A 56,478-nucleotide genomic window follows, 5' to 3' on the forward strand; every position below is an offset into this window, starting at 1 on the left:
GGTCGAGGCGAACAGCGGCTTCCAGCTGTCCGGCGCCATGAACATGTCGATGCCGGCGTTGAAGGCCAGGGCGCAGCTTTCGTTCGAACAGCCCGGCAGCTGGCCCTGAGCGTTCCAGTCCGACACCACGAAGCCGTCGAAGCCCAGCGGGCCGCGCAGCACGTCGGTCAGAATGGTCTCGTTGCCCGAGTGTTTGACGCCGTTCCAGCTGGAGAAGCTGGCCATGATCGACAGCACCCCGGCGTCGATGGCCTGGGGATAGCCGGACAGATGGGTGCGGATCATCTCCTGTTCGGACCCGGCGAAGTCGCCCTGGTCTTTGCCGCCCGTGGTGCCGCCGTCGGCCAGGAAGTGTTTGGCCGAGCCGGCGATGTGGCCGGCCGCCAGCGGATGATCCGCAGACAGCGCGCCTTGCAGGCCAAGCGTCATGGGACCGGCGTAGCTCTGGGCCACCTCGGGGTTCTCGGCATAGCCTTCATACGTCCGGCCCCAACGGTCGTCCTGCGGTACGGCCAGGGTCGGGCCAAAGGTCCAGTCGGCGCCGGTCACAGCGACTTCCAGCGCGGTCGCCTCGCCGATGCGGCGGATCAGATCGGGATCGCGCGCGGCGCCCAGGCCGATGTTGTGCGGAAAGATGGTGGCGCCGACGATATTGTTGTGACCGTGCACCGCGTCGATGCCGTAGATCAGCGGCACCTTGGCGCCCGGACGCTGGGCCGCCGCCGCACGGAAGGCCTGAGCCAGTTCGACCCATTTCTGGGCCGAGGCGCGCTCGTCCCCGCCCGGCGAAGAGTTGCCGCCCGCCAGGATCGAGCCGAGCGGATAGGTCAGCAGGTCTTCAGGCTTGATCGAGCCGATATCGGCCTGGATTGTCTGCCCGACCTTCTCCTCCAGCGTCATCCGGCTCATCAGCTCGGTGACGAAGGCTTCCGTCGCCGCATCCGTCATCGCCGCCGGCGAGGCCGCGCGGGGCCAAAGCGCCGGATGGGCGCGCGTCGCGTCGGTCACGATGGAGGCTTGGGGGGTCACGGCCTGAACGGGACCTGCCCGAGCCATGCCGGGGTCGATCGCGCAGGCGCTCGACATGAGGGTGATCACCAGGGCGGTGGCGGCCTTGCGCATGGAAAGAGACCTGATCGCTGGGCCCATCGCGCCGCCCAAGCCAACCCCGGAGACGCGCCTTCAGGCCGATATGGACGTCCGAAGCACCTTTGGACGACGGCCACTGTGCCAAAGGCCTGACAGCGCTGTCAACATCTGTCAGATCGCTGACTTCAAAGCGCGATGCGAGCCGTGGACTGACGCGCAATCAGATCGTGCGGAACGATGACGCGTGCATGGGCGTCGCCGGTCAAAAGGCGGCGTAGCGGCGGGATCAGCCGCTGGGCTGCTGCGGCCGCCATTTCCGCCACCGGCTGACGAATGGTGCTCAAATCCGGCGTACTGAAACCCGCGCCAGGCGAATCGTCGAAACCGGCCACCGACAGGTCGCCGGGCACCGACAGCCCCAGCCGCGCCGCACATTGTAGGACGCCTAGGGCCGTATCGTCGTTACTGGCGAAGATGGCCGTGATGTCGGGCGCGGTCTGGTGCAGTTTCTCCATCGCCAGCGCGCCGGAGTTGAAGGTGAAGTCGCCCTCCATCACCCAGGCCGGCGCCACGTCCAGGCCCGCTTCGGCCATGGCGTCCCTGTAACCGGCCAGACGACGCCGGCTGGCGCCATAGGCGACCGGTCCGGTGACAAAGGCGATCCGCGTGTGCCCGAGGTCGATGAGATGGCGGGTCATCTCCAACGCGGCGCGCCGTTCGTCCATCTCGATGCAGAAACCCCGATCGAACGCCGCTTCCGCACCGATGCGGGCATAGGGCGTACCGGCCGCGTCGAGGGCGTCCATCACCACCGTATTGTCCGAGTTCGGCGGGGTCAGAATGACGCCCTCGGGCCGGATGGAGTTCAACAGCGCCATCAGATCGCGTTCGAGATTAGGCGAGTTATGATCCACCAACTCGATCATCAGATGATAATCGACCTGGCGCGCCTCCATCAGGGCGCCGAACTCCAGACGCCCCAGATAGTCGCTGCCGCGCCCGCTCTTCCAGTGTTCGATGGTCAGATCCGCGTCCACCAGGACCGCGATCAACGACGACGACGCCCCCGCCAGACTGCGCGCCGACAGACTGCGCCGATAGCCCAGAGACGCAGCCGCCTCCTCCACCTTGGTTCTCAGCGTGGGGCTGACGTTCGGCTCGTTGTTGAGCACACGCGACACAGACTTGATAGACACGCCCGCCTTCGCGGCCACGTCATAGATCGTCACCGTCGCCAAATTCCGTCCCCCTGAACGTCGCTCTGACCGCTTCTAACATCCCCGTTCGAAAAGGCGATGCCGACACAGCTTATGGTCAGGCTTGTCCATCGCTGTCATGCCAAAAAATGGTCTGCTAGACAGTCGGCATGATGACCCAAAACGATGCCGGTCCCATCCGAAAAATCGTCATACTGGGCGGCGGGACGGCCGGCTGGATGACGGCCGCCGCCCTGTCTCATCGTCTGGCGGGCAGCCCCGTGTCGATCGAACTGGTCGAGTCCGCCGAGATCGGCATCGTCGGCGTAGGCGAGGCCACCCTGCCCCACATCCGCGCCTTCAACACGGCCATGGGCATCGACGAGCAGACGTTGATCGACCAGACGCAGGCGACCTTCAAACTGGGCATCCAGTTCGTGGATTGGGGACGGCCCGGCGACAGCTATATTCATCCCTTCGGCGCCTATGGCGAGCCAATCGAGGGGATCGATTTCCACCATGTCTGGGCCGCGCGCCGCGCCATGGGCGACGCCGCCGACATCAGCGACTACAGCTATCCGGTCAGGGCGGCCGAGGCGAACCGCTTCCAGCGGCCGGTTTCCGACCCCGGCTCGATGCTATCCACGTTCAGCTACGCCTTTCAGTTCGACGCCAGCCTCTATGCCGCCTTCCTGCGCCAGGTGTCGTGCGGGCGCGGCGTGGTCCGCACCGAAGGGAAGGTCGTCGATCATGTCCTGAATGGCGCGACGGGCGATGTCGACGCTATCGTCCTGTCGGACGGGCGCCGCATCGCGGGCGACCTCTTCATCGACTGTTCGGGCTTTCGCGGTCGGCTGATCAATCAGGCGCTGGAGACGACGTTCGAGGACTGGAGCCACTGGCTCCCCTGCGACAGCGCCTTCGCCGTGCCATGCCAGACGGCGGCGCCGGTCGGCCCCTATACCCGCGCGACGGCCCGGGCGGCAGGCTGGCAATGGCGCATTCCGCTGCAACATCGCACCGGAAACGGCCACGTCTTTTCATCGGCCCATATCTCGGACGAGGACGCCGTGGCGACCCTGATGTCCAATCTGGAAGGTCCGGCGCTGGCCGAGCCGCGTCGGCTGAGCTTCAGGACCGGGCGACGACACAAGCTGTGGAACCGAAATGTCGTCGCCATCGGCCTGTCCGGCGGCTTTTTGGAGCCGCTGGAATCCACCAGCATCTATCTGATCCAGCTGGGGATCACGACCTTGCTGGACCTGTTCCCCGACAGGGTCGGGATGGAGGCGGACGCCGAGGAATACAATCGAATCATGGCGCTGGAGTTCGACCGGATTCGTGACTTCCTCGTCCTGCACTATGTCGCCAACCAACGTGACGAGCCGTTCTGGCGAGAGATGCGGACCATGGCTTGGCCCGACAGCCTTTCGGCCAAGGTCGAGGCCTTCAAGTCGCGCGGCCTGCTGCCCGACTACGACATCGGCGTCTTCCTGCCACCCAGCTGGCTCGCCGTACTGGTGGGGCAGAACATCGTCCCGAACGGCTGGGATCCGCGCGTCGATCGGCTGGAACCACACGTCCTGTCCGACAAGCTGGCAGCCCTGCGCGACGACGTCCGATCAACCGTCGATCGAACGCCCGATCACATGACCTTCATCAGCGATGCGGCTGCGCGCGCAGGTAGCCTCCGATGAGCGGAACCGAAAAAATTTGGGTCATTCAGGGCGCCGGCTTAGCGGCTTGGGCGGCGGCCGCGCTGCTGGCCCGCCACCTGCCGTCTGGTAATTCGGTCCTGATCGAAGACGCTGTTTCCCCCGCACTCGGCGAAGAGTCTGAGGTCGTGGTCGCCGAACCCGACGGCGTGCTCGTGCAGTTGTCGGACGGCGCGGACCTGTTGGCGCACGGCCACGGCGGCTTCTTCCTGGGCTCGCTGCTGCGAAACTGGTGCGACGGGCGAGACATCGCCGTCGTCGAGCAGGAGCCGCTGCCTGGGATCGATGGGGTCGCGCTGACGGACGTGGTGTTGCGCGCCGCCCGTCAGTCGCCCGCCGCCCCCGACTACGCCGCGCTTATGGCGCCGTTGCAGTTCCAGGCGCGCGTGATGGCGGCCGGTCGTTACGCCCATCCCAGCCCAGATCGGCAGTCGCCGCGCTCCCTTCTTCGTCCCAGACTGATGCTGGACGCGCGCGTTCTGACGGCGCGACTGCGGGACATCGCCCTGCGCGCTGGCGTGCGGGAGACGCCTGATGATGTCCGTGAAGTCGAGGCCTTCATGACCCTGGAAACGCGAGCGAACGGAGTTTTCAGCGGCGACGGCGACTGGACCGGGCGGCTGGGCTACGACCGCTGTCTGACCATGCGCTACGTGGGCGGCGATCACCCGCCGCGTCTGGATATGGCCAATCTGGTCGAAGGGCTGGTCAGTAGCAGCCCCCTGCCCGGAGGCGGTTTCGCCAGCTTGGCCTACGCCGCAGATCGCACCACCGTTGACGTTGCGAAGGCGGCGCTGGCGGCCTGGCTGGGCGACGTTGATGTCGCCACCCAGTCCGACGTCGTCCTCGCTCCCGGCCTGAACACGCATCCCTGGAGCGGCCGTCGTCTTGCTCTTGGTCCGGCGGCGGCGCGCTTTGGCGACGCTTTGAGCCTGGATAGCGCCGCGCTGGAGCGACAGCTGACACAACTGGTCGCATCGCTGCCGGGCACGTCCGAGCAGATTTCAGCCTGCGCCGAGGCCTACAATGAGGCGGTGGTTCGCGACATCGCGCACCGCGCGGACCAACTCCATCTTATCCTTCTGAACGGATCGCAAGGCGAGAGACTGGCCCCGGCTGGCGATGACCTGGCGCGTCGCATCGCTCAGTTCACGTCTCGCAACGCCGGCGTCGGCCTGGATGGCGATCCTTATGATGCTCAACACTGGATAATGCTGATGGCCAGTCTGGGCCTGATGCCGCGCCGTTACGACATCCAGGCCGACCGTCTGGACATCAAGGCCGCCATGGCGTCGCTGGGTCGAATGGTCATCGCTTTCGACCAGACTTTGGCCGCCCTGCCCGCTCATTCTCAGTTCATCGACCGGCTGCGCGAAGGCGGCTGATCCAGAACGAAAAAAAGGGGCGTCGATCAAATCGACGCCCCAAGTCTTCGCTCAGAGAAGAAGTCTTAGAAGGTGTAGCGCAGGCTGAACGTCACGCGGCGGTCGCTGCGGAAGTAGGATCGCGGCGCCAGCGGACCGGCCTGGTTTGCGCCGTTCAGGTTGTAGGACGTCTGCTGCTGCGTGACGGTGACCTCGTCCAGCAGGTTCGCGCCATACAGGCCGATCTTCCAGTTGTCGTTCAGCGTGTAGAAGATCGAACCGTCAAGCTGCCCCGTCGAGTCGTTAAAGATCGGCGAGAACGGGTTCACATCGTCGCGCGGCGTCAGCAGGAAGCCATTGCGCCAGTTGTAGGCCAGACGCGCCGACAGACGATCCTTCTCGTAGAAGACCGAGAAGTTGTAGGTGTGCTTCGACAGCTGCTGCAGCGGCAGTTCCAGACCCACATAGCGCGGCTCGGTCACGGCGTTGGGGAAGGTCGAAGGCTCGACGTAGGTGTAATTCGCCTCGATCCCCAGCCCGCTCCACAGACCTGGCAGGAAGCTGTAGGTCTGCTGATAACCGACTTCGAAGCCCTTGATCCAGCCTGAGCCGATATTGACCTGCTGGTTGACCTGGACGTCGGTGGAGACGCCCTGCGCGTTGCTGAACTGCTGGACGGTCGAGCCGCTGGCCAGGATGTCCGACAGGTCCTTGTAGAAGGCGTTGAAGGTCAGCGAGCTGCCCGGCTTGAAATACCATTCCACGCCAAGGTCATAGTTCCACGAGCGCACGCCCGTCAGCTGCGATCCGCCGGTGAAGGTGGTCAGCAGCGGGGCGGTGTTGACGTCGCCGCCGTTGTTCCGGACCTGGTTCATGTCGGTGTAGAACAGGGTGGCGGCGAAGGCCGTCACGCCGAAGTCCGGGCGCGTCATGGCGCGCGACACCGCGCCGCGGAACACCCACTCCTTGTACTTCAGGTTGACGTTCAAGCTGGGCAGCCAGTCGTCATAGCTGTTGCCGCGCTCGATCTCTTGGAAGCTGCCGTCGCTGAATGCGACCAGCTGGTTCAGACGGTCGTTCGACAGCAGGCAATAGCCTGGCGCCGACTGACCCGGTTGAACCGTCGAACAGCGGAAGCGGGCGATGGCCGCCGCGTTGGCCTGGGTGACCGGAATGTTCTGACCCGGGAAGCGCGGATCGTTGCCGTTCGCATCACCGAAGTTCTGCGCGATGTTGGGGCTGGAGATGAAGCCGCGTGTCTGGAAGTCGGTCTTGGCGTAGCGAACACCCAGGTTGCCGGTGATGGCGGTGTCCGCGCCGAAGATGTCATCCCAACCGAAGTCGAACCGGACATAGGCCGAGGTGGTCTGTTCCGCCGAGTTGTTGATGTCACCAGGCAGGAAGGGCGTGCCGGCGATGGCGCCCGGACGCTGATCCAGCGGACGCCAGGTCGAGCCCGAGCTGCTGGCTGCAGCCAGGGCCGCTTGCAGCGTGCCGTCCCGATAGGCCGCGATCAGATCGGCCGTCGGATAGAAGCCGTTCATCGGCGTCGGATTATGGCCGCGCTGGAAGTTGGGGAAGTCATAAGCTTCGACGGCCAGCGGACCTGTGGTCTGGAACGGCGTGACGCCGCCGGCCCAGCTTTCGGAAATGGCACCCCAGTTATAGGCGGTGTAGCGACGCGTCTGCTCGCGGTCCGAATAGCGCGCACCCATGCGAATGGCGCGCAGTGGCGAGTTGTCGAAGTCGTATTTGACGTCCGCCTTGAACGCGGTCTGATCACCGTCCGACTGCTCGATGTGATCCATCGCCGAACGATAGTAGAAGTTCGACGGATCGTTTGTGCTGGCCGACGGCTGGCCCGAGGCGTCCACAAACTGAATGTCCGGCACGCCGTGACGCCCTTCGCCGATCAGGGTGTAGAGCGGCGTGATGGCGCCATAGACGCTCATGTCCAGATCGTCGGCGCTGGCCTTGCTGTACTGCGCATCCAACCAGATCGACAGGCGATCGGTCGGATGGAATTCGGCGGCCAGAGAGAAATCTTCGGTCAGGGTTTGCAGATCGCGCTGGCGCTTGGGCAGAACCTGCAGGTTCGGCGCATTGCTGACCAGCAGACCGCTCGTGAAGACGCCGTTGGAATCATAGGTGAACGACTGGCCCGGCAAGGGGGTCGGGTTGCCGCCGCTGCCCAGATCCACTTCGACCACGCGCTCGCCCCAGGCCGAGGTCGAGTCGGCGCGAATGTATTCGCCGGTCAGCTTGGCGCGGCCGTCAGTCGATTCCCATTGCAGCGAGCCATCCAAGGTCGAACGCGAACGGTCGAACTGCTGGGTCCGCACCGCGCCGCCGCGCGGGACGTATCGGCGATCCTCGCCGTTCGACAGATCGGACCGATAGGTGAAATCTGTCAGGTGGCTGCCGTAAGCTTCGGAATACAGGTCGGATTCGCCATAGCTCAGCAGGGCGCCGAACGAGCCGTACTGGGTGTCCCAGACGTTGCTGATCAGGGACGAGAAGCCCAGGCCCGGCTTTTCACGCAAATCGCCATAAGAGCCTTCCGCCGTCGCGCCGAAGACGAACTTGCGGCTGTCGAACGGCTTGCGGGTGCGCAGATCCACCACGCCGGCAATGCCGCCTTCGATCCGGTCGGCCGTGGCGTTCTTGAACACCTGAACACTGGACAGCAGTTCCGGCGACACGTCGTTGAAGCCCAGGGCGCGACCCGTGTTCACGCTGAAGGCGTCGCGGCCGTTGAACTCCGAGCGGACGTAAGAAAGGCCGCGAATGATGACGTTGGAGCCTTCGACCGAGAAGTGGTCGGGGTCGGTCGGGCCCTGGAAGCGGTTGATATTCACGCCGGGGATGCGCTGCAGCACCTCGTTGACCGACTTGTCCGGCAGGGCGCCGATGTCGTCGGCGGTCACGGCATCGACGAAGGTGTCGGAGTCGCGCTTGATCGCCTGCGATGAGGCGATCCGCGCGCGGATGCCGGTGACGACGACGTCGTCGACCTGCGCCGCATCGTCCGTGGCCGGGGCAGTCGTCTGCGGCGCCGGCGTCGATTGGGCGTGGGCGGCGCTCGCGCCAACGACGGCGACGGTCAACGCCAGGGCGGACACGGAACGGCGCAACCCGCGAGCGGCGGGCGCATAGCCGGCTTGGAACATTTCTGACTTCACTTCTGATCCCCCCGAGGACGGTTCAGCCCGTCGCAATCGTTTCGGCAGCCTTGATCGACCGTCCGCGAGCGTGTTGGACTACCGATTGACAGCGATGTCAACTTCTCGCGACAAACTTGTCGCCTTTTCGATCGGCGACTTCAGAAGCGGTGCGCCCGCATCAATGCAACGGACGCCAGTCTGCTGACACGGCTTTCAGGCGGCAGCCGCAGCCTCAAAACGCCTTGCGATTCATCGTCGTCGCCAGAACATCTTCGTGCGTCGGCAGGGCGTCGGCCGTGCGCCAGATGCTATCTCGGATCGCCGACAGCCGGCCCAGATTGGCGTCATGACTGATCACGTCGGAAATCGGGTGACGCCCGTGCGGCGTCAGTCCCTGCCCCGCCGCGACCGCCAGCCAGCTCGATTCGGAAAAGATGTCATGGTCGCGCCTGACGATCCGACCCGTCTCCTCGAACAGGGCGATCTTGGCCGCCAGCCGGTCCGGGATCGGCATGTCGCGCACCTGCTGCCAGAAGGCCCCTTCCCGCTGCGTGACCTTATAGTGCAGGATCAGGAAGTCGCGGACGGTGACGAATTCCTCCTCCATCAGCGCGTTGAACTCGCGGCGAAGGCCCTCGCTGTCTTTGTGCGACGGAAACAGGGTGATCAGCTTGGTGATGGCGCTCTGGATCAGGTGAATGCTGGTCGATTCAAGCGGCTCGAGAAATCCGCTCGACAATCCGACCGCCACGCAATTGCGCTTCCAACAGTCCTTGCGCCTGCCCGTGGCGAACCGCAGGCGACGCGGCTCGGCCAGAGCCGTGCCCTCGAGCCGCGACATCAGCGCGTCCTCGGCGGCCTGATGCGAGAGATGCGCCGAGGAATAGACGTAGCCATTGCCCACCCGGTGTTGCAGCGGGATGCGCCATTGCCATCCGGCCTCGCGCGCCGTCGACCGCGTGTAGGGCGATAAGGACTCTTTGCGCTCGCACGGTACCGCGACAGCGCTGTCACACGGGAGCCAGGAACTCCAGTCCTCATAGCCTGACTTCAATGCCTGCTCGATCAGAAGTCCGACGAAACCGGTGCAATCGATGAAGAAGTCGCCTTCGACGATCCGCCCGTCGTCCAGCCTGACGCCTGCGATATCGCCATCCGCCGCCTGCTGGACCTCGACCACCCGCCCCTCATGGCGAACGACACCCAGCCCTTCCGCAAGCCGGCGCAGGAAGCCCGCATAGAGCGCCGCATCGAAATGGTAGGCGTAGCCCAGGCTGGACAACGGCGACTGCGGCCCGCCCTGCGGATGGACGAAACGGCCACGGCGCGCAGCCTGCCAGGCCATGGAATAGGTTTCCAGCGGCTCCGACTCGCCTTCGGCGGAGGCTTTCAGCCAGAAATGATGAAAGGCGATGCCTTCCATATCCAGCCCGAAGGCGCCGAACGGATGGAAATAACGCTCACCCTCGCGTCGCCAGCCGTCGAACTCGATCCCCAGCTTGAACGTGGCCTTGGTCTCGCGCAGGAAGTCGGCCTCGTCGATCCCCAGGCGCGCATTGAACTTCAGGATTTCCGGGATCGTCGCCTCGCCCACCCCGATGACGCCGATGGCCTCAGATTCGACCAGGGTCACGGTCTTGCCCGCGCCCTCGAACGCCTGCGCCAGCGCCGCCGCCGCCATCCACCCCGCCGTCCCGCCCCCGACGATGACGATGCGATCTATGATCAAGGATGAGTCAGCCAAGTTGCACCTCAGTCACGATTATCGGACTCGATTGCGGATTCACCAATGGTATTAGCTTGTTCCGTGGCCGTGGTGGCGCGGAATCGATCATCATGCTCGTTAGGTTTACGTGTTCAGCTTTTTTCTAGAACGGCGCTAGGCGCAACGCCCTACCCTTCATCACTCACCGAGGTCGGCAATGCGCCATAAGCGGGCATTGGCCTCGCGGCCAGAATAAGACCTTCGGCTAGTCCAGTGTTTTGAGTGGGGCGCCGTGATCTGCAAAGCGCGTGTAGGCGATTGTCGCACCGTCGCTGTCAGTATCCTCAACCAGTATTCCGGAGAAAAGGTGCGGAAGCGAGAACGGCCTGGCTCCGATTGTTGACCTCAAGCTTTTTGAAAATGGCGGAGACATGCTGCTTCACAGTGCCTTCAGTCAGATTCATGTCCCCTGCGATTTCCTTGTTGAGCTTGCCCTCGGCGAGGGCGCGAAGCACGCGTAACTGAGCTGCCGAGAGACGCGCGACGCGGCGATGGAAATCAACGGCGACTGGATCGGGCGGCGTTGCGTGGGGAAATCGTTCCTCGCCGCGCATGATGTCGCCAACGGCATTGACCAGGGTCTCGACTGGGGCGGCCTTGGACAAATAGGCCTTGACGCCGAAAGCGCGAGCCATGGCGACCGAGTGGGCGTCGATGCGCGCCGACACCATAGCGAAATCGGCGTCCGGCAGGAGCTGTTGTAGCCGAAGCAAGGCGTCAAACCCGGTCGCGTCGGGCAGGATCAGATCCAGCATTACCAGTTTGATCCGGCTGCCCAACTGTCTGGCGCAGGCCTCGGCCTCCGCAGCGGACAAGACGCGGGCGACATCCAGGTGCGCATAGGCCGATCGGATGGACAGCTCCAACGCTTGGCCCACCAGGGGGTGATCATCGACGATAAGAACAGTCCAGCGCATCGCTCCAGCGCCTCCAAAGCTAAGCCTTAAGTTGTCTCGCCTCATGTAAGGATTGCCTAGGACACCTTAATGAGGCGTTTCCCATACAACTCAGGCCAGTATGCAAAGCTTGCTAAGGAAAATAGCATCAGCGCTATAACTTTGGTTATGTTTGAGCCGTTTTGCACGTCCGGCTTGTGGACTCCGCTGCAGATCGGGCTGATTTGGCGCTCCAACAACGACGCCTGTCCGGCGCCGCCTCGCAGTTGGAGCTGATGATGAACAAGTCGCTGATCGCCGCCGCCGCCCTCGTCCTGACCGCCATCGCCTCGCCCGCGCTGGCCCAATCCGCATCGACCACAGGGTCGGGATCGATCACCGTGATCCGCCCCCTGACCATCACTAAGACCGCCGACCTGAAGTTCGGCACTGTCGTTCGTCCCGGCACGGGTTCGGGCACGGTCGTGGTCAGCTCCGCCGGCGCCCGGTCGGTCACGGGCGGCGTTGTCGGCCTGAACTCGGGCGATACGCCCGCCGCCGCGGCCTTCTCGGTCGCCGGTGAAGGCGGACAGTCGGTGTCGGTAACCATCCCCGCGACCTTCTCGATGGCCAATGGCACGGACACCCTGACGGTGACGACCTCGAACAGCCTGACGGGTTCGGCCGCCAGCCAGACCCTGTCCAATGCTCTGGGATCGGCCGGTTCGCTCGCCTTCAGCGTCGGCGGCTCTGTCCCCGTCGCCTCCACCACGGCAACGGGCGCCTACACCGGCACCTTCACCGTCTCGGCGGCGTACAACTAGGGCCATGTATCCGCTCCAGGTCGACCACGAAACGCCGTCGACGCTTAACGAAGCGGAAGGCTTGAAGGACCATGGTCCTTTCGTGCCGCAGTTGCGCGGGATCGGAGTGAAGATGGTTCGATACCTTTTGCCGGTCATCGCCTTCCTGGCCATCGCCGATCCGGTCATCGCCCAGGTTGGGGCCGACCTGAACATCTCGCCCAAGCGCGTGGTGTTCGGGCCCGGCGAGCGCAGCGCCACAGTCTATGTGTTCAATCAGGGCGACCAACCTGCGACCTATTCCGTCGAAATGGTCGACCGGGTGATGACGGCGGACGGCCAGATCGTCGCCGCCGCAGATCGGCCCGATGCGACGGTCGATTCCGCGCTTGATCTCGTCCAGTACACGCCCCGCCGCATCACGCTTCAACCGCGTGAAAGCCAGGCCATCCGGGTACGCGCCCGTCCCGGTGCCGAAGGCGAACACCGCAGCCATCTGACCGTCACCGCCCTGCCGCCCGAGAACGCCGGCTTCACCGTCGATCAGGCGGCGGCCGGCGGCGGCGACGTGACCCTGCAGGTCGTGGCTTTGTTCAGCGTCAGCATACCGGTCATCGTCCGCGACGGCCCGGTCGATGCGCGCGCGGCTATCGATCGCGTGGCGGTCAAGAAGGACGGCGATCAGACCCTGCTCTCGCTCGATCTGGTCCGTAACGGCGCTAGTTCCGTCTATGGCGACGTGGAGGTCTTCGTGGAGGACGCCGCGGGCCGCCGTCCTCTGACCGCCGTTCGCGGCGTGGCCGTCTATCCCGAGGTCGCGCGTCGCACTGTCGTCGTCGCCCTGCCCGATGGCATCACGGCCGGCCAGAGCCTGGCCATTGTCTATCGCGACGACGATGCGGCAAAGGGCGAGGTGCTGGCGACGACGACGCTGATCGCCCCGTGATGGCGGCGCGCTCCACAGGCGCGGCTCTGATGGCCCTGGCCACCTCGGGCATCGCCTGGAGCGCCGCGGCGCAGGACAATCTGGTCCGCAATCTGGTCATTGCGGCCGATCCTCAGCCGTTCAGCGCCGACGATCTGCTGTGGATGCAGGTGGACGCCGGCGGCGTGGCCCTGACCGACTCCATGAACGTCTATGCGTCCCGTTCCGGCGTGTTCTTGCCGTTGGGCGAGTTCGCGCGCGTACTCGATCTCGCCGTCGGCGTCTTTCCGGCGCAGCGCCGGGCCGAAGGCTGGGTGCTGGACCCTACAAATCGCATCACGGTCGATTTGACGACGCGCGAGGCGGTCGTCGCCGGGCGCACGATCCGGTTCGCCGTCGATCAGGCGGCGATCTACGACGACGATCTCTATGTGCGCGTCGATCTGATCGAACAGCTGTTGCCTGTGAAACTGAAGGCCGACCCCAGCGCCCAGAAACTGACGGTCACCACGACGCGCGCCCTGCCGTTCGAGCAGCGCGCCGAACGCGCCCGGCGTCAAGCCGCCTCCGGCGCTATGGACACTGACGACGGCGTCGTGCGCCAGCCGACCCCCTATCGGATCGCGAGCCCTCCGGCCTTCGATGTCAACATCGGCGGTCAGATCACGCGCGACGGTCAGGACAACGCCGGACGCTACGACGTGCGGGTGGCCGGGGACCTCCTCTACGCCGGGTTCGAGGGCTATGTCGGCTCCGACGACGACGGCGCGATCAGCAATATTCGCGTTGCCCTGACCCGCAAGGATCCGTATGGCCGCGCCCTCGGACCATTGGGCGGCACTCGCGCCAGCCTGGGGGATGTGTTCTCGCCTTCCATGCCCATCGGCGCATCGGGCGTCGCTGGACGCGGCGTCTATTATTCGTCGGCGCCGTTGGAAAATCTCGACCTCGCCACCCCTTTGAACCTTCGAGGCGAACTGGCCTTGGGCGAAGAGGTCGAACTGTACGTCAACGAGGTGCTGCAGCGCTCGCAGACCTCGGCGGTTCAGGGACGCTACGAGTTTCTGGACGTGCCGCTGGCCTTTGGCCTCAACACCATTCGCCTGGTCTTCTATGGATCCCAGGGTCAGATTCGCGAGGTCGTGCGCCGCATCAACTTCGGCTCGGGCCAGATCGAGCCGGGTCGATTCGTCATGCGCTTCAGCGCCATCGAACAAGGGATGACCGTCTTTGACGTCGGCGAGCGCTTGGGCGGGCCCGAGGTCGGATCGCTGCGTCTGGTCGCCACGCTCGACTACGGTTTGACGTCCGGTCTCACGCTCAGCGCCGGCGCCGGTCGCTACGATCCGACCGGCCGCGACAGCCGCACCCTGACGACCGCCGGCGTTCGCAGCTCGCTCGGCCCCATCGCCGCCCAGATCGACGCCGCCCTGGACGACCAAGGCGGCCGGGGCGTTTCCGTCGGCATGGCGACCCGCGCCCATGGCGTGTCCTTGTTAGGTCGGCATTCCGAGTACGGCGCCGGCTTCATCGACGAGACGCGCCAGCTCGGCGTGCTGGACCAGGCGCCCCTCTCGCGCGCCACCGACTTTCGCGCCGATGGACAGTGGACGGCGCCCGGCGGCCTGATCGTGCCGATCTCGTTGAATGCGCGCCGTCTCAGCCGCGTCGACGGTGTCAACCTGACCACCGCCGAACTGCGCGCCTCCGCCCCCTTCGGTCGCTACTACGCCTCGGCCAACGTCGCCTACGAAGCCGAAAATGTCAGCGTGCTCGAGCGGCGCCGCTGGCTGGGCGGATTCGATGTGAACACCCTGATCTCGGCGCGGCTGCAAACGCGCGCGGGCCTGACCTATGAGGTATCGCCGAACCCCAGCCTCGAGACCGCCTACGTCACCGCCGATTGGCAGTTGAGCCCGACCGCCGCCTTGCGTTTTGGCGCCATTCGCGCCCTCGGGCCCCAGGCCTCGACCGCCGTCCAGGCCTCTCACCTGTGGCGGGCGCCCAGGTTCGATCTGGCCCTGAACGTCGCCTATGAGACGCGGCATCAGGACTGGCGCATCGGTCTGCAGCTAGGCTTCGGCTTCGGCTACGACCCCGGCCGCGAACGCTACCGGATCACCCGACCGGGCGTGGCAGGCGGCGGGTCGGTCGTCATCAACGCCTGGGTGGACGAGAACGGCGACGGCAGGCGTCAGATCGACGAAGCCGGCGTGCCCGGCGTGGTCGCCGATACGAATGCTGGGGGCGTGACGACCGACGCCGATGGGCGTGTCTACGCCACCGGCCTGGGCGACGTGCCGACGGCGCGTGTGCGGCTGACGACCGAGGGCGTCGACGATCCGTTCCTGTTGGGCGGCCCGACCGACATCCAGATCGTTCCGCGCCCCGGCCAGACGGCGCAGATCGACTATCCGATGCAGCGCAGCGCCGAGGTGCAGTTGCTTGCCCTGCTGGCGCGCGGGTCCGCCGCACCCCGCCCTCTTGCCGCCTTGGCCATCGAGCTCGTTCCGCAGGCCGGCGGCGCCCCCGTTCCAGGCCGCAGCGATCATGCCGGAGTATTGTTCGTCGAAAGCCTGCGTCCCGGCGCCTACGATCTTCGTCTCGACGCCGCCCAGGCGCAGGCCTTAGGCGTGTCGCTGATCGAGGGTGTTCGGGTGATCGTTCCGCCGCACGGCGGTTTCGTTGACGCCGGACGCGTGGTGGTCCGCATCACTGGCGAGGCGCAGCAATGAACCGGTTCGCTCTTTCTATCTTGATCGCGACCAGTCTGGTGTTCGCCGCGCCTCGGCAAGCCATCGCCGACGCTTCGGTGACGCGCTCTCCCGCGACCGCGCCGACCTTGGGCACCACTATTCGCGGCACGTCGGCGACCACCTTCAGCATTTCCACAGCCGGCGTCGTGACCCGGACCAGCGGAAACGCCATTCGACTGTCGTCCAGCTCGGTGACGACGCCAACCCTGTCGATCAATTGCGGCCTGCTGAACCTGTCAGGCCTGTGCGCCGTTCGCTACATTCGCGTCACCATCACGCCCGTGACGGGCAGCGGCCCTGCCTCCATTTCTCGTCTGCGCGTCGGCTCGCTGAGCGGAGCGACCTACAGAACCGGATCGCCGCCAGCGGACGCAGCCAGCCTGACGTTCGACCTGAATCCGATCGGGCTGCTGAGCACGGCGACCCTGCGTCTCGGCATGGACGTGGTGCTGGCCGCCAACCCTGCAAGCGGATCGTACGCCTTCGATTACATCGTCACGGTTCAACTGGTGACATGATGATCCCGCGCGCGCTGTCGCTCACCGCCCTGCTTCTTGCCTGCGCTTTTCCAGTCCTCGCCCAGGAGCCGGCCCGCGCGACGCTCAGCGTCGAGCGAAGCCTCAGCATCGCCTCCGTTCGACCGATCCAGCTGTCGCCGGACGATCCTGTCGCCACCTTGTCCATGCGCGCCGACATCCAGCCCAACGCCCCCGCCGTGATCAGCGTGACGGGCGATCCGGGGCGGGTCTATCGCATCCGCGTGCCCGACACTCTGACGTCCGTCGAAGGCGTCGCCTTGGTCGAAGGCCTGCGGATCTGGAGCGAAAATACGGGCGACATCTCTTCCAGCCGCACTTCTCGCATGGATTTCGAGGGTCGCGACCTGCTGCGCGTCTCGGGCCGTCTGCGTCCCGCAGCGGGCGCAACAGAGCCGATCGCCGCCCTGCCGCTCAGCGTTGATTACGAATAGATCAGTCCAAGGCCTCAAGCCTCGCGACCAACCGATCCGCCTCTTCAGCGTCCAGTCCCCGCCCTGCGGCAAAGGCCTCATCGATCGCTAGCGCCGCCTCGGCCAAATCAGAGAAGCCGAACATTCCGGCCGATCCTGCCAGACCATGCGCGATCCACTCGACCTGGCCGATGTCGCCCGCTGCAAGGCTTTGAATCAAGGCTGCCCGATCCCGCGCCGCCCTCTGCCGAAACTCGATACGCAAGTTGGCAAGGGGATCGCTCGTCATGCCGCATCAGCCGAAAGGATGTCGCGCAACTGACGGGCCAGCGTCATGGGATCGAACGGCTTGACTAGCACTCCGATGGCACCCAGTGCCTTGAGACGCTCGACTTCATCACTTTGCGCCCTCGCGGTCATGAAGATGACGGGCGTCGTCGCCAGGCCCTCCATCTCACGAAGTCGTGCAAGAACACGAGGGCCATCCATGCCCGGCATCATCACGTCCAGCAGGATCAAGTCCGGGCGTGCGCCCTCCGAGAGCCGTGTCAGCGCCTCGGCCCCCGACGCCACGCTCGTAAGGGTCAGATCGGCATCGAGCTCCAAGGCGATTGCCGCCACCTCGCGGATGTCCGGCTCGTCGTCCACGTGCATCACGGTCAGGGTCATGGGCTCTCCTCTCAGTGATCTTGCGGCGTAAACGTCAGCCGCCGGACCGTGTGCGCCAGATCGGCCAGCGACGCTGATGACTTGACCAGAACGGCCTCGACCCGTTCGCTCAACGCGCCATCCATGTCCTGAGCGGAATAGACAACGACCGGGACGCCCGACCTCCCTGACCCGAGTTCGGGCAACAACTCCAGCCCGGACCCATCCGGCAAACCGAGGTCGAGGATTACCAAATCTGGCTTCATCTGCGTCAGAACTTGCCGCGCCTGCGACAGGCTGACAGCGCTGGTGATCGCAGCGATGCCGCTCAAGGTCTCGGCGGTGACCTGCAGAATGTCGGGGTCGTCGTCGACGTGCAGGATGATCGGCGCCCGGCGACCCAATCGTTCGAGCACCGCCGAGATAGCGGCGCGCAGTCGACCTTGATCGAAAGGTTTCTCCAGCCAGTCGATGACCTCAAGCGATCTTCCCCGGGCCCGTCCTCGCGCCACATCGGCCGAGACGACGACCACGGGAGTTTCCAGAGTCTCGGGCCGTTCCCGCAACGCTCGGATAAGGCCGATGCCGTCCGTGTCCGGAAGCTGAAGATCCACCAGGATGGCGGCGAAGGTTTCGCTTTCAACGGCTTCCAATGCTGCTGTCGCGCTGGTTGCGATCACCGCATCGAATCCATCCTGCGCCAACATGATGCGCAACACCTCCGCCGCGTCGGGATCGTCCTCCACGATAAGGAGGCGAGGTCCGTCGCTCGTCTGCGCCATGCTGTTATCGAGCGTCATCGGCAGGTCGAGATGGAAGGTAGCTCCGTCCCCAGGCGCCGACTCGAACCACAACCGCCCACCATGCCGTTCGGCAATTTCCTTGGCGATCGCCAGGCCAAGGCCTGTTCCTCCCTTCTGGCGCGTATCCGACCCGTCCGCCTGGGCGAATTTGGTAAAGATCCGCGCGCGGAATGCCTCGGGTACGCCAGGACCATAATCGCGCACGCTCAGACGCACGATGCGCGCCTCTGGGATCACAACAACCTCGACCGTGCCATTGGATGGCGAGAATTTCGCGGCATTTGACAGGAGATTGACCACCACCTGAACCAGGCGATCCCCGTCCCCCAAGACCGGAGCCGATGGGCCGTCGGCCAACTCCAGCGACACGCCCAGTTCGTCAGCATAACCGCGTACCGCGTCTAGCGACCGCACGGCGACATCGCGCAGATCCAGCGGCTGAAGCTGCAGATTGATTTGACCCGACTCCAGCTTCTCCACGTCCAGAATGTCGTTAATCAAGCGCACGAGCCTCAGACTGTTGGAATGGGCGATGCCGATCAAACGACTGGCGCGCTCAGACAGAACGCCGGCTGCCCCGCCCGCTAAAAGGCCGAGGGAACCCGCGATGGAGGTCAAAGGCGTCCTTAACTCGTGGCTGACGGTCGAGACGAACTGCTTCTTCAACTCCTCCACCCGCCGTCGATCCGTGATGTCCCGCACCACCGCGACCAGATGTACGCCGGCCGGCAGCGCAAGGGGGCTGAACGCGACATCGACCGGAAAGCCCTCGCCGCTTCGCCGACGCCCGATCATTTCCTGTACCAGCCCACCGGTCGCGTCCGCCCCGCCGGCCCGAATCCGCGCCATCAGACCAGCGTCGTCTCGGTCGGCCGTTTCCAACAAAACCGACACATCTCGCCGCCCCAGCATCTCAGCCGACCAACCGAACATCCGCGCCGCGGCCGCATTCATCGTCTCGATGGTGCCGCTGGGGTTCAGTGTGAGTATCGCATCGATGGCGCTGTCGAAAATCGCTTCTTGCCGCGCCGCCGTGGCCCGAACCTCCGCCAGCAACTTCCGTCTTGTGGCGACGTACCGCACAAGCAATAGCGTCGCCCCGGCCACCACTACGATCAGCGACAGGAACAGGCTCGTCACCATCATCTCGGTCGCGCGGGAACGCGCCTCGACCCGTTGGGTCAAGGCAGCCAGCGCCCGGGCGTCGATCTCAGTCATCCGATCGATAGTGACCCGTATGCGATCCATCGCCGCCTTGCCTTCCCCCTTGGAGACGACGGCAAGGCCGGCTTCGCTACCGCGCTGATCATGGGCGTCTAGGGCTTCCCGGATCGCAGCCAACTTGTCGGCGATCCGGTCTTCGAGGTCCTTGATATTGGCGCTCTGCGCAGCGTCGCTAGCGTAAGCGGCCCTCAACCTGGGAAGCTCGCGATCCAGGCGTCTGATCGCCGTCTGATACGGCGTCAGAAAGTCTGGATTGCCGCTTATGATGTAACCGCGCTGACCCGTCTCGGCGTCCTGCATCAGGGAGAAGACGGTCTGAAGTTCTTCCCGGGCCCGGTAGGAATGGGCGGTCTCCTGGCGCAAAGCGCGCACGCGCTCAAAATCGCGTCGCATTTCCAAGCCGACGAAGGCAAGAACTAGGACCAAAGCACCCACCGCCAGCGCGAGACCCAATCGCTTCAGAACACTGTTGCTCATCATCCCACTCCAACGACCGCGTCCATGCATGCTTACTTCTGCGTGTAACTGCGTCTACCACCATCGTCTAATGTGTAAGCCTTCGACGCAATCGTTCTTGCCAGGCTGCGACCGTCGATTGATTGAGAGTCGAAAGTTGGTCGACGCTTGTGACTTCAATCGGCCGGCATGGTGATCGCAACGAGGAGATCAGTTTTTCTCAGCACAAAGCAGGCGTCACCACCGTCGTTAACAGGCGTCCTTAAGGTTTTGACGCCCAAGAAGCGGACCTTTCCAATGTCTTCTTCGAGTCAGAAGCGGCTCTATCGCCCGTGCGGGCAGTCCGGCTAACGACCCTGGGCTAGCCGCAATCTCCCGCTGTCGCGCCAGCGCCTGCAGCCAACGCCGGCGACGCCAATCCGACGTTCCAGTTCCAGGGCTGGGCGCCGCTGGCGCGGCGCCGGCACATGGTCCGCTCGTGCAGTTCGAACATGCCAGGCAGCAGCCGCTCAGCTGGATGCGGGGTCGTATCGAAGCTCATGAACCGTCGCGCCTCGCCATAGGCCGGCCACGAGATTCCGGCGACCTGTCCCGGCGCGCCGTCCCGGGCGAAGGCCGTCCAGTAGGCGACCATGGCGTCGGACATGGCCCGCTCCTGCGCCGTGTCCGGGACCTTTGGCCACAGCGGCGGCGTGCGCGTTAGCATGCCGAACATGTAAGGCAGCTCACTGGCGTGAAAACCATGCAGGCCGGCCGCATCGGCGGCGGGATAGCCGTGATCGAAAAAGTAGAGGAAAGACGGGCGCCCAAGCCCGGTCTGCGACCGGACCAGCCGCTCCGACGTCCAGCCGTAGAGCGCGTCGCGCGTGGTCGCCAGAATGCTCTCCCCCATATCCGATGACGGATAGAGGGCGAGGAAGGCGTCGGCCAGGTCGCCATACCGCTCCCGGATCGTGCGCTCGTAGTCCGCTGGCGAGGACGGTGTCGGCGGAACCAGCATCTTCAACGAGCGCACTTCACCGCTGTTAAAGCCGGCCAGGATTGGGACCGCCGCCTGGTTGCCATGATCGAAGACGTCCACCAGCTGGCCGGGCAGCAGCTTTCCGTCCACCGCGCCAAAGGGCGAGAAGCCGGCGAGCGCCGCCGCATCCGTCAGAGTCTGGGCGTCAAGCGATCGCAGGGCGCGGGGGCTCGGCGCCTGAAGGGTCCGCGCCAGCCGCGAGCCGGCGTCTTCCGCCGAAGACATGCCGTAGCGCGCCGTCTTGAGCTCGGGCGTGGAGATCATATAGGCGCTCTGGGCGATCGCCTTGGCGAACAGCCCGCGCGCCGGAGGCGACGCCATCAGATACATTACGCTGAGCCCGCCGGCGGATTCGCCGGCGATTGTGACATTCTGCGGATCGCCGCCGAAGGCCACGATATTGCGCTGGACCCATTTGAGGGCCTGGATCTGATCCATCAGGCCGTAGTTGCCGGACACGCCGTCCGGAGATTCCGCGCTGAGCGCGGGGTGGGCGAGATAGCCGAGCACGCCGAGCCGATAGTTGATCGACACCACCACCACGCCTTCGGCGGCGAGACGCGAACCGTCGTAGAGGGTCTCGCGGCTGGATCCCGCAACCAGGGCCCCGCCGTGGATCCAGACGATGACCGGCGCCGTCTCCGCGTGAGCAGGCGTCCAGATGTTCAGCGTCAGGCAGTCCTCGCTGGTGCGTCCAAGGTCCGCGGAATAAATGGTCTGCACGCGCGGCGTCGGCTGGACGCAGGCGGGGCCGAAGGCGCGGGCGTCGCGAAGACCGGTCCACTGCGGCGCCGGCGCCGGCGGCCGCCAGCGGCCCGGCCCCACTGGCGGCGCCGCATAGGGTACCCCCTTGAAGGCGCGAACGCCGTCGAGCGTCACGCCGGACAGACCGCCAGCGAGCGTTTGGAGGATGACCCGTTCGCCTTCCCGACCGGCCGCCGCGGCGACCGCCGGCTGGACGGCTCCCGCGACAAGAGCAGCCAGGCAAGCCGCGAGGGCGAAAACCGCGCCTCGCAAAGGCAGTCTGTTCAGACGCATCATTGGACGATCTCCGTTTTCGCGCGGCGGCCGAGGACCCGCGCCAGCCAGAAGAAGAGGCCGATGGCGAGGACGTAGAAGGGCACCAGGGTGTACAGGGCCATCTGCAGCGAATGATCGGGATGGCTCGCCCGGAAAACGTCGCTGGCGGCGCCGACATAGGTCGGTCCCAACCCCAGACCGATGAAGTTCATCACCAGCAACAGCAGGGCCCCCGACATCACCCGCTGATTCGGACGCACCTCCGCCTGGACGAGGGCGACGGATGAGGACAGGTAGAAATAGTTGAGGAAGGTTGGAGCGGTCAGGAAGACGAGCGCCAGGGGCCAGGACGGCGCCCAGACAAAGGCGCAATAGAAGGGAATGGCGAGGATCAGCGAGATCGCCGGCACCAGGCCATAGGCGCGCTTGGATCGGCGCGTGAACCGGTCAATCGCCCAGCCCGAACAAAAAATGCCCGCGCTCATGCCGACGCCGACGACCAGAGCGTACCAGACGGCCACGTCGGCGAGGGCCATCCCCTTCTCGCGCATCAGGAACAGGGTGGCGAAATTGCCCAATCCATAGGTGATGAATTGGGTCGCGCCGCTGCCGAAGGACGCCAGCAGCAGGACGGGGCTGGTGAAGAACATCTTCAGGGTCTCGCCGAAACCGGCCTTGGGCTGCACGGTCCCCACGGCGAGACCGTCCAGGCCGCCCCGACGCGGCTCGCGCACCACGAAGACCACCGCAATGGCCGCCACGATGCCGACCGCCCCGACCACCAGGAAGGCGTCGCGCCAGCTGAAGGCCGCCGCGATCGAGGCCCCGAAGGCGATGCCCAGGGCGGCCCCGATCGGCGGGCCGAGATTATAGAGGCCCAGAGCCATGCCGCGCCGATGCGGCGGGAAATAGTCGGCGATGATGGCGTAGGACGGCGGCACGCCCCCGGCCTCGCCAAACCCGACCGTCATGCGCGCGACAGCCAGCTGTGTATAGTTTCGAGACAGGCCGCAGGCGATGGTCGCCGCGCTCCAGATACCGCAGGCGATCGCCAGGACGCGCACCCGGTTCGTCCGATCCGCCAGCCAACCGACAGGGATGGCGATGAAGCAGTAGAACATCGCGAAATACAGGCCGCCGAGCAGGCCCAGCTGACTGTCCGTAATCTTCAGACTGTCCTGGATCGGCTTGGCCAGGATCGACAGCAGCTGCCGGTCCAGGAAGTTCAGCACATAGATGAACCACAACGACCCCAGCGCGATCCAGGCGCGCGTCCCGACGCCCTGCCCCGGCGGCGCCCCGCCCGCCGCATCGGGAACGCTGGCTTCAGACTGGCTCATGGTCGTTTCCTCGTGATGCGGACCTGGCGGCCCGTCTATTTTTCGGGTTGGGTCAGCGCCTGGTAGACGAAGGTCCGGGCGCGATTTCGGAAGGCGCTACTGACCGGGTCCGCCATGCGCTGAATCAGGCCGACGAAGACGATTTCGTTTTCCGGGTCGATCCAGAACCAGGTCCCGCCCCCGCCGCCCCAGCTCAGCGTGCCCCGTCCCTCGACCATGCCGAGCCGGCGCGGATCCAGGGCGACCGCGAAATCCAGGCCGAAGCCGAAGGCCGGATTGAAGGGCAGAAGGCGCATTGGATTGGCCACCGCCAGCACGGCGTCCGGAACGACATTGGTTCCCATCAGCGCGACGGCCACGGGAGACAGGATCCGCACCCCGTTCAGCGCGCCGCGGTTGAGGATCATCTGGCAGAACCGCGCATAGTCCGTCGCCGTCGAGACCAGACCGCCCCCGCCGCTGACGAACCGCGGAGGGCGGGTGAAGTCGTTGATCGGCATGTCGAACGCCTCGGTCGCCGGCTTCAGCCCGCCGGCGCCGTCGTCGCAATAGATGGCGGCCAGGCGATCGACGTTGTCGGAACGGGTCTGGAAGCCCGTATCGACCATCCCCAAGGGGTCGAAGATCCGGGTCTGTAGGAAGTCGCCGAAGCTCTGACCGGAAATCCGCTCGACGATCAGCCCCTGCAGATCGGTGGCGACGGAATAGAACCATTCGCCGCCGGGCTGGAAGTGCAGCGGCAGGGTCGCGATCCGAGACGCCAGATCGTCCAGACTGTCCGCCTGAAGCACGCCCGCGTCGCGATAGGCGCGCTCGACAGGATGGACGTCGAAGAGACCATAGCCGAACCCCGCCGTGTGGCTGAGCAGTTCGCGCATCGTGGGCGACCGAACGGCGTCTGTCGTCAGCAGGTTTCCGTCCGCATCCAGCCCGGCGAAGACCTTCAGGCCCTGCAGTTCCGGCAGGAAGCGCGTGATTGGATCATCCATGCTCCATCGCCCTTCCTCGAACAGGATCATAAGGGCGACGCCGGTGATCGGCTTGGTCATGGAATAGATGCGAAACAGGGCGTCGCGCCCGAGCGGGGCGTCGGAGGCCAGGTCGGCCTTGCCCTGGGTGGTGAAGGCGACGACCTGACCATGCCGCATCAGCAGCGTCGAGGTCCCGGCGACCTGGCCCGTCTGGACCATCTCGGCCATATAGGCGTCGAGCCGCGCCAAGCGACCGGAATCGAAACCGACCGCCTCGGGACTGGGGGCGACGGGCAGGTCAGCGGGGTCAGCCATGGGACGGCCCTGCCCGCGCTTCCGCGCGGCTGCGGCAGATGCCGATGAAGCCGTGGGCCATGAACTCGGCCATCCGCGCCTTCACGGCCTCGAAGTCGTCAGAGCGGCACAGGCCGTCGGACAGCCGGTCGATCCGTCCGGTCCGGGCCAGGGTCAGGGTCAGGGCGCCGGACACGAAGTGATAGCCCCAGAAGATGTCCTCCTCGGCGCTGTCGGGCATGGCCTTCTTCAGCAGGTCGATCAACCGAAGCACGACCGGATCATAGAGCCGATCCATGATCTCGGCGCCCCAGGCCGGGGTGTTGTTGATCTGGGCGCTGAGCGCGCCGAAGTTCCGCCACCCCGCCCCGCCGGTCGAATAGGTGTCCAAGTCGGTGTCGAGGAAGGCCCGCAGCGCGCCCTCGACCGTCGGCTTGCCGTCGACGGCCCGCTCATAGGCGTCCAGCGCCTCCATCCGTCGTCCGCTGGTGACCGGCGCCCTGCGGGCCATCACCTTGTCGAACACCTCCTGCTTGTCGGTGAAATAGTAGTGGACCAGGGATTTATGGACTCCGACCTTTTCGGCGATGTCCTTGATGGTGACGGCCGAAAAGCCGTGCTGGGAGAAGAGGGCCTCGGCGGCGTCCAACAGCTGTTCCAGGGTTTCGGCGCGCTGCTCGGCCTTGCTGCGCGGCTTTCGGGGCGACTTTGACATGACCGGAACCTCGATATGGTTCGGCGCGGTCGGTGAGCGACGCGCCGACTCCCTGACGGAAACAGCGGTCATCCTAAGCGCCTCCGTAGAGGGCGCGAAGCTGCGTCTTGTTGATCTTTCCGGTCGCGGCCAGGGGCATGGTTTCGACCCGCACGATCCGGTCCGGTATCCACCAGTCCGCGACCCGCCCCTTCAGGCTGGCCTTGAGCGCGACGTCGTCGATCGCCTCGCCCTGGGCGGGCTCGACCACCATCAGGGGCCGCTCGCCCCATTTGCCGTCGACCTGCCCGATGACGGCGACCAGACCAACGGCGGGCAAGGCGCCGACGATGTCCTCGATCTCGACGGGATTGATCCACTCGCCGCCGGACTTGATCAGGTCCTTGGAGCGACCCGCGAGCGTCAGATTGCCGCGGTCATCCAGGCTGGCCAGATCGCCGGTCTCGAACCAGCCGTCGGTATCCACCGCGTCCTCCGAGGCTCCGAAATAAGCCCGGGTCACGCTGTGGCCGCGCACCTTCAACCGGCCGACGACATTGCGCTGTGGGGCAAGCGGCGCGCCGCTCTCATCGGTCAGGAGGACATCCAGCCCCATGACGGGCCGACCTGAACCGTGCGGGCCGCCGCGCTCACCGGTTGGCGGCGAAATGGCGCCGAGGGGCGACAGCTCGGTCATGCCCCAGCTAAACTGCACGACGACGCCCAGCCGGTCCTGCATCCGCCGGATCAAGGCGTCGGGACAGCTAGAGCCGCCGATGATGATCCGCTTCAGGCTGGGCGTCTCGCCGCCGACCGCGTCGAGATGATCCAGCAGTCCCAGCCAGACGGTGGGGACGCCGACGGCGACCGTCGCCTGATGTTGCTGAATCAACCGCGCCAGGGAGGCGCCGTCCGTCGACCGGCCCGGCAGGATCAGGCCCGCGCCTACCGCTGGCGCGGCGAAGGGCAGGCCCCAGGCGTTGGCGTGGAACATGGGCACGGCCACCAGCACGCGGTCCTCGGCGGTCAGGGCCATGGCGTCGGCCTGCAGCGCGCGGATCGTGTGCAGATAGTTCGACCGATGCGTATAGCCGACGCCCTTCGGGGCGCCCGTCGTTCCGGACGTGAAGCATAGGCCGGCCAGGCTGCGCTCGTCCACGTCGCCCCAGACGGCGGGACGGCCGTGCGCCGTCAGCAGGGGTTCGAACGCGTGCGCCGGCAGACCGAGGTCGCCGTCCGCCGCATCGCTGTCCAGCAGGATCAGACGTTCGAGGCAGGGACAGGCCGCGGCGAGCTCTCGCGCCAGAGCCGACAGGCCGGCGCCGACCGCCAGCACCCGGTCGTCCGCCTGGAGGATCATGGCGGACAGGTGCGCTACGGTCAGGCGGGGATTCAGCGTGTGGCAGACCAGGCCCACGCCCATGGCGCCGTACCAGACTTCGAGATGGTGCTGGGTGTTCCAGGCCAGGGTCGCGATCCGGTCGCCGGGCCGCAGACCCAGATCGATCAAGGCGCCCGACAACCGGTTGGCCCGGTCGCGCAGATCGCCGTAGCCGATGGATTTGTCTCTCTCCCCGGCGCCCGTGATTACCGCGCGATGACCGTGCCATTTCGCGCCGTGATCGAGGAAACGATCCACGGTCAGGGCGTAGTCCTGCATGAGCGGGGCGGAGGCAAGCGACATTCGATAGGAGGTCCGGGCGGGCGATAGGGCGGCGGGGCAGCGCAAGCCGCCCCGCCTTGAGGTCAGAAGGTGCGGGTCAGGTTCAGCCCGTACTGGCGCGGCGGTCCGGCGTAGCGCAGGCCCGAGTTGATCGCGGCGATATAGGTCTCGTCCGTCGCATTCAGCGCATAAGCCGCCCAGGTCCAGGGCCCGGTGTTCAGGCGGAGGGAAGCGTTGACGATGTCGCGCGCGCCCAGACGATCGCCCAGGGCGGCGTTGTTGAAGATTGTCGTCCAGCTCTCGCCGATATGGGCGTAGTCCACCCGCGGCGTCAGCGTCATGTTCGTGCCGAGAGGGAAGGCGTATTCGATCCCGGCGTTGAAGGTGGCCTCGGGGGCGTAGCTCTTGGTGTTGCCCGAGATGTTGACGCAGTTGGCGCTCGCCGGACCCGTCGACGGATTGCAGACGCCCGTCCGTCCCAGCCGCGGGTCCGCGCCGAAGAAGTCGCCCATCTCGGAGCTGGACAGGGAGCCCGCGACATCGAAGGACAGGGGTCCAAACCGTCCCTGAAGCGAGGCCTCCAAACCCATGAGCGTGGTGTCGCCCTGGATGTTCTGGATGCGGCTCACCTGCGGGAACTGAGGGTCGCCGATATTGACCTGGAAGTCCTGATAGACGGTGTAATAGGCCCCGACCTGACTGCGCAGACGTCCGCCCAGCAGGGTCGATTTCCAGCCCAGTTCGTAATCTACGAGATCTTCGGGGCCGAATGTCAGGGCCGGGCGATAGAGATTGGGCGCATTCAACCCGCCGCCCTTATGACCGGTCGCCACGAAGCCGTAGACGAAGTTCGATTCGTCCACCTTCCAGTTCAGCGTGACCTTGCCGGTCACCTTGTCATCCTTGACCTCGTCGTCCTGGAAAAGGACGATCCCGAACTGCGGATAGGTCGTATAGACGTCGTCATTGGTCGAGACCGAATGGGCGTAGCGCGCGCCCAGCTGCAGCTGAAGCCGGTCCGAAATGTCGTAGCTGACCTGGCCGAAGACGGCCGCCGTCTCCTTGGGCGTATCGCCCCACAGGTAGATGTCGAGGACGTTCTCCGGGAAGCCGATCCGGTATTCGGCAGTCGGGAAGGCCTTGGCGGGGAAACGCGCCATATCGTATTGATAGTAGAGACCCAGCAGCCACTTCACCCGTTGTTGGTCCGGCGAGATCAGGTTGAACTCCTGCGACCAGACCTCTTCGTCCAGCTGATCGGCGAAGGTGTTGCTCAGGGCGGCGGTGCCGTCCAGATCTGTGGCGAAACGCGACCGGCCGGCCTGATAGCCGGTGATCGATTTCAGGGTCATGCCGCTGTCGAACACATAGCTGACGTTGACCGTGGAGCGGACGAACTCGTCATGCGCCTCGTTGGGTCCGTTCGAGGTGATCTTGAACGGGTCGTTGGTCGCCAGCGCGGGATCGGCCGGATAGCCGCCCAGGTCGATGTTGTTGTAATCCGTCTTCCACAGCACCTTCAGCGCGTCGGTCGGCTGCCACAGCAGGCTGGCGCGAACGCTGTTGGAGTCCACGACCCCGGGACGGCCGCGGTAGGGCCCGGTGACGGTGTAGAAGCTGTCTCGGGTCTCGTGATTGAACGCCAGCCGCGCGGCCAGGGTCTGCGTCAGCGGCAGGTTGATCGCCCCTTGCAGCTTGACGTCGCTGTAGTTGCCGACCTGGCCGAAGACATAGCCGTTGATGCCCGAGAAGTCGGGGTTGCGGGCGGTGATGAACACCGCCCCGCCGGTGGCGTTCGCGCCGGCAAAAGTACCCTGCGGCCCGCGCAATAGCTCCAGGCTGCCGATGTCATAATAGGGTTCTGTCTGGAAATAGGCGGGGAAGGCGGCCACGCCGTCGCGATAGGTGATGACGCCCACGCCCACCGCCGTCGTCGCCTCCGACTTGCCGATGCCGCGCACGTTGAAGAAGTTGCCTTGGCCGAAGTTCTGGATCGTCGTCGACGGCGCGGCGAACTGCAGCTGGTCGAGCGAGGTCACGGCCTTGTTGGTCAGGTCTTCCCCGCTGAGGACGGTCGCGGCGACGGCGGTCGTCTGAAGATTGCTGGTGCGCCGTTCGGCGGTGACGACCACATCGCCAAGGACCTCCGCCTGATCGGCCTGGGCCTTGGTCTCGGCGTCGTCAGCCTGCTGGGCCTGGGCGACGCCGGCCCACAACAGCACGACGGCGGACGTCGTTATCCAGAGCTTGCGGCCCATGGTCGTTCCCTTCCTCAATGTTTCCTCGGCGCTCTTCGTCGCCATGCCCGGACGTTCCCACCGATTCCGCGCCCTGTCAACTTCACTAGTCGGCGGGTGAATATTGACCGTTCGACCAGTGTCGGGTCAGATGGGCGCAACGCAGGCGATCGTCCGGCGAACATCCTTGGAGGACATCATGACCATCGCTCTCACCGGCCGCGTCGCCATTGTCACCGGAGCCGGCGGCGGCCTGGGTCGCAGTCACGCCCTCGCCCTCGCCCGCTACGGCGCCCGGGTTGTAGTCAACGACATGTCGGCTCAAGGCGCCGAAGCCGTGGTGAACGAGATCGCGGCCGCCGGCGGCGAGGCGATCGCCCATGTCTGCAGCGTCACGGACCGAGCGGCCGTCGACGCCATGGCGGCCGACGTCCTGGACCGTTGGGGCGCCGTCGACATCCTGGTCAACAATGCCGGCATCCTGCGCGACAAGACCTTCGCCAAGATGGACCTGGACGACTTCGCCGCCGTCATCGACGTCCACCTGATGGGATCGGTCAATGTCACCAAGGCTGTATGGTCCGCCATGCGCGAGCGGAACTACGGTCGCGTGATCTTCACGACCTCCTCTTCCGGCCTTTACGGGAACTTCGGCCAGTCCAACTACGGCGCCGCCAAGATGGCGCTGGTCGGCCTGATGCAGACCCTGGCCCTGGAAGGCGAACGTCACGGCATCCGCGTCAACTGTCTGGCACCCAGCGCCGCGACCCAGATGACGCAGGACCTATATTCGCCCGAGGATCTCAAGGGCTTATCGTCGGATCTTGTCAGTCCGGGAGTCGTCGCCCTGGCCGCCGAGGACGCCCCGACGCGAACCATCCTCCTTGCCGGCGCCGGCGCCTTCGAACAGGCCAATATCACGATGACCCGCGGCATCTACGTCGGTGCGGCGAATGACGCCGCGGAGCAGATTCAAGCCGGTTGGGCCCGAATTTCCGATCCTGCGGGCGAACAGACGCCAGCCTCGGGCGCCGCTCAATATCATCATGAGGTCAATCATCCCGAGCGGGTCAACCGCCACGCGTCACTCCCGCACCACGAGCCGCAACAGCGTCTTCAACCGTCAACTTGAAGGCGGATTTGAATACCGTTGATCGGCTGACGCCCTGTCAACACCTGGGCACGACCGGGAGCCGTGTTGTGTCACAGGCGGCGCCGCTCAAACCCGACACGGGTCCGGCCGATCGGTATCGGAGACAGGCCGCCGGTCGTGTCGCTCCAAGACGGGTGTGCGGTCTATCTCAATTGGCTGTCCTTGCTCCCCCGACGATTGATCGTTGAGTGGGCGATGCGACTGTCGCGACCCGACTGACAGTGCACACAAGTGGTCGCCCCGGGCATGGCGGTACGCCGGGCCGCAGGGATCTCGTCCCCGCATTCGACGCAATCCGGGGTTCCCTCGCCATTCGGCAAACCGGCCCTGGCGTTCAGAACGCCGTCGAGCACCGTGTCCTCGATCTGATCGAGAACGGCGCCATCCCGCGTCCAGCCGCCTGCCATGACCCTCTCCTGTTTTCATCGGGTTCTTGCTTCCAAATGAGAGCGTCGGGGTGACCTCACGGTTCCGGCGCGACGACGGGACCGGTGCTGCCCCTTCGGGGCGTGTATGACGCCGGCGACTCCGATGACCTCCGGCGAAAGGGCGGCGACCAAAGCCAAGATTCCTGCATCGCGGCTGCGACGGAGACGGTGATCCGCCGGCGTCGAACCGGTCGAAGCGGCTGCTGTGCGTTCGAAAGCCAAGCTCGACAAAAACCGTTCGCCCCGGTTCAGGCGAAAGCGCGGCTGCGGCTGACGACCCGACTGTCATCAGTTGCCCTCCAGTGCGAGGGGCTGCCGCTTCGCCGCTCGTGAACCGCCCCGTGGGAGGCTGGCGAGCGCTTCACACTCGACACCGGCCGACGTCGAAGGCCGACCGGGCGATGACCACGTTTTTGGCGGGAACGGCCGGCGGGCCCGTGCGGTTGTTCTGGAAAGGAGCCGCGATGACCCTCAAGACCTATGCCGTAAAACTGGGCGCCCCCTCAGGCGTCGAACGCACCGTAACCGTCTCGTCCCCCACCGACGTACAGGCGGCGGACGCCGCCCGGCCGCTGATGCGCGAGAACGAGGTCATCCTCAGCGTCGCGCAGCTTGAGGACGAGGCGGTGTCCGACGCCCTCACCCTCGACGCCGCTCCCCCGAAGAGCCAGGCCGCCGAGTTCGCCCCGGTCACACCCGGTCACGCTGCAGCGCAACAGCCCATGGCATCCACGGAGAACGGTCATGGATGATGCACGCCTATGGGGGTCGGAACAGGGTTTGTGGACCGCGAGCCCTGACCATTATCGCGAGATCATCGCACCCGAAGCGCTGATGGTTCTTCCGGACGCGCCATACGTCTTCTCGGGCGAGGCCGCAGTCGCCGCCGTCAGTCGGACGCCGCAATGGACGGAGGTCGCCTTCGAGGACCAACAGGTCTCACGTCCTCAGGAGGGATGGATCGTCATCGCCTATGGTGTTTCGGTCTCGAACGCCCAAGACCGCTACGCCGCGGTCTGCACGACGACCTATCGCCGTCTGGAGCACGACGTCTGGCGGGTGGTGCAGCACCAACAGTCCCCTCGCTCGGCCAGCTAGGTGATCATTCCGGTCTAGGCGTCTGTCGAAACGGAGCACGGTCACGGGGCCTCGACGCAGCCTCCGGTCAACCGTCCGTCGGCGTCAACGAGGCCTGCGCCGCGCGGGCTTTATGCGCGCGCAGCTCGCGGCCGCCTTGCCCTCGTGGATGATCAGCAGACATGTTCGAGTAGGAACGACGCCGAGCGATACGCCGCAACATGGCCACAGGCCCGGATACTAGCGTGTCAGCCGCCCGGATAGAGCTGGCCGTCCGAGATCTCCCTTATTTGCGCCAGCGCTCGCTCGGCGAGCAGGTCCATGTCGAAGGTCTAACTGGTCGGTCGCCCAGTCGCAGAACCGGCTTTCGACACCCGGCCTGCCAATCGCCGGCTGTGTCGATTGGGTGACGATGAGAGTCCCCCCCCCTGAGATCGTCAGCCGCTGCGGCGCTCGGCTTGATGGCTCGATCAGACTTTCGACGCGCCTGCTCAAGGAACCACCGCAAACCCAGAACATTACGGGAACACAGGAGATGATGATGACGGACAGTCACAACCCCAAACTCGAGCCCCATCCCAACGGCAACACGGAGAAGGACCCATCCGATTGGGTTACAGGCGGTGAGGCGATGACGGGCGCGCAAGCCTCGTATCTGAAGACCCTGTCGGAGGAACTTCATGCTCCAGAGGCTTTCCAGGACGACCTCATAAAGGCCGAGGCGTCGCAGCGGATTGATGATCTGAAGGATCGCCAGAGCGATTGATAGGCGAAGCGCGTCTGGCGAGAGCCCTCTGCCATCGACCAGCCTCACGCCGGTCGAACCCGCGCCTCGGCCCGACATGTCTCCTTGCGGATTGTTTTCGAAGACGTCGTCTGACGGAGGTTGTCATCAAGAGTGGTGGTCGAAGGTCCCTTCGGAGGCTCAAGCGCGCTGGCTGCCGGACAGCAAACGTGACGACGTCAGGTTCTTAGTCCGAAGCGGCTAGTCGTTTGAAGATCTAGAAAGCGCCAGGAGCGGTCATTCACTGAGCGCCGGAAGCAGGTCATTCATCGATGCGGTCTGGGCCTGGGGACGTCCGCTTTTTGGTCCGATGCTTTTGGCCGATTCCGACCCATAGCGGACCTCTGCGATGAGACTTAGGCTCACGCCATGCCAGGAACCAAGAATCTTCCAATCTATCGCGTCCTCTTGCGTGGAGAGGGCATAGACAACGACGGCGAGTGGGTCGGTTTCTTCACCACACGGCAGGCAAAGGCCGTATCGAAAGAAGCAGCGGAAGCTGACGTCGTTGCTGCGTTTCTCGTCGATTGGCGCGACGAAGTTTGCGGTTCGATGACCACAATGCGGACCGTCCAGCCCGTCGAGAGTAAGCAGCTTAAGACCGCCTGGTTCAATCGCCCTCGAGGTGGCTTTACCTTTTTCAATGACGCCCAAGACGCCGAAGATGCAGCTTTGCGCATTGAGCGACGCGCTGGGGGTTACGGCAGCTGAGGGGGAGTCCGTTTCCCACCCTTAGCTGACGCCGACCGCGACCGCTTGCAGGCTGAAACGTCTACGTCTGCTTTCAACACGTCAGACTAAGTCCGAAATCGACCCATTGCAGACGTCGGAGCGCGCCTTAGACTTCAGGCATGACCGACTTTGATCCAGATAGCCCGAACGACGCTTGGCAGCTGAGGTTGTCGGACGTCGTGTGGCGTTTCGGACAGGACCTAAAGGCCCTTCATCAAACCAACCCCTGGCTCGATCAGCCCCTCCTGCCCCAAGCGATCAACAGCCTGATGACCGAGCTTTGGGACGCTGGATTCAGTCAGACTGAAATCCGGGACGCCTTCGCCGCCGCAATTGCTGATATGCCCCGCTACGCCGCTGGCGAAGAACGGCGACCGTAGGTCTGTTTTCCACCCTAAGCAGACTTTTGGGCAGTCCGCTCTCCAAAGAACTGCCCGAAAGCCGGCTTAGAGGTCGATCTGTTCCGATATCTCCAAAGCGTCATCGACTTCGATGCCGAGGTATCTAACGGTGCTTTCCAGCTTTCCGTGACCGAGCAGAAGCTGACACGCGCGCAGATTTCCGGTCTTTTTGTAAATCAACGCTACCTTTGTCCGTCGCAGGCTGTGGGTCCCATACGCACTTGGGTTTAGGTCGATCATTCTTACCCAAGTATCGACCAGCCGAGCATACTGGCGCGTGCCTATGTGCGCGCCCTCTTTGCTACGGCTGGGAAACAGCCAGTCGTCGCGTCGGCGCCCCCGGCGCTCCAGCCAATGCGCTAGCGCCTCCCTCGCGGCCTCAGTTATCTCGAACGGGACCGGGCGACCTGTCTTCTGCTGAATGATGGTCGAGCGCTGGCGAATGGCTCCGCCTTGAGCGATATCCGCTAGCCGAAGCTTCACCAGATCACAGCCTCGGAGCTTCGCGTCCAGCGCGATGTTGAACATCGCCAGATCCCGGACCGATCCGACCGATTTGAGATGCTGTCGGATTGCCCAGATGTGCTTAGGCTTGAGTGGGGCCTTGGCTCCAGTCATCCGACCAGCATTCCAGGGCTTACGAGGTAGACAAAAAAGATCGGGCTGGCTCATGGCCACCTCCCACGATCAACGCCCCCTCCTCACTATACGCTTCAGACAGCGCTGAGGCGCCAAAGCCGGACCTTCATTCCTAAGCGCAAGCCGGACATCGGCTGGCGTTATCCAGCCTGCAGCGCCGCAAGAAGCTCTGCTGCTAAGCGCGGGGCGATCAACGGAAGCCTAGTTGCCCAAGCCGCTCCACAACCTTAGCCTTCAAAGATGCTTGGAGCCTGCGGGGGCGCTTGGCGCCGCGGGTTGATGTGGAGACGAATGTTGCTGATCAAGGCATCGGCTGGGGCCCTCGGGATCCTGGCTCTCCTCTTCCTGTGTTATGTCGCTGGAAAGAAGGGCGTGACTGGATCTGAGATGGCGTCCTGGGTTCAGGCGGTGTTCGCCGTCGTAGCGATCGGTGCAAGCGCTGTCTTTTTCGCTCGGCAGCAGCGGGCCGAGCGTAGACGGCTGGAAGATGAACGGCGCGACACCGCGCGAAGCGCGGGTGAGATGAGCGCACACGCCCTAAATCTCGTTGCGGTTCGCTTGGAAGCTTGCCTGCACGGAAAGGCACTATTCAATCTGCGTGGAGCTCAAACAACGGAAATGGTCCAAGCCATGCGCGAACTGGAACTTGGCAGATTAGACCCGAATCTAATCAAGCACTTCGCATACCTGCGGGCGGGCGTCTTCGCGATCAATACTCGCATTACCGAGATTTATACGACCGAGAAAACGAAGCCGTCACTCCGGTCAAAACGGACTGAGCGGCTCAAGAGTGCCGCGCGAGTTCTCGATGCAGCGCGCCAAAACTACCGGGACTACCAAGACGAGATCGGCCCTAAGACCATCCTACCCATACCCGACATTCCCTCGTCGCTGGATGACTTTCTCCGGGAAGCAACGGCTGAGACCCAAAGCCACCCCGATGCGTACGATTGACCTGATCAGCAGCTCTGGCATGCGTCCAATCAAGCAGCATTGCGCCAGAAGGAGACACACCGTCTCTGCGCGAAACACGACATCTCAACCTAGTTCTCGTCCACGTCGACTTCTCTCAAGGTGAGCGTCTCCATCGCGCCGGACAGGTTCTGATGAACGATGAAGCTCCCTCTGACCGTCATCCTCACGACCCCCGTGCCGCCGTGGGTCTTCGGGGCGTTCTCGCGAGGGGAGTTCACCAAAATCTCAAGGGTTGATGGGCAATCGTCTGTGAGGCCTTCACCCCAGCGATGGTGATGGGGGATCCGCAGCGGCCTGTTGAAAATCTTGCCATCAAGCAAATCGAAGGTGCCGCCCGCCGCAAGGAATTCCGCTTCGCTCTGCCCCTGCGCGGGGTAGGCGTTATTGCATTTGTTGAGCGTATCGTAATGCTCAACAAAGAACGGACTGAAATCGAAGACCGTGTTCACGACAACCTTCTCCCCGTCGTTCTTTCGCAGGAACCGAAGAAACTCATCATTGATCTGATTGTACTCGTTAAAATAGACGGCTTCCGCCTTGAACTCCGGCGGTCGGTCGGCCTCTGATCTGTACAGGGTCCACAACGTAATCAGGAAACCCCCGATCGTGATCGATGCGACCACGCCGCTCCAGAATTTTTGCCTTGGCGTCAAAATCAAGTCCTCCCACAACGTTGCTCAGCACGGGGCGCAACGAAGCCTAAGACTCAGGTTCGCCGGGGGCGGTCCCATTGAGCTCCGGCTCTGATGCTTTCTTCGGGCGAGACCAAAAGCTGATTCGGCAATGGCTAGGCAGTACGATGTCGGCCGATGCTGTGCGGCACCAGCCGTCTCACATCGAGTCCGGCGTGCGCCAACAGCGGAAATACGATTTGGCTTGAGATCTGGACGTTGGCAGCTGCTTAGGTCAGGGGGCTGCTGTCTGCCCATACAGGGCCCGCCGGGTCCGCACAGCGGATCCGACAAGACGTCAGAGGGCGTTTTGCTCAGAGAGTTCTGGAGCGTCGTTCATTTCGATGCTGACTAGAAGCGCACCACTAGCGACTTTGATCCTGTTGCAGAAAGCCTGCTCCGCGCACGCCGCCATCAACCAGGATGTCGGTGATCAGCGTAATCGTTTCGCGATGGCTGGCAGTGAGGATATCGGCCCTCTTGGCGAGGACGAGTTTCAGGACCTCAACAGTCTCGTCGCCATTGCTCTTCCAGAAGTCCTGATCCTGCTTTTTCTCCACAGCGATTGTCCCTAGCCATTCAAGGCCGGGCGTAGGCATGAGATCGAGGCCGCCGCGTTTGAAGAACCGGAGAACGCCTAGGTAAAGGGTCGAGTTGATGCCAAACGTTTTGATGGCCCGCTCCACAATCGGCACGAAGCGCTGCAGTGGTTTCCACCCTTCATCGATAACGCAGACCAGCGGCCGGAAGTCGCCGCTGAAACAGAACAGCAGGATGAAGACGCAGAGCGAGTACTCGCGATCAACATGTCGCCGCTGACGCGCCTCAGGGTTGGCAAAAATCCAGTCAGCGATCTTTTCCCAGATGCTAAATGCATCGTCCGAGAACTCTGCTGGCGGCAACAGCGTGTGGGCCAAAAACGATGGTGCGAAACTCTGCATCATCAACAGGGCCGTCTCGTTATCAGCCCCAAAAATCGGATTGAGAATGATGCGTTCAACCTCTGACGGTGTCAGGTGGCCGCTGACTTTGCCTAGCCAGTGTGAGAACGCGAACACCCACTCGAAGGGTGTGTTTCCCCGGTTGTCCCGACGCGTGTCCGCGAAGGGTGGCACGATTTCCTGAATCGTCATCGCCAGCAGCTGCTCGACCATCAGCAGGAACTGCTCCCGTCGTCTCGCTGACGAGAGCAAGGGCGGGATATCCGCCCGCAGGATGGTTTTCTCGGCGAAGTGCCAATCGAACATTTCGTCATTACGAGCGTAGCCGAAAGCTTCGGGGTCGCCTCGTAGCTCTGGCGGCAGCATGAGCCAGGGAAGTGGGATGGGAGTGAGGTCAACATCTTCACCGGCAGCGAGAAGGCGCTCAGCCTCCCCCAACAGGCGCATATTGTGGGCGGCCTCCGGCTCATCCCAATACGGCGCATGCCTGCTGCCGATTTGGCCATCCTCATAGATCGACTGGCGAACAAATAGCGCGAACAGCGCCCAGTAGAAGTCCGGTAAGGCCTCTGCGAAAGTACTCGCGGTGGCAAGAACTGCCTGATTGACCACTTCAAAGGGATCTACGGCCAAGTTCAGAAGGGCATCTTGGCATCGTGCAACCTCATGCCCTCGGGCCAACATCGCACCGTACCCGTGAACGGCAAAGATGAGGGGGTCCATGGACAGCATGCTTCCGCGATAAGCGTGATCCTCCGAGCTGACCGATGTGGCCGCGCGCTGGAGCGTGTCCAGTGCCCATGCGGCACCCTCGGCCGACCACTCGCCATCATCGGCAAAGCGCGCGAAAGCAAACGCTGCCCCCGCCACGGCGGCTTTACGATTCCCGGCGTTGTAGGTCGCGTCGGGACGCTCGAAGAGATCGTCGGCATCCAGAGCCAAAGCCTCAGCTAGAGCTTCGGCAACGGTGAGCCCGGGTTGAATAACGCCTTCGTCCAGGGACTTTTGTGCCCACAGAGCGATCCGAAGGAACCGGTTCAGTTCCTCGTATTCCGTTCGCTGGCGCACATGCTCGGGTGAGTTCGCCGAAGGAGGGTCGTTCCAGAACTTGATCTGTTTGCCGTCCTCTGTCGGCTCTGAATGCCAGTACTGAGGGTCAGCCTGCTCGACGTACCAGCCCATGCGCTTTTGGAGCTCGGCCGCAAAGTCTGCGTCGTCCCGGTCTTCCTCATACTCGAAAGGCAAGTTCGACGTGAAAGCTCGAATGCCCTCTGTGTAACGGGCCTTCACTGACGCGTCGTGCCAGAACACATAATAGGGCACCATGTCGCGAATAAAGCCCGCGCGATGCGGCCGGCGGTTCAGTCCCCGCACCGCTTCCAGCAAATGACGATGGCGGCTCCAGTCACCGATTTCGTTCGACGGCATCGAGCTCTGATCATGGACCGACCGGGCCAAGTCCCATTGCCAGATGTGCGGGCAGGTGATGAGCGGCAGCGCCGCCTCAACGGATTTGTCTTGGTGCGCCATAGCAAGGCTCACGGCGAGACCCAGTGCCGCCACACACTCGTTCCCTTCGAGCACCTTTTTCATCACGTCAGTGAAATTATCGCCGTCGTCGATACGCTCGAACGCCCAAAGCTCGAGCGCCATTAGGGCGCACTGGCTCGCGTGGTTACCCCAGCTCCCACGAAACCAAGTGTAGACCTGTCCATCGCCCCAGAAGGTCTGCTTGCCCCAGCTGAACTCAACGTCAACAGGGAGGGGCGTAACCGCCTCTCGATGGTAACCCGGATGCTGCCGTAGCCATCTCCACACATCGACCGAGTGGTTGCAGATAGCCCGCACGAGCCGAAGGCCTTCGGCTTCGTGGTGCCGAAGCAGCGCTAGAAACGGCGGTTGGTACGGCGAGGCTGGGTAGAAACTCTGATGTGCCTCGACGCCAAGCTCCCCGCTATTCAGCCGGGAGTGCTCACGCGCCCTTGCGCTGCTCTTCGGATGAACGAGGCAAGCCGCGATGATGTAATCGACCATCTCGGCCGGCAGCGCCCGACCAACCGACGCACTCGCGGCGAGTATCTTGTCCCGATACATATGGCCGAGGCGATCTGTGGCGCGCGCCTTTAGGTACGCCGCGACCAACTCCGGGACATCGCCTGCGGAAGATAGGAACAGCGTTCGTAGCGCTGCCTCCAAGCCACGCTCTTCGTCGCTGTCGAAGGCAACGCCAAACGGGTCTCGCCGATCTCGGAACTGCTCGGGGTGAAGGGCTGCCTCAAACTCTTCGAGCCACCGGTGAGCGATCCCGCCAATGCGGCGGCAGTGTCGAACGTTCTGGCCGGCACAGGCCTGCTGCCATGTCGAAAAAACCGGCACCAAATCAGGGATGAGTTCAGGGGAAGGGCTTGGGCTTTCCGCGAAGAACCAGTCGAAAAAACGCACCCAGGTCAGCGGTTTCGGCCATGCGGTGGCATGAGCGAATTGGACCCTCTCTTCCGGATCGAGATTGGGGAACGTCGTCTCGTCGAGAAACGTGCTGTTTGGCAGGACTTCTAATGTCCGAAGCGCGTTCAGAAGCTTCTTCAAGCCCTCATTTTCGTCGCGGCGGAGGTAGGCCGAAAGCTTCGTGAGCGCTTCCTTAGTTCGGGTAGTTCTCAGACAGGACGTCAGAACCGCCCGTTGCCAAACAGGTCGCAGAGACGGATCGGCCAAATCCTCATAGAGACTTTGCCATTCAGCCTCAGTGGCGTTCGTTTCGAGCTGAAATGACCCTACGAGTTGGACCGGCCGGACGAGCTCCTGGGGCTCGCCGACGGCTTTTAGCGCGGGCGCGATAGCCGGCAGTTGCCCAATCAGCCATTCGCACAGAGCCCATTCTTCATAGATGTCATGGGCGAAGCTGACACTGTGTCCGAGCAGTCGATCTCGCAGGACACCTTTAGACTTCAGGTCGTCGAGCGGCTCGGGGGCGATACCCCGTATCGAAATCGGTTGAGCCGGCGTAGCGGCGTATCGCTCAGCCAAGGATAGTAAAGCGTTTCGCCGGTGCTGAGCGGGAGTGAATCCCGGCTCATCTGCTCCACCATGCGCCCACCAAAGTTTGAGCAGCTCCACCTCAGAGGCCGGGAGCGCTGTCGTTCCTTCGCGCCCCGCCAACTTGAGGATTGCTTCGAGGAAAAATGGACGCCGAAGAATGACGTCCGCGTTGCCTCCTTCAAGAAACAGTGGCCGTAGGCGAGGAAACTCGCTCGCGATGACCCCTAACTCGTCATCTCCCAAGGCCGGCACAGTGACGGATCGAACCGGAAGCAGCCGCAAGGCCTCAGGGTCGAGCCACGTCGCAATGTGATCCAAGTTCTGCTCACGAACAGTGACGACGATCCTCCAGTTCGCCAAGGACACTTCGGTCGCTACCGCTCGAACCAAATCGTTGATGGTCAGTTGCGATGCGGGGTCGGTGATTTTATCGATCCCATCGATGAACAGGATCGGCTCCGAGGCCGCGCCCATCTCCGATAGCAAGTCGACCAAGTCGCCCGTGACCCCTAACTGGCCGGCGTGCGCGCCCCATCCTCGCGGTTGAACCCTGTTGTCCTTCAGGACGAAGACAGGTCCGATCTCGGCCGTCTCCTCGGCCAGCTGCCGGAGGAGCGCCGACTTGCCGCTGCCAGGCTCCCCGTCGATCTGAACGAACCGTGCAGTGGCGAGCGCGTCTTGGACCTGCTCGTAGGGTCCGGCACGGTTCAGGCGCAGCCCATGGATGTCCGACTTGATCCCATCGAGCGCGCGCTTCGATTCCCGGTCCAGCGTTTGGACATCACCCCAGTGGGTCCCGGCAAAGGAGGACGGTAAGCCCGTCGTCGCCAAGTGAGCGGCCAGCAACTGCCGTGTCGCTCCGCCACCTACGGGCGTCATCTCGCCGACGTAGGCAATCAACCCTGACCAAATGGCTGCGGCTTGCTCCCGCTGATCGGCAGCAAGCCCATGGCGAAGTCGATCGATCGCACCCTCAACGTCGCGCGACGCATCGCCGAGATCGAAATCAAAATGGAGGATCTGAAACGATTTTAGAAAGCGCCACGCGGCGTCATCATCAACGGCTTCGCCAGCAATACCATCTAAGATTTTGCGCGTAGTCTCGACGAACTTTCGCTGATCCTTGTGAGAAAAGTCTGGGCGGGATATTCGCTCGAAAAAAATTCCCAGCGTTCGGACTGTGTGCCGCCCAAGTCAGTACTGATCGGTAGTATTTGTCGGCGCGTGCGTTGTACGAACTGATCGCCACCGCGAGGCGATGAAGCTCAGCGTCGAAGGCCGGAGACAAGAAGGTGCTCCATGCCTGCTTTAGAACTGCCAGCCACTCCTTGTCGTTTTCCGTGAACGACAGCGAGCTCTTCGCCTGGACGGAGAGCTTAGTCGTCCGGCCGTCCAGGGCGACGCCCGTGATGACCACATCGTCTAGCGGTTCGCCGAAGGCGGCCCTCTGAGTAACCACTTCCCTTGCATAAAGACCCGGCAGGGCCCTCGCGGGGCTCTCCGATAGAGCAGCGGCTAAATAATACGCGACTACCCTCGCCTCGAAGTGTGTGCCGCCGCCACCTGTTGAATCTGGGCTCGCCATCGGTGCTCATCTGCTGGTGAGTTGGAAGCATAACGGAGGGTGAGCACAAACCAAGAACTTCTTCCCGGTTATCCAACGATCTCGAAGTCATGACGGGCATCGGCGGGCCAAAGGCAACCCCGGAAGCGGACGTTGCTAACCGCCGAGATGAGTCAAGGCCAGACGTAGCTGGAGCGCTCACGCCTGACCTTGTTGGCGATGGCGCTCGAACGCGGTCTTTGCGCGGTCGCGACTCCACATTCGTCGGCCTGCGTGTCAGGGTTCGGCCGGGAGGACCGACTGATGGCGACACGCAAGACCCTCATCAGATCGCGCGCCGGCGTTCGCCTTCAACGCATCGAGCATCTGGCCCGGCAGCAGGTGGTCCAGTCGTCCTGGCGGCTTTCGACCCTGCGCCAAAACCCGCCACGCTCATTTGCCGATGAGATGGAAGCGGAGGACGCCTTCGACATGGAGGTCATCGCTTCGCTGACCGATCCCATCATCATGGACATGCAGCGTCGCGGACTGATCGACTGACATGGCGGCCAAGCTGAAGGTCTTCACCTGGTCCGACGGCTTCCATGCCTTCACCGTCGCCACAAGCTCGCGACCCAAGGCTTTGGAGGCCTGGGGCTCAAAGCAGGATCTGTTCGCAACCGGCCTGGCGAGCCAGCTTTCCGGCGGACCGGATTACGAGGCCGCCCTAGCCTCTCCTGGCGAGGTCGTCGAGCGCGGGCTTGCGATCGATGTCGGCAAGATCGGCAAGGCGAAACCCGCCAAACCTCGGGAACCGTCCAGGGCGAAGGCCGCCAGGATTGAAAAGCTGAAGACGGCGTTGGCCGATTTGGACGAACGCCGTCAGGCCGAGATGGCTAATTTCGAAGAACGACAGGCCGCGCTGAATCAGGCGCGTCAGGAGGCGGAGACGACCTATGAGGCGGAGCGCAAATCCCTGGCTGCGGCTCTGAAAAAGGCCAAAGCCTGATGTGCAACCTGTACCGCCAACGCTCCGGCCCCCAAGCCATATTGGATGCGGCGAACGCCATGCGATCGACCGTCGGAAACCTCGCGCCGGGCGACGTCTATCCCGACTATCCCGCGCCGATCGTGCGCTGGGAGGGCGCAGAGCGCATTCTGGCTTCGGCGCGCTGGGGCATGCCGTCATCCCAGAAGATGATCTTCGACAATGCGACGAGACGTGCCGACAAGCTAAGGGCCAAAGGCGGCGAGGTCGACTTTCAGAAAGTCCTCGAGTTCGAACCCGACAGCGGCACGACCAACGTCCGCAACACCAGCTCCGGCCATTGGCGCCCATATCTGTCGCCGGCATCTCGATGCCTGGTGCCTTTCACTGCCTTCAGCGAACCGGGCCGTGATGCGGCCGGAAAATACCAACCCGTCTGGTTCAAGCTTGCGGGAGACGAACCCAAGCCGCTCGCCTTCTTCGCCGGCATCCACCTCCAAGCCCACACGAGCGTCCGCAAGATCAAGACCGGCATGGAGACGATCGATGTCTTCGCCTTTCTGACGACCGAGCCTAACGCCGAGGTCGGCGCGGTTCACCCCAAGGCCATGCCGGTGATCCTGACGCAGTCCGACGAGATCGAGGCCTGGATGACGGCGCCGTGGGAGACGGCCAAGGCGCTGCAGCGCCCGCTGCCCGACGGCGCTTTGTCAGTTATCGACGCCTAGGCCACGTAAAGCCTCTGATAGTTGTTTAAAGACGATCCGGTCCCGTCCTGGCGGTCAACACAAGTTCTGCGGTCAACGGATCAGGCGAAAGGCCCCAACGTGCGAGCGCCGCATCGAACACACTCGGATCGGGCGCCACGGCGGCAAACAGGGTCATCGACGAGCGGAATTTGAGGTCATCGGGCGATCCGAACAGCTGATGCACCGAAACCGCCGGCGCTGTGGTCGCGCTCTGGGCAGCGCGGATGAGACGCGCCCCTAGAACGGGATGCAGCAGATAGGCTTGCGCCTCCGCGAGCGATCCGATCCCATACAAGGCAGCCGTCGAAGACCGTCCCAACGACCGCGCCTGGGGGAAGACGAACCACATCCAGTGGCTTGTCTTGCGACCCGCCGCGAGCTCGGCCATCGCCGTTTCGAACACGGGGTCTTGAGCTAGGACGAAACGGTCGAGTGCTGTGGTCATTCGGGCGCTTCGCCCAGACTGGCGAACCAGTCCGCATAGGTGGTGTTTCGCGCCATGTGCCGATTGAGATCCGGCGAGCCGTCGGTCCACCACACCGGGCCCCGCTCCCCCAATCCGACCTTGGCCTTGTCGACGCTGCGCCTCGCTGCGGCCAGTGCGTCCGTATCCTCAGACGCCAGCGCTGTCCTCGCGGCCCGGCGCGCCGACATCAGATCATGCACCAGCTTATCCCTCGCCTCCGCCGATAGAGCGGGATTGGAGCACCGCCACAGCCGGCCTCGCACCACGAAATAGCGGCCGTCGGGGGTCGTGGGATATCGGAGGGGCTGCGTCATCGTCGGGACAACGCACAGCGAACCGGGATGGCGCCGCCCACAGGGCGATCCACAACGCCGTTGCGATCCGCCTTGACTCTCATACGCTCAAATAAGAACAAACACGGAACATTTAGCTCGCATTCGGTTTCAGGAGAATATGTCCGCCGCCCCACCATCCTTCCGGGCGCTCCGCGCGGAGATCGCACGCATCGAGGCGGGTCGACGTCCGCCTGGCGGCGTGCTGCCGTTCGGCCTGGCCGCGCTTGATCGCCGGCTGCCCGCCGGCGGCCTGGCGCTCGGCGCGCTGCATGAGGTGGCCGGCGGCGGTCACGGGGCCATCGACGGGGCCGTCGCCGCCTTGTTTACGGCCGGTGTGGCAGCGCGCACCCAGGGGCCGGTGCTCTGGTGTGTGACCCGCCCGGACCTGTTCGCGCCGGCGCTGGAGCAGGCGGGGCTGTCCTCGAACCGAGTCATCTATGTGGAGGCCGGCGACGAGGCCGGATTGCTGGCCGCCTTCGAGGACGGCCTGCGTCACGGCGGCTTCGGCGCGGTCGTCGGCGAAGTGGCCCGCCTGTCCATGACGGCGTCCCGGCGGCTGCAGCTGGTCGCCCAGGACACGGGCTCGCTCGGCCTGGCGGTGCGACGATGGCGTCGTCAGGCCGAGGCGGCGGACTTCGGCCAGCCGACCGCCGCCGCCACCCGCTGGCGGGTCACCGCCCTGCCCTCCGCCCCCCTGCCCGTGCCCGGCGTCGGCCGCCCGCGCTGGTTTGTCGAACTGATCCGTTGCCGCGCCGGAGCCTGCGCGGATTTCGAACTGGAAGCCTGCGATGAGACGGGTCGTCTCGCTCTACCTCCCCACCTGGCCGACCGATCGGCTGCGACGCCGTCTTGGACCCGACGCGCCGTCGCCTGATACGCCGATGGTCCTGGTCGGGCGCCAGGGCCGCAAACGCGTCGTTCTGGCCGCCGACCTCGCCGCCCGCGCCCATCGGCTGCATCCCGGCATGGCCGCGACCCAGGCCCGGGCCCTGGTCGCCGATCTTGTCCTCCATCCCTTCGATCCGGCAGGCGACGCGGCCGCCCTGGACCAGCTCGCCCTTTGGGCGCTGCGCCGCTATGCGCCGATCGTGGCCGCCGACCCGCCGGACGGCCTGGTGCTCGACGTCACCGGGGCCGGTCACCGCTATGGCGGCGATGAGGGCCTGCTCGAGGATCTGATCGCCCAGACCGCCGCTGTCGGCCTGGGCGCCCACGCCGCCCTCGCCGACACCTGGGGCGCCGCCCATGCCCTGGCCCGCAACCTCGCCGAACCGACGATCGTCGTCGCGCGCGGGGGGCCTGCCATCCGTCGCCTGCCCTTGCGCGCCTTGCGCCTGCCCGCCGACATGGTCGATGGCCTGGGACGTCTGGGGATCGACACCATAGGCGAACTGGAGGCCAAGCCTCGCGCGCCTCTGGCCCTGCGCTTCGGGCCGGAACTGATCCGCCGACTGGATCAGGCCTACGGTCGCGCCCAGGAGCCGATCACCCCGATCGACGCTCCGGAACTGATCCAGGTCCGGCGGGTCTTCGCCGAGCCGATCGGCGCGCCCGAGACCCTGGCACGCTACACGCTGAAACTGGTCGAAGCCCTGAGCGAGGCGCTCGAGGCTCAGGGGCTTGGCGCGTCGCGGCTCGACCTGCGGTTTGAACGGATCGACAACCGGACCGAGGCCGTCCGCGTCGGCCTGGCGCGCCCCGTGCGCGATGTCGCGCGGCTCACACGCCTGCTGTGCGACAAGATCGAAACCGTCGATCCTGGTCTCGGCGTGGAGGCCATGGTTCTGGCCGCACCGGTCGTCCTACCGCTGGACTGGTCGCCGAGTTCCGGCGATCTGGGCGGCCCGGCGACGCCGGACATCGGCGATCTCGTCGATCTGCTCGCCAATCGTCTCGGCCCGCAGAACCTGTATCGACTGGCCCCCGCGCAGAGCGACGTGCCGGAACGCTCGATCCGCAAACTGCCGCCGACCGCGCCGCCGGTGCCGGAAACCTGGACGCGACGCTGGCCGCGCCCTTCCCGGTTGCTCGCCCAACCCGAAGCCATCGAGGCCGTCGCGCTTATGCCCGATCAGCCGCCGGTCGCCTTTAGCTGGCGCGGCGTTCGTCATCGCGTCAGGCGCGCTGACGGTCCTGAGCGGATCTTCGGCGAATGGTGGCGGCGTGACGGCGAACGCGATGCGGTGCGCGACTATTTTCAGCTGGAGGACGAAGCTGGCGCGCGCTTCTGGGTCTTTCGACGCGGCGATGGCGAACAGTCTCAGACCGGCGATCTCAGCTGGTGGCTCCACGGGCTCTTCGGCTGACACCTTTCGACCGGGGTCAATGTCAATCTCGAGTGGTCCGCGCTGTCTCGGAATTGCTGACCGTCGGCCTTGGCTGCCGCTTGTTGATCGGACAAATAGCATGTCTGCATGGCCCTCCCCAGCAATACCGGTTGTACCGGGCCACGTCTGACAGGCACGGGCAAGGCGAGGGATACGCGGTAGCCGGTAGATGCAACCTAATGCCCGTCAGGATCGCCATCGCGAAACCGCCACTTCATGATCAGGACGCAGGCCGCCATGACCAGGGCAAAACTGTTCGACACAGCCACCGGCCAGGCTCGGGTCATGACGCCATAGACCACCCAGAGGATGAAACAGGTGACGGTGAGCGAATAGGTCTTGAGGCTGACCGAAGACGCGTCGCGCTCTTTCCAGATTTTGAGGGCTTGGGGCGCAAAGCTCGTGATCGAGCAGACCGCCGCCGCTGTACCCACAATGTTGGCTGTCAGGTCGCTCATGGAGGGGCAACGGCGCCCCTTGGGTCACCGTTCCTGTGTGCGAAAACGCACCTCTACAGTGGCGAAGCCGCGCGGGGATAGGACGTTTCCAATCCCGATTTCTGCCCCCGTCGCGGCGCCGGCCTGTCCTCTCAACGACGACGCCTCAGCTCTCGCAAAAAAGAAGGACCGGGTTGCTGAACCGTTGACCCGTCTTGGGGTTGACCCTCGGCAGGGAGCGCTGACCGCCATGACCATCGTCAATCCATTGGGCGTCGCCCCGATGCCTTCGTTTACCAATGCGGCCGCCCTTGCCGGCATCGCGCTGTTCGATCCGGACGGGCACAATCCGGGCAATCTGCACGATCAGGCGTCCAGAGAGATGCTGGTTTCTCGCCTGGCGCGCCTTCTGCGCCTCCCGGTCATTGATGTCGTTGAAGATGCGGAAGACGTCGGACCCGACGTCTTGCTGGTGCCTCGCGACACCCTGATCGGTGAAGACATGACCTCGCGCACGGTCTTCACCGCGGGCAATCTGTTAGGCGGCCGCGTGCCCCACCGCTTCATCGCGACCAAAGCGATCACCCACGGCCTGATCGATCGGTCCGCGACCTGCCCGCCCGGCTGGTCCAACACCATGGCCGACCGTCTGGGCGATGCGGCTCTGGACGGCTACACCGCCTTCTGCGTTGCCGACGCGATCGAAGCCGGTCGACGCCTCCTGGAAACCGGGCCTGTCCGCGTAAAGGATGTCCTGGCCAAGGCAGGGCTGGGCCAGACGGTCGTCGAAACGCCTGAGGCGCTCGTCGCCGTCATCGCCGATCAGGACCAAGCGCAAATCGCCGCCTTCGGCGTCGTCCTTGAGGAAAACCTGCTCGGCGTGGAAACCTACAGCGTTGGAACCCTGTCGGTCGGCGGACTACGCATCAGCTATGTCGGCGATCAGCGGGAAACGACGGATCACAAGGGACGCGAGGTGTACGGCGGTTCACGACTGAGGTGCGTCAGGGGCGATCTCGATCGATTGACTCACCTCGGACTGACCCCCGAGGCGGTGGAAGCGGTACGTTGCGCCGCCGTGTTCGACGACGCCGCCCAGCGCGCCTATCCGGACTTGGTTCTGACCCGCCGGAACTACGATGTCCTCGCCGGCAAGGATGCGCGAGGGCGAAGGCGAGTAGGCGTTCTGGAGCAGTCGTGGCGGGTCGGCGGCGCGACGGGCGCGGAAATCGCCGCCCTAGAGGCCTTCGCGGCGTCGCCGGCGCTGACTTCCGTCGAAACCGCCACGGTCGAGGTGTACGGCCTCGCCGATGTCGGACCGGAGGATGTCGTCTATTTCCGGGGTGAGGACCCCAAGGTCGGGCCGATGACGAAATACGTCACGAGGACAGCGTGATCGCGCCTGAAGAGATCGACGAGGGCCGGGTTCGACTGACTGTCGACGGACAGAAGCTGACCGGTACCCTTCTGACTCCGGAAGCGCCCGTGCCGGGATTTCTGTTTGTGCACGGCTGGGGCGGCGATCAGGAAGAAGACCTGGGCCTGGCAGAGGATCTCGCTCGACTGGGCTGCGTCTGTTTCACCTTCGACCTTCGAGGCCATGCCGAAAGCGATGCGAGCCGAGACGAGGTCACTCGGCAGAATGGGTTGGACGACGTCACAGCGGCCTATGACTACCTGGCGTCCCAGCCTCTGATCGATCCCGGTGCGATCGGCGTGATCGGCACGAGCTACGGAGGCTATTTGTCGGCTCTGCTGACGAGCATCCGTGACGTGCGCTGGTTGGCGCTGCGTGTCCCGGCCCTCTATCCGGACGAGCACTGGGAGGTCCCCAAGGCCAAGCTCGATAAGGACGCGGTGCGCGCCTATCGACAACAGCTGCGAACGCCGCAGGAAGACAAAGCGCTATCGGCCTGCGCCGCGTTCAAGGGCGACGTCCTCATCGTGCAGTCGGGCAAGGACGATCGCATTCCGCCCGAAGTCATCGCCTCATATCAGGCAGCCTTCAAGGACGCGAACTCGTTCAGCCACAGGATCATCGCCGAAGCGACCCACGCGATGCGCGATCCCGCCCATCAGCGGCTTTACGCCACCCTGCTGATCAACTGGGTCGAGGAAATGGTGCGGGCGAGCCGCCGGTCTTATCGGTGAGCCTGTCGCCAGCGCCCAACGCCCAGCGCAGGCGCCCTTATCGCAGCCGCATTACCCGCTACGACGCTTTCATCTCTGGAACGCGGCGCGTCGCGCCTCGTTGATGGCGTAGGTAAACGGAGACCCAGCATGACCGACCTCTCGAACATCAAAGAACATATGGAAGTGATCGGCGCCGACGGCGTCCATCTCGGCACCGTCGATAAGGTCGAAGGCGATCGTATCAAGCTCACCAAGGCCGACAGCGGCTCGCATAGTGATCACCACCACTACCTCTCGGGCGGTCTGGTCGCCGAGGTCGAGGGCAATCAGGTGCGCCTGTCGGCAAACGCCGACAACGCCGCTCTTCTCGAGGAAGAAGAGGCCGGCGAGGCGATCGCCGACCTTAAATAGTGTCGGTGATTCAGGATAATGATGCCGTCGCCGCACAGCTGCTGGCCATCCGCGAGCAGCTGACAACCGAAGTGTGGTCAACCGCCGTGGCCGCCGCGACGTCCGGCGACCACGAGCGCATCCGTGATCTGGTGAAGCTGAAGGTCGATATCGAAGCCATCGACTTCGCCCTCGGACACCGGCCGGCGGGCAGAGCTGAGGGAGACGAGAGATGATCGACCTGAACATCGCCAGCGCCGACGCTTTGGACGGGATTGAGATGTTGCGCGGCCACGGGTTCGAAATCGTTCGTTATCGGGAGGAAAGAGGTCGTTTCACCAGCCTTCGCCAGCTCGATGAGGTACCGGGTTTGAGCGGCAAGACTGACGGCGTCGAAGCGCACGTTTCGGTCAAAGCCACGAGTTCAGCGACCTAGCCAGCTACGCAATAACGGCCCAATGCTTGGCCGTCGCCTGATCAAGATCGCTTCCTCACTCGAGAAGACGGACACTGAACTGCGTCGGCTCGTTGAGTTTCATACGTACGGCGAGCCTGCGCTTTGAAAGACGGCAATCCTAAAAGGGATTTGCAGGATCTTTTCGTGCGGCAGCGATTTCGGCCGGCGTTGGGTCGCGGCGGATGATCAAATCATCCGACGACCAGTCGACCAGTCCGAGATCCGCCATCGCCGTCAGCCAACCGTCCATCGGCCAGATCGACCAGGCGGCGTGGAAGCGTTTGGCGTTGGCGATCAGGGCGCGGAAATGCTGCAGGGGCGGATCATAGCCGTCATGATGTTGGTGGAAGACCGGCGCGCCGCCGGCGAAGAGCAGCGGCAGGCCCTCTCGCGCAATGCGGAAGCCTAGGTCCGTGTCTTCGGCGCCGTAGCCGACATAGGTCTCGTCGAACCCGCCAAGCCGATGGAAGGTCGAGCGACGGAGCGCGAAAGCCAGAGACCAGAACAGGCCCGGATTGCCCTCCGGGCTTTCGCCTTCCCGTGGAAAGGGGCGCACGGGATGGGGTCGCCCGGCGGCGCTCAGATCGACTTCCGACAGGGGTCCCGGCCGGACGGCACCAGCGGGAAGATAGAGCACCTCTGGACAGATGACGGCGTCATGCTCGGCGAGCACCGCCTGCATCCGGTCGCAAACTGCCGACGACACGATGCAATCCACATCCAGAAACAGCAGAATATCGCCCGACGCCAAGGCGGCCGCCAGATTTCGGGCGGCGGCCAGAGGCAGGGCGTCGCCCGCCAGACGTTCGACGCGGACCGGAAAACCCAACGGCGGCAGCCTCACGGGCGCATCGCTCATGTCGACGACGATCAGTTCGTCGGGCGGCGAGGCGCTGAGCATCAATCCCTCGACCAATCGGTCCAGATGCGCCTGCCGGTTGCGAACCAGCGTCAGAGCGGACAGCGTCGTCATCGCCGGCTCCACAAATCCAGCCGATAGTTCGGATGCTTTTCGGCGAGATCCACCTGCATGAGCTCCGATAATCCAAGCCAGAGGCGCTCGACGGCGTCGTCGGCGGTCTGGGGATAGTCAGTCTCGCCAGTCCAGTGCACCAGAAGAACGCGTCCCCCCTCGACCAAACCGTCGGCGATGCGTTGCGCCGCAAAGTCCAGATCGGCGTCGCTCCAGTAATAGGCGACTTCGGACAGGACGACGAGATCCAGCCCGTCCAGAACCGGACAGTCGCGAGGGAAGGCCGCAGCCGCGAACCGGACGTTCGGCCGCCCCGACAGACGCTGGCGCGCCCGCTCCAGGGCGGTCGGGCTGACGTCGATCGCCAGCAGATGATCGCAGACCGCGCTCAGCCGCTCGGTCAGGACGCCGCCCGCACAACCGACCTCGAGCGCAAAAGCCGCTCGCCGCGCCGACAGAGCGGCGATGGTGCGATCGAACTTGGCCGCCTCATAGGGGCTGGAGGCCAGACTCCACGGATCGGCGTCCCCGGCGAAGATGCCTTCGAAATAGGCGGCGGGAAGCGAGCGTTCAGCCATAGGCGTCGCGCCGATAGAGGGTGTCCGAGGCGGCGCGCAGCCCCCTCTCCTTCTCAAGCCGGAACCCTTGGCCGAACATCGGCGTCAACTGACTTTGATGGCTCGATAAGGCGTACGCTCTGAGGCCGGCCCTAAGAGGTCGCGTCGTGATCCGTAGTTTCGACCCGGGCGGAGCCGCCCCCCACACGACATAATCGAACACGGCGACCGGCCGGCGGGCCAGCCCGGCCGCGCGGCGCGCAAGCTGGGCCGCCGCCTGATGATCGCAATGGGGATCGTCTGGTCCAGTGACGGCGATCGCATCGACGCGCCGATCACGGCACAGGGCGGCCAGACGACGGGCGGTCGCCTCGAATACCGTGCTGCCAGGAGAAGCGGGCTGAGCATCAGGCCAATCCAGAAACACGGGCGCCGCAGCCGCATCCCCCGCCAACCGTCGAACGGCGCGCCCTGCCTCCAGGCGTCGGGTCCGGATGAGCCTCGCACGGGAGGCCGCATTCGAATGATCGTGCGAACCCGCACCGTCGGTGAGGATCACGACGCCCGCCAACCGCCCAGCCTCGGCCGCCTGATGGATCAAGGCGCCGGCGCCCAGCGTCTCGTCGTCGGCATGCGGGGCGATGACCAGCCACCGCGCGGATCGCCAGGGCGAACGCTCCAGCGCCAGGGTCGCCAGCCGGCCGGTTTTCTCGCTCACCATAGGGCGTCGCCCTCGCCCCAGAGATCGCGATCCAGCCAGGTCTTGGCCGCCTGGTCCTTCGCATAGTCGGGTCCGGCCTGCCGAAGATAGAGGCTGAGATCACGGGTGATCTTGTCGATGCGCTCGCCGTCGAAGGCGCTGCGCGTCCCGACCGACCGCGCCGCCAACTCCATTACATCTAGGGCGCTGCGTTCGACGACGCCGCGCGTGGCGCGGGCGAAATCCCCGGCGTCCGGCGCTTCGGAGGCCGCGCGGATCGCGGCTTCGCGGACCCAGAGCCAGGCCGTCCGCATCGCAACGACCGCATCGGCAAAGCGCGCGCGCTGGATGGAATCTGCGCGCGCGGCGTCGGACAGCGCGTCACGCATCGCCATGACCAGGCCTTCGACGCCGCCCAACTGCACCGCCGTAAATCGCCAGGCTCCGGCCGTGAAACGCGGTTCGCGATCATAGTCTCCAGGACGTCCGAGCCGCTGATCGGCATCGACCGTCAACCCGGTCACCTCATAGCGCCCGCTGGTCGTTGCGCGCATGCCGCGGACGCGCCAACCGCTCAGATCGGCCCTCTCGGGTTCGTTCGCCGGCACGACGATCAGCTGGCGTTCGCCCTGTTCCGGCTGGGCGGTGATGATCGCATATTCCAATCCGCCCGCGCCGGTCGCGAACATCTTGGCGCCCTGCAGCCGGTCGCCGACCAGACGAACGCCGGGCGGCGGTTCCGTCGCCCAGACGCCGAACCAGCCGCCCTGCGCCACAACCTTCCCCAGCCAAGCCTTCTGGGCCGGGTCCGCGTACCAGTCGAACAGCGCCAGGGCGTTGACATGTCCTTCGAACAGTCGGCCGACGCTCAGATCCGACCGTCCCACGCTGCGTAGAGCGTTCATCAATGCCAAGGCCTTGTGGAGTGGATTGTCATAGGCCGTTCCGCCGCTTTGAACCGGAGCGAACCGCCGCCCCCAACCCTCCGACGCGAGCAGCGTCAGACTCTCGGCGGGATATCGCGGCGCGGCGTCGTAGCGCGCACCTAGCGCCGCCAATCTAACCTCAAGTTTTAGAGGCGATGACGCGGTCGGCGTTGCTTCCAGAGCTGTCATCGGCGTGCCTTAAGCTCTGATGCGAGATCGACAAGCCAGGGTCCGGCGGCGCCGAGTCCCTGCCCGCTGATCTGCTGCCGATCAGCGGGCGACAGTGCGAGTGCTGACTGAAGGATGCCCGGCCATTCGTGAGCGTGCGGCCACTGCGCAAGAACGATGGCGGAGCCCAAATCCGCCAACCGTTCGGCCTTCGCGATCTGCTCATTGTAGGCGCGAGGCTCGGGAAGACAGACGAAGGGCTTGTCGGCCGAAACCACCGCATTCAGCAGGCCGTCTCCCGCGCCTCCGACGATGATCTCGGCCTTTTCGATCTGGTCGCCGATGGCGTCGATCCAGCCCGCCAGCTTTAGGTTCGGCGGCATGACCGGTGGAGGTTCGATCGGCCCAACCCCGGTCCACAAGCGATCGGGCGTTGCCTCTGCAGCTAACGCCAGCCTAGCGCCATCCAACGGTTCGCCGCCTCGCCCATGAACGACCAGGACGCCGGAGCCTCGGGTCGATACTGGTTGCCGCCTGGGTGCGAAGTACTGCGTCTTGTCGCGCACCTCTCTGGCCCCCATTCCATCGAGCCGCTCATGAAACGGCGCAAGCAAGGCTTCCGCGCCGCGGAAGGCGTCCAGATGGGCCGGGTCCGATCGATCGCCCGCGAGGCGGACATAGACGACAGGCGTCGCAGACAGCCGGGCCAGCATCGCCATCTCGACCGACACATCGATAACCATCAGAGCCGGCTTGGCGTCGCTGATCCACTGAGCGAACCTAGCGGTTCGCGCGCGGACGCCCGCGTGATGGTAGGGGGCGTAATGCAGCGCCTGAGGCCGGACAGGCGCTTCATCCTGGCCGGAGAAGCGGTCTCCCTTATGGGGCCTGTCATCCTCCAGATCCACGCAGGCGATGTCTCCTGTTCGCCCCTTTAGTCCCGTTCCGAGCAGGACAAAGCGCTCGGGCGCGGCGGCGGCGATTTCCAGAGCCCGCTGACGGTGGCCGTCGCCCTGATGGTGGACATAGTAGCCGATCGGAGCCTTCACGCTGCGGCTCTCGCAACGCCGTCGGCCCAACCTCGTAAATCCATGTCGAGCGGCAGGGCGGGCAGCTGGGTTTCCAATGCCGGCAGCCGCCTGACGCTCGCCGCGTCGTGTCGCTGACCCCGGCGCCAACTCGCCCGCTGTCGCCAATGCGAAAAGTCCGGTGCCATGATCGGACCGCCTTTCCGCGCCTGATCGAACAAGCGGGTCATATCCTCCGCCATCCCCCCGGCGGCGCGGCCCGTGGTGCGTGCCGACACGCGGGTCCACACCGCCAAGGGATGCACAAGCCGGGCCCCCTGCGCCTGAGCGGCGATCACAAGCGCCCGATCCTCACCCGTCGGCTGTTCCGGCACGCCGCCGGCTGACAGATAAGCCGCCGCCGTGATGGCGAGGCTGGCTCCGGTGTGATCGCCATGCCGAGGGGCCGGATCATGTGGCGAAGGGTCGATCTCGTCCTCAATCATGCGAACTTCACGCCAGTAGGCGTCCCATAGTCGCCGCAGAGCCGCGACATCCGCCGAGATCGGTTCCGCTTCATCCAGCACCAGCCGTCCGCCCACCAGATCGGCTCCATCCGCGATGGCTGCGAGATTGGCGGACAGCCAGTTCGGCGGCGGCCGCGTGTCGGCGTCCGTCGAGATCAGAACGCCATTGGATCGATCTCCGAGATGCTCGAGACCGACGGACATGGCCGCGCGACGCGCCGCGCCGGCATGCGCGCGATGCTCCGGGAAGGTCTGCAGATCGACGACGATGTCCAGTCGATCCTTCCACCGATCGGCCGCTGCCTGCGCCTGAGGGAGCGAACCGTCCGTGGAGTTATTGATGCAGAGCGCGACCGAAATCCTGCTTTGAAGATCCTGCGCGGCCAAGGCGGCCAGAAGCACAGGAAGACGCCGTTCCTCATTCCGCGCGGGCACGCAAACGCAGAAGGCAGATTCGCCCGTCATGCGATCAACCGATCTTCCAGCGCGTCATTGGCCTGCATCTGCCCTGCCGCAGCCGCCTGAATCATCTCGCCGTAGAGCCCTTCGTAGGCGGTGATCATCCGGCGCACATCGCAGGCCGCCTCGGCGCGGGCGCGGCAGGCCGACCGAGACAGGCCGACCGCCCGGACGATGGCGCGCGCCAGATCCTGCACGTCGTCCGCGCGCGCCAGGGCGCCGCAGTCGGGGGTCAGGATCTCGGGAATGGCGCCCCGCGCGAAGGCGGCGACGGGCGTGCCGCACGCCAGCGCTTCGGCCACCACCAACCCGTAGGGTTCGTCCCAGCGCGGCGTGCAGACGAAGGCGGCCGCCTGCCCAATCTCCTTCGACAGCGTTTCGTGGTCGAGGTGGCCGATATAGGTGGTTTCGCGCGTCAATCTCGGAGCGATCTCGGCATCGAAATAGGCCTGATCGAGGATCGGGCCCGCGAACCGCAGGGCGATACCCGCCAATGCCGCCGCGTCCAGCGCCAGATGCAGCCCCTTCTCGGGCACGATCCGCCCATACCAGATCAAATGCCCGGCTTCGTCGTGACTCGCACGCCACGGAAAGCGCTCCAGGTCGATCCCGTTCAGAATGACCTGATCGATCGTCCGCACTGAACTCCATCGTTCGCGCATCGCCTCGGAAACGCCGACAAACCGCGCGAAGGGCGCGCTCGCTTCGCGGATACCGCTTTCCAGCCAACAAAACGGCGGCGTGTGGAGCGTGGTGACCATCGGCATCGGCAGGGTCTCGGCCATCGAGACCGGCAGATAGTGCAAACTGTTGTTGTGGATGACATCGAACGAACTGCGACGAAGCCGGCTCATCAACGACAGATAGGCGTGATGCTCTCGGAAGAAGGCGACGTCGCCCGCCTCTGCGGTCCCGACCTTGGCGATTTCCGTCTGGTCGCAGATCGCCTCCAAGCCTAACTCCGGGTCGGAGAGGGTCGCTGCAAAAAGAGTGACGTCATGACCGTTCAGCCGCAGTTGGCGACAGAGGAGATGCGTATGCATCTCCAGCCCGCCGGCGAAGGGTTCTGCGATCGGATATTTGAGATGTGCGATGACGCCGATGCGCATCCGTACCGCCGTGATCGACAACCCGATCCCCCTCGGATCGGTCCATGGCGTAAAGCCTGAAGGTCAAAGCTATGCCGAGGACATTCGTTCCTGTGTGCGATAATGGTCTCAAGCCGATCGGAGGCGTTCGGGCTTTTTTGAGCCAGCAGAAACCTGCGTATTTTGTTTGGGATGATCCAATGAAAACGCGCGAGCGCCGCTGAAAGCGGTCAGCCCCGGAGCGATAAACTACTCGGCGCGTTCTCTGGACTAGCTAAAAGGACCCAACCATGACCAACCTTTTCGCCTCCACATTCGCAACACGTCGAGACGCCGAGCTTGTGGTCGAACGGCTCGTTCAAACCCATGGCATGGAACGAGACGCCATTCAGGTCGCCCCTGAAGGCGAGGCGAACACGGTTGGAGACAGGCCTTCGAG

Annotated in this window: 53 protein-coding genes (1 of these 53 only partly in view); 25 read left to right on the forward strand and 28 right to left on the reverse strand. The window is 64.6% G+C overall.

Annotated elements, in window-relative coordinates; translation table 11 throughout:
• The coding region (locus tag BLR19_RS13535) for a glycoside hydrolase family 3 protein (protein WP_369818863.1) at positions 1-1,122 on the reverse strand (1,122 nt) is incomplete at its 3' end.
• A gap of 152 nt (positions 1,123-1,274) precedes the next feature.
• The gene (locus BLR19_RS13540) at positions 1,275-2,318 is read right to left on the reverse strand and encodes a LacI family DNA-binding transcriptional regulator (RefSeq protein ID WP_255366692.1); all 1,044 of its coding nucleotides are present in this window, start codon (positions 2,316-2,318) and stop codon (positions 1,275-1,277) included.
• 137 nt (positions 2,319-2,455) lie between these two features.
• Here BLR19_RS13540 and BLR19_RS13545 point away from each other — a divergent pair, with 137 nt between their 5' ends.
• Both BLR19_RS13545 and BLR19_RS13550 read left to right on the forward strand, forming a co-directional pair.
• On the forward strand, positions 2,456-3,982 hold the full coding sequence (locus BLR19_RS13545) for a tryptophan halogenase family protein (protein WP_091752118.1): 1,527 nt from the start codon (positions 2,456-2,458) through the stop codon (positions 3,980-3,982).
• Positions 3,979-5,385 carry a tryptophan 7-halogenase gene (locus BLR19_RS13550; RefSeq protein ID WP_091752121.1) on the forward strand — a complete coding sequence of 469 codons (1,407 nt, stop codon included), beginning with the start codon at positions 3,979-3,981 and terminating at the stop codon, positions 5,383-5,385. The genes BLR19_RS13545 and BLR19_RS13550 overlap by 4 nt, the downstream gene beginning before the upstream one ends.
• A 65-nt stretch (positions 5,386-5,450) precedes the next feature.
• Here the strand turns inward: BLR19_RS13550 and BLR19_RS13555 are convergent, their stop codons facing one another.
• From BLR19_RS13555 to BLR19_RS13565, 3 genes are all read right to left on the reverse strand, one after another.
• Positions 5,451-8,534: a TonB-dependent receptor gene (locus BLR19_RS13555; protein ID WP_091752125.1), complete on the reverse strand. Its 3,084-nt coding sequence runs from the start codon at positions 8,532-8,534 to the stop codon at positions 5,451-5,453.
• Positions 8,535-8,760: 226 nt separating this feature from the next.
• Positions 8,761-10,272: a tryptophan halogenase family protein gene (locus BLR19_RS13560; protein WP_255366674.1), complete on the reverse strand. Its 1,512-nt coding sequence runs from the start codon at positions 10,270-10,272 to the stop codon at positions 8,761-8,763.
• Between the two features lie 305 nt (positions 10,273-10,577).
• Positions 10,578-11,210: a response regulator transcription factor gene (locus BLR19_RS13565; RefSeq protein ID WP_055753702.1), complete on the reverse strand. Its 633-nt coding sequence runs from the start codon at positions 11,208-11,210 to the stop codon at positions 10,578-10,580.
• A 203-nt stretch (positions 11,211-11,413) separates the two neighbouring features.
• Here BLR19_RS13565 and BLR19_RS13570 point away from each other — a divergent pair, with 203 nt between their 5' ends.
• The 5 genes from BLR19_RS13570 to BLR19_RS13590 all read left to right on the forward strand — a co-directional run bounded on the left by BLR19_RS13570 (position 11,414) and on the right by BLR19_RS13590 (position 16,622).
• Positions 11,414-11,992, forward strand: coding sequence for a DUF4402 domain-containing protein (locus BLR19_RS13570; RefSeq protein WP_255366675.1), 579 nt, complete (start codon positions 11,414-11,416; stop codon positions 11,990-11,992).
• Between the two features lie 112 nt (positions 11,993-12,104).
• Complete coding sequence (locus BLR19_RS13575; protein ID WP_082465054.1) at positions 12,105-12,917, forward strand: fimbrial biogenesis chaperone; 813 nt, start codon at positions 12,105-12,107, stop codon at positions 12,915-12,917.
• Positions 12,918-12,946: 29 nt separating this feature from the next.
• Positions 12,947-15,631: a hypothetical protein gene (locus BLR19_RS13580; protein ID WP_143007387.1), complete on the forward strand. Its 2,685-nt coding sequence runs from the start codon at positions 12,947-12,949 to the stop codon at positions 15,629-15,631.
• The gene (locus tag BLR19_RS13585; protein ID WP_055753705.1) at positions 15,628-16,170 is read left to right on the forward strand and encodes a hypothetical protein; all 543 of its coding nucleotides are present in this window, start codon (positions 15,628-15,630) and stop codon (positions 16,168-16,170) included. The genes BLR19_RS13580 and BLR19_RS13585 overlap by 4 nt, the downstream gene beginning before the upstream one ends.
• Entirely contained in the window at positions 16,167-16,622 is a 456-nt protein-coding gene (locus tag BLR19_RS13590; RefSeq protein WP_091752135.1) for a DUF4402 domain-containing protein, read from the forward strand. The genes BLR19_RS13585 and BLR19_RS13590 overlap by 4 nt, the downstream gene beginning before the upstream one ends.
• A 1-nt stretch (position 16,623) precedes the next feature.
• Here BLR19_RS13590 and BLR19_RS13595 read toward each other — a convergent pair whose 3' ends face one another.
• From BLR19_RS13595 to BLR19_RS13635, 9 genes are all read right to left on the reverse strand, one after another.
• Positions 16,624-16,890, reverse strand: coding sequence for an Hpt domain-containing protein (locus tag BLR19_RS13595; RefSeq protein ID WP_055753707.1), 267 nt, complete (start codon positions 16,888-16,890; stop codon positions 16,624-16,626).
• Positions 16,887-17,270 (reverse strand): response regulator, encoded by a 384-nt coding sequence (locus BLR19_RS13600; protein WP_091752138.1) that lies wholly within the window; start codon positions 17,268-17,270, stop codon positions 16,887-16,889. Before BLR19_RS13600 ends, BLR19_RS13595 begins: the two co-directional genes overlap by 4 nt.
• Positions 17,271-17,281: 11 nt before the next feature.
• Complete coding sequence (locus BLR19_RS13605) at positions 17,282-19,753, reverse strand: response regulator (RefSeq protein ID WP_176758359.1); 2,472 nt, start codon at positions 19,751-19,753, stop codon at positions 17,282-17,284.
• Positions 19,754-20,093: 340 nt separating this feature from the next.
• Complete coding sequence (locus BLR19_RS13610) at positions 20,094-21,794, reverse strand: carboxylesterase/lipase family protein (protein WP_369818864.1); 1,701 nt, start codon at positions 21,792-21,794, stop codon at positions 20,094-20,096.
• Positions 21,791-23,113, reverse strand: a complete 1,323-nt coding sequence (locus BLR19_RS13615; protein ID WP_091752141.1) for a spinster family MFS transporter — start codon at positions 23,111-23,113, stop codon at positions 21,791-21,793. The genes BLR19_RS13610 and BLR19_RS13615 overlap by 4 nt, the downstream gene beginning before the upstream one ends.
• A gap of 35 nt (positions 23,114-23,148) precedes the next feature.
• On the reverse strand, positions 23,149-24,399 hold the full coding sequence (locus BLR19_RS13620) for a serine hydrolase domain-containing protein (protein WP_091752144.1): 1,251 nt from the start codon (positions 24,397-24,399) through the stop codon (positions 23,149-23,151).
• A complete protein-coding gene (locus BLR19_RS13625) occupies positions 24,392-25,093 on the reverse strand; it encodes a TetR/AcrR family transcriptional regulator (RefSeq protein WP_091752268.1) in 702 nt (233 codons plus the stop codon). Before BLR19_RS13625 ends, BLR19_RS13620 begins: the two co-directional genes overlap by 8 nt.
• 73 nt (positions 25,094-25,166) lie before the next feature.
• Complete coding sequence (locus BLR19_RS13630; RefSeq protein ID WP_255366676.1) at positions 25,167-26,756, reverse strand: AMP-binding protein; 1,590 nt, start codon at positions 26,754-26,756, stop codon at positions 25,167-25,169.
• Positions 26,757-26,818: 62 nt separating this feature from the next.
• A complete protein-coding gene (locus tag BLR19_RS13635; RefSeq protein WP_091752150.1) occupies positions 26,819-29,038 on the reverse strand; it encodes a TonB-dependent receptor in 2,220 nt (739 codons plus the stop codon).
• 133 nt (positions 29,039-29,171) lie between these two features.
• Between BLR19_RS13635 and BLR19_RS13640 the strand changes: the two genes are divergently transcribed.
• Entirely contained in the window at positions 29,172-30,104 is a 933-nt protein-coding gene (locus tag BLR19_RS13640; protein ID WP_091752270.1) for an SDR family NAD(P)-dependent oxidoreductase, read from the forward strand.
• Between the two features lie 164 nt (positions 30,105-30,268).
• Here BLR19_RS13640 and BLR19_RS13645 read toward each other — a convergent pair whose 3' ends face one another.
• Complete coding sequence (locus BLR19_RS13645; RefSeq protein WP_091752153.1) at positions 30,269-30,532, reverse strand: DksA/TraR family C4-type zinc finger protein; 264 nt, start codon at positions 30,530-30,532, stop codon at positions 30,269-30,271.
• Between the two features lie 485 nt (positions 30,533-31,017).
• Here BLR19_RS13645 and BLR19_RS13650 point away from each other — a divergent pair, with 485 nt between their 5' ends.
• From BLR19_RS13650 to BLR19_RS13670, 5 genes are all read left to right on the forward strand, one after another.
• On the forward strand, positions 31,018-31,305 hold the full coding sequence (locus tag BLR19_RS13650) for a hypothetical protein (protein ID WP_091752273.1): 288 nt from the start codon (positions 31,018-31,020) through the stop codon (positions 31,303-31,305).
• The gene (locus BLR19_RS13655; protein ID WP_091752155.1) at positions 31,298-31,651 is read left to right on the forward strand and encodes a nuclear transport factor 2 family protein; all 354 of its coding nucleotides are present in this window, start codon (positions 31,298-31,300) and stop codon (positions 31,649-31,651) included. The genes BLR19_RS13650 and BLR19_RS13655 overlap by 8 nt, the downstream gene beginning before the upstream one ends.
• 391 nt (positions 31,652-32,042) lie before the next feature.
• Complete coding sequence (locus BLR19_RS15015; RefSeq protein WP_255366678.1) at positions 32,043-32,396, forward strand: DUF3072 domain-containing protein; 354 nt, start codon at positions 32,043-32,045, stop codon at positions 32,394-32,396.
• Positions 32,397-32,783: 387 nt separating this feature from the next.
• Positions 32,784-33,125, forward strand: coding sequence for a hypothetical protein (locus tag BLR19_RS13665; protein ID WP_143007389.1), 342 nt, complete (start codon positions 32,784-32,786; stop codon positions 33,123-33,125).
• 140 nt (positions 33,126-33,265) lie between these two features.
• Positions 33,266-33,526: a hypothetical protein gene (locus BLR19_RS13670; RefSeq protein ID WP_091752161.1), complete on the forward strand. Its 261-nt coding sequence runs from the start codon at positions 33,266-33,268 to the stop codon at positions 33,524-33,526.
• A gap of 66 nt (positions 33,527-33,592) precedes the next feature.
• Here BLR19_RS13670 and BLR19_RS13675 read toward each other — a convergent pair whose 3' ends face one another.
• Entirely contained in the window at positions 33,593-34,219 is a 627-nt protein-coding gene (locus BLR19_RS13675; protein ID WP_091752164.1) for a tyrosine-type recombinase/integrase, read from the reverse strand.
• A 258-nt stretch (positions 34,220-34,477) separates the two neighbouring features.
• Between BLR19_RS13675 and BLR19_RS13680 the strand changes: the two genes are divergently transcribed.
• Positions 34,478-35,140 (forward strand): hypothetical protein, encoded by a 663-nt coding sequence (locus BLR19_RS13680; protein ID WP_091752168.1) that lies wholly within the window; start codon positions 34,478-34,480, stop codon positions 35,138-35,140.
• 89 nt (positions 35,141-35,229) lie between these two features.
• Here BLR19_RS13680 and BLR19_RS13685 read toward each other — a convergent pair whose 3' ends face one another.
• Complete coding sequence (locus BLR19_RS13685) at positions 35,230-35,784, reverse strand: hypothetical protein (RefSeq protein ID WP_143007390.1); 555 nt, start codon at positions 35,782-35,784, stop codon at positions 35,230-35,232.
• A gap of 413 nt (positions 35,785-36,197) precedes the next feature.
• On the reverse strand, positions 36,198-40,709 hold the full coding sequence (locus BLR19_RS13690; RefSeq protein WP_091752174.1) for an NACHT domain-containing protein: 4,512 nt from the start codon (positions 40,707-40,709) through the stop codon (positions 36,198-36,200).
• A gap of 967 nt (positions 40,710-41,676) precedes the next feature.
• On the opposite strand from BLR19_RS13690, the gene BLR19_RS13695 reads away from it, so the two are divergent.
• The 3 genes from BLR19_RS13695 to BLR19_RS13705 are packed head-to-tail and all read left to right on the forward strand — an operon-like array spanning position 41,677 to position 43,068.
• A complete protein-coding gene (locus BLR19_RS13695) occupies positions 41,677-41,913 on the forward strand; it encodes a hypothetical protein (RefSeq protein WP_039247177.1) in 237 nt (78 codons plus the stop codon).
• A gap of 1 nt (position 41,914) precedes the next feature.
• Complete coding sequence (locus BLR19_RS13700) at positions 41,915-42,361, forward strand: hypothetical protein (protein WP_091752177.1); 447 nt, start codon at positions 41,915-41,917, stop codon at positions 42,359-42,361.
• Complete coding sequence (locus BLR19_RS13705; protein WP_091752180.1) at positions 42,361-43,068, forward strand: SOS response-associated peptidase; 708 nt, start codon at positions 42,361-42,363, stop codon at positions 43,066-43,068. Before BLR19_RS13700 ends, BLR19_RS13705 begins: the two co-directional genes overlap by 1 nt.
• A gap of 25 nt (positions 43,069-43,093) precedes the next feature.
• Here the strand turns inward: BLR19_RS13705 and BLR19_RS13710 are convergent, their stop codons facing one another.
• A complete protein-coding gene (locus BLR19_RS13710) occupies positions 43,094-43,534 on the reverse strand; it encodes a DUF1810 domain-containing protein (RefSeq protein ID WP_091752183.1) in 441 nt (146 codons plus the stop codon).
• Positions 43,531-43,869 (reverse strand): hypothetical protein, encoded by a 339-nt coding sequence (locus BLR19_RS13715; protein WP_091752186.1) that lies wholly within the window; start codon positions 43,867-43,869, stop codon positions 43,531-43,533. Before BLR19_RS13715 ends, BLR19_RS13710 begins: the two co-directional genes overlap by 4 nt.
• Positions 43,870-44,008: 139 nt before the next feature.
• Here BLR19_RS13715 and BLR19_RS13720 point away from each other — a divergent pair, with 139 nt between their 5' ends.
• Together BLR19_RS13720 and BLR19_RS13725 are read left to right on the forward strand one after the other, a co-directional pair.
• Positions 44,009-44,764 carry an ImuA family protein gene (locus BLR19_RS13720; RefSeq protein WP_091752189.1) on the forward strand — a complete coding sequence of 252 codons (756 nt, stop codon included), beginning with the start codon at positions 44,009-44,011 and terminating at the stop codon, positions 44,762-44,764.
• Positions 44,679-46,196: a Y-family DNA polymerase gene (locus BLR19_RS13725; protein WP_091752191.1), complete on the forward strand. Its 1,518-nt coding sequence runs from the start codon at positions 44,679-44,681 to the stop codon at positions 46,194-46,196. Before BLR19_RS13720 ends, BLR19_RS13725 begins: the two co-directional genes overlap by 86 nt.
• Before the next feature lie 197 nt (positions 46,197-46,393).
• On the opposite strand, the gene BLR19_RS13730 is transcribed toward BLR19_RS13725, so the two are convergent.
• Positions 46,394-46,675, reverse strand: coding sequence for a SemiSWEET family sugar transporter (locus BLR19_RS13730; protein ID WP_039248702.1), 282 nt, complete (start codon positions 46,673-46,675; stop codon positions 46,394-46,396).
• A gap of 229 nt (positions 46,676-46,904) precedes the next feature.
• Between BLR19_RS13730 and BLR19_RS13735 the strand changes: the two genes are divergently transcribed.
• The 5 genes from BLR19_RS13735 to BLR19_RS13755 all read left to right on the forward strand — a co-directional run bounded on the left by BLR19_RS13735 (position 46,905) and on the right by BLR19_RS13755 (position 49,613).
• A complete protein-coding gene (locus BLR19_RS13735; protein WP_176758360.1) occupies positions 46,905-48,050 on the forward strand; it encodes a DUF3182 family protein in 1,146 nt (381 codons plus the stop codon).
• The gene (locus tag BLR19_RS13740; protein ID WP_218119431.1) at positions 48,047-48,805 is read left to right on the forward strand and encodes an alpha/beta hydrolase family protein; all 759 of its coding nucleotides are present in this window, start codon (positions 48,047-48,049) and stop codon (positions 48,803-48,805) included. Before BLR19_RS13735 ends, BLR19_RS13740 begins: the two co-directional genes overlap by 4 nt.
• A 129-nt stretch (positions 48,806-48,934) precedes the next feature.
• Entirely contained in the window at positions 48,935-49,198 is a 264-nt protein-coding gene (locus BLR19_RS13745) for a DUF2171 domain-containing protein (RefSeq protein ID WP_091752197.1), read from the forward strand.
• Positions 49,198-49,413 (forward strand): hypothetical protein, encoded by a 216-nt coding sequence (locus BLR19_RS13750; RefSeq protein WP_091752200.1) that lies wholly within the window; start codon positions 49,198-49,200, stop codon positions 49,411-49,413. Before BLR19_RS13745 ends, BLR19_RS13750 begins: the two co-directional genes overlap by 1 nt.
• Positions 49,410-49,613 (forward strand): helix-hairpin-helix domain-containing protein, encoded by a 204-nt coding sequence (locus BLR19_RS13755; protein WP_039248693.1) that lies wholly within the window; start codon positions 49,410-49,412, stop codon positions 49,611-49,613. Before BLR19_RS13750 ends, BLR19_RS13755 begins: the two co-directional genes overlap by 4 nt.
• A 139-nt stretch (positions 49,614-49,752) precedes the next feature.
• Here the strand turns inward: BLR19_RS13755 and BLR19_RS13760 are convergent, their stop codons facing one another.
• The 7 genes from BLR19_RS13760 to BLR19_RS13790 all read right to left on the reverse strand — a co-directional run bounded on the left by BLR19_RS13760 (position 49,753) and on the right by BLR19_RS13790 (position 56,060).
• Positions 49,753-50,607 (reverse strand): glycosyltransferase family 2 protein, encoded by an 855-nt coding sequence (locus tag BLR19_RS13760; RefSeq protein WP_091752280.1) that lies wholly within the window; start codon positions 50,605-50,607, stop codon positions 49,753-49,755.
• A complete protein-coding gene (locus tag BLR19_RS13765; RefSeq protein ID WP_091752203.1) occupies positions 50,604-51,185 on the reverse strand; it encodes a class I SAM-dependent DNA methyltransferase in 582 nt (193 codons plus the stop codon). The genes BLR19_RS13760 and BLR19_RS13765 overlap by 4 nt, the downstream gene beginning before the upstream one ends.
• Entirely contained in the window at positions 51,178-51,882 is a 705-nt protein-coding gene (locus BLR19_RS13770; protein ID WP_255366680.1) for a PIG-L deacetylase family protein, read from the reverse strand. The genes BLR19_RS13765 and BLR19_RS13770 overlap by 8 nt, the downstream gene beginning before the upstream one ends.
• On the reverse strand, positions 51,879-52,769 hold the full coding sequence (locus tag BLR19_RS13775; protein WP_218119432.1) for an acyl-CoA dehydrogenase family protein: 891 nt from the start codon (positions 52,767-52,769) through the stop codon (positions 51,879-51,881). The genes BLR19_RS13770 and BLR19_RS13775 overlap by 4 nt, the downstream gene beginning before the upstream one ends.
• A 206-nt stretch (positions 52,770-52,975) precedes the next feature.
• Positions 52,976-54,007 carry a glycosyltransferase gene (locus BLR19_RS13780; RefSeq protein WP_091752212.1) on the reverse strand — a complete coding sequence of 344 codons (1,032 nt, stop codon included), beginning with the start codon at positions 54,005-54,007 and terminating at the stop codon, positions 52,976-52,978.
• A complete protein-coding gene (locus tag BLR19_RS13785) occupies positions 54,004-54,957 on the reverse strand; it encodes a glycosyltransferase (RefSeq protein WP_091752216.1) in 954 nt (317 codons plus the stop codon). Before BLR19_RS13785 ends, BLR19_RS13780 begins: the two co-directional genes overlap by 4 nt.
• Positions 54,954-56,060, reverse strand: a complete 1,107-nt coding sequence (locus BLR19_RS13790) for a glycosyltransferase (protein ID WP_091752219.1) — start codon at positions 56,058-56,060, stop codon at positions 54,954-54,956. The genes BLR19_RS13785 and BLR19_RS13790 overlap by 4 nt, the downstream gene beginning before the upstream one ends.
• A 269-nt stretch (positions 56,061-56,329) precedes the next feature.
• On the opposite strand from BLR19_RS13790, the gene BLR19_RS13795 reads away from it, so the two are divergent.
• On the forward strand, positions 56,330-56,478 hold the beginning of the coding sequence (locus BLR19_RS13795; protein WP_091752223.1) for a hypothetical protein. 151 nt of this gene lie beyond the right edge of the window; the window shows 149 of its 300 coding nt (coding positions 1-149); the start codon lies at positions 56,330-56,332; its stop codon lies off the right edge, out of view.

Source organism: Brevundimonas sp. 374 (genome assembly GCF_900102995.1).
GTDB classification, from domain to species: Bacteria; Pseudomonadota; Alphaproteobacteria; order Caulobacterales; family Caulobacteraceae; genus Brevundimonas; species Brevundimonas vesicularis_C.

Excerpts from the sequence above, each read along its gene's own strand:
- BLR19_RS13545 (WP_091752118.1), top strand. The coding sequence starts at position 2,456 with ATGATGACCCAAAACGATGCCGGTCCCATCCGAAAAATCGTCATACTG.
- BLR19_RS13550 (WP_091752121.1), top strand. The coding sequence starts at position 3,979 with ATGAGCGGAACCGAAAAAATTTGGGTCATTCAGGGCGCCGGCTTAGCG.
- BLR19_RS13555 (WP_091752125.1), bottom strand. The coding sequence starts at position 8,534 with ATGTTCCAAGCCGGCTATGCGCCCGCCGCTCGCGGGTTGCGCCGTTCC.
- BLR19_RS13565 (WP_055753702.1), bottom strand. The coding sequence starts at position 11,210 with ATGCGCTGGACTGTTCTTATCGTCGATGATCACCCCCTGGTGGGCCAA.
- BLR19_RS13575 (WP_082465054.1), top strand. The coding sequence starts at position 12,105 with ATGGTTCGATACCTTTTGCCGGTCATCGCCTTCCTGGCCATCGCCGAT.
- BLR19_RS13580 (WP_143007387.1), top strand. The coding sequence starts at position 12,947 with ATGGCCCTGGCCACCTCGGGCATCGCCTGGAGCGCCGCGGCGCAGGAC.
- BLR19_RS13585 (WP_055753705.1), top strand. The coding sequence starts at position 15,628 with ATGAACCGGTTCGCTCTTTCTATCTTGATCGCGACCAGTCTGGTGTTC.
- BLR19_RS13590 (WP_091752135.1), top strand. The coding sequence starts at position 16,167 with ATGATGATCCCGCGCGCGCTGTCGCTCACCGCCCTGCTTCTTGCCTGC.
- BLR19_RS13595 (WP_055753707.1), bottom strand. The coding sequence starts at position 16,890 with ATGACGAGCGATCCCCTTGCCAACTTGCGTATCGAGTTTCGGCAGAGG.
- BLR19_RS13600 (WP_091752138.1), bottom strand. The coding sequence starts at position 17,270 with ATGACCCTGACCGTGATGCACGTGGACGACGAGCCGGACATCCGCGAG.
- BLR19_RS13605 (WP_176758359.1), bottom strand. The coding sequence starts at position 19,753 with ATGAGCAACAGTGTTCTGAAGCGATTGGGTCTCGCGCTGGCGGTGGGT.
- BLR19_RS13610 (WP_369818864.1), bottom strand. The coding sequence starts at position 21,794 with ATGATGCGTCTGAACAGACTGCCTTTGCGAGGCGCGGTTTTCGCCCTC.
- BLR19_RS13615 (WP_091752141.1), bottom strand. The coding sequence starts at position 23,113 with ATGAGCCAGTCTGAAGCCAGCGTTCCCGATGCGGCGGGCGGGGCGCCG.
- BLR19_RS13620 (WP_091752144.1), bottom strand. The coding sequence starts at position 24,399 with ATGGCTGACCCCGCTGACCTGCCCGTCGCCCCCAGTCCCGAGGCGGTC.
- BLR19_RS13625 (WP_091752268.1), bottom strand. The coding sequence starts at position 25,093 with ATGTCAAAGTCGCCCCGAAAGCCGCGCAGCAAGGCCGAGCAGCGCGCC.
- BLR19_RS13630 (WP_255366676.1), bottom strand. The coding sequence starts at position 26,756 with ATGTCGCTTGCCTCCGCCCCGCTCATGCAGGACTACGCCCTGACCGTG.
- BLR19_RS13635 (WP_091752150.1), bottom strand. The coding sequence starts at position 29,038 with ATGGCGACGAAGAGCGCCGAGGAAACATTGAGGAAGGGAACGACCATG.
- BLR19_RS13640 (WP_091752270.1), top strand. The coding sequence starts at position 29,172 with ATGACCATCGCTCTCACCGGCCGCGTCGCCATTGTCACCGGAGCCGGC.
- BLR19_RS13645 (WP_091752153.1), bottom strand. The coding sequence starts at position 30,532 with ATGGCAGGCGGCTGGACGCGGGATGGCGCCGTTCTCGATCAGATCGAG.
- BLR19_RS13650 (WP_091752273.1), top strand. The coding sequence starts at position 31,018 with ATGACCCTCAAGACCTATGCCGTAAAACTGGGCGCCCCCTCAGGCGTC.
- BLR19_RS13655 (WP_091752155.1), top strand. The coding sequence starts at position 31,298 with ATGGATGATGCACGCCTATGGGGGTCGGAACAGGGTTTGTGGACCGCG.
- BLR19_RS15015 (WP_255366678.1), top strand. The coding sequence starts at position 32,043 with ATGAGAGTCCCCCCCCCTGAGATCGTCAGCCGCTGCGGCGCTCGGCTT.
- BLR19_RS13665 (WP_143007389.1), top strand. The coding sequence starts at position 32,784 with ATGCCAGGAACCAAGAATCTTCCAATCTATCGCGTCCTCTTGCGTGGA.
- BLR19_RS13670 (WP_091752161.1), top strand. The coding sequence starts at position 33,266 with ATGACCGACTTTGATCCAGATAGCCCGAACGACGCTTGGCAGCTGAGG.
- BLR19_RS13675 (WP_091752164.1), bottom strand. The coding sequence starts at position 34,219 with ATGAGCCAGCCCGATCTTTTTTGTCTACCTCGTAAGCCCTGGAATGCT.
- BLR19_RS13680 (WP_091752168.1), top strand. The coding sequence starts at position 34,478 with ATGTTGCTGATCAAGGCATCGGCTGGGGCCCTCGGGATCCTGGCTCTC.
- BLR19_RS13695 (WP_039247177.1), top strand. The coding sequence starts at position 41,677 with ATGGCGACACGCAAGACCCTCATCAGATCGCGCGCCGGCGTTCGCCTT.
- BLR19_RS13700 (WP_091752177.1), top strand. The coding sequence starts at position 41,915 with ATGGCGGCCAAGCTGAAGGTCTTCACCTGGTCCGACGGCTTCCATGCC.
- BLR19_RS13705 (WP_091752180.1), top strand. The coding sequence starts at position 42,361 with ATGTGCAACCTGTACCGCCAACGCTCCGGCCCCCAAGCCATATTGGAT.
- BLR19_RS13710 (WP_091752183.1), bottom strand. The coding sequence starts at position 43,534 with ATGACCACAGCACTCGACCGTTTCGTCCTAGCTCAAGACCCCGTGTTC.
- BLR19_RS13715 (WP_091752186.1), bottom strand. The coding sequence starts at position 43,869 with ATGACGCAGCCCCTCCGATATCCCACGACCCCCGACGGCCGCTATTTC.
- BLR19_RS13720 (WP_091752189.1), top strand. The coding sequence starts at position 44,009 with ATGTCCGCCGCCCCACCATCCTTCCGGGCGCTCCGCGCGGAGATCGCA.
- BLR19_RS13725 (WP_091752191.1), top strand. The coding sequence starts at position 44,679 with ATGAGACGGGTCGTCTCGCTCTACCTCCCCACCTGGCCGACCGATCGG.
- BLR19_RS13730 (WP_039248702.1), bottom strand. The coding sequence starts at position 46,675 with ATGAGCGACCTGACAGCCAACATTGTGGGTACAGCGGCGGCGGTCTGC.
- BLR19_RS13735 (WP_176758360.1), top strand. The coding sequence starts at position 46,905 with ATGACCATCGTCAATCCATTGGGCGTCGCCCCGATGCCTTCGTTTACC.
- BLR19_RS13745 (WP_091752197.1), top strand. The coding sequence starts at position 48,935 with ATGACCGACCTCTCGAACATCAAAGAACATATGGAAGTGATCGGCGCC.
- BLR19_RS13755 (WP_039248693.1), top strand. The coding sequence starts at position 49,410 with ATGATCGACCTGAACATCGCCAGCGCCGACGCTTTGGACGGGATTGAG.
- BLR19_RS13760 (WP_091752280.1), bottom strand. The coding sequence starts at position 50,607 with ATGACGACGCTGTCCGCTCTGACGCTGGTTCGCAACCGGCAGGCGCAT.
- BLR19_RS13765 (WP_091752203.1), bottom strand. The coding sequence starts at position 51,185 with ATGGCTGAACGCTCGCTTCCCGCCGCCTATTTCGAAGGCATCTTCGCC.
- BLR19_RS13775 (WP_218119432.1), bottom strand. The coding sequence starts at position 52,769 with ATGAACGCTCTACGCAGCGTGGGACGGTCGGATCTGAGCGTCGGCCGA.
- BLR19_RS13785 (WP_091752216.1), bottom strand. The coding sequence starts at position 54,957 with ATGACGGGCGAATCTGCCTTCTGCGTTTGCGTGCCCGCGCGGAATGAG.
- BLR19_RS13790 (WP_091752219.1), bottom strand. The coding sequence starts at position 56,060 with ATGCGCATCGGCGTCATCGCACATCTCAAATATCCGATCGCAGAACCC.